General features: G+C 55.8%; 52 protein-coding genes and 1 tRNA gene (2 of these 53 cut by a window edge). 33 read left to right on the top strand and 20 right to left on the bottom strand.

Features of this window, described 5'->3' with window-relative positions:
- Window positions 1-116, bottom strand: partial view of a WD40 repeat domain-containing protein gene (locus LAO76_20940; protein ID MBZ5493391.1) — the beginning only. 1,300 nt of this gene lie to the left of the window's left edge; the window shows 116 of its 1,416 coding nt (coding positions 1-116); it begins with the start codon at window positions 114-116; its stop codon lies beyond the left edge, outside the window.
- A gap of 152 nt (window positions 117-268) precedes the next feature.
- Between LAO76_20940 and LAO76_20935 the strand changes: the two genes are divergently transcribed.
- The 3 genes from LAO76_20935 (at window position 269) to LAO76_20925 (ending at window position 3,931) form a co-directional block, all read left to right on the top strand.
- A complete protein-coding gene (locus LAO76_20935; protein MBZ5493390.1) occupies window positions 269-826 on the top strand; it encodes a DUF1697 domain-containing protein in 558 nt (185 codons plus the stop codon).
- 553 nt (window positions 827-1,379) lie between these two features.
- Window positions 1,380-1,685, top strand: coding sequence for a hypothetical protein (locus LAO76_20930; GenBank protein ID MBZ5493389.1), 306 nt, complete (start codon window positions 1,380-1,382; stop codon window positions 1,683-1,685).
- A 146-nt stretch (window positions 1,686-1,831) separates the two neighbouring features.
- Window positions 1,832-3,931 carry a B12-binding domain-containing radical SAM protein gene (locus tag LAO76_20925; protein MBZ5493388.1) on the top strand — a complete coding sequence of 700 codons (2,100 nt, stop codon included), beginning with the start codon at window positions 1,832-1,834 and terminating at the stop codon, window positions 3,929-3,931.
- A gap of 29 nt (window positions 3,932-3,960) precedes the next feature.
- Here LAO76_20925 and LAO76_20920 read toward each other — a convergent pair whose 3' ends face one another.
- Window positions 3,961-5,334 (bottom strand): hypothetical protein, encoded by a 1,374-nt coding sequence (locus LAO76_20920; protein MBZ5493387.1) that lies wholly within the window; start codon window positions 5,332-5,334, stop codon window positions 3,961-3,963.
- A 255-nt stretch (window positions 5,335-5,589) separates the two neighbouring features.
- On the opposite strand from LAO76_20920, the gene LAO76_20915 reads away from it, so the two are divergent.
- The 13 genes from LAO76_20915 to LAO76_20855 all read left to right on the top strand — a co-directional run bounded on the left by LAO76_20915 (window position 5,590) and on the right by LAO76_20855 (window position 21,880).
- Window positions 5,590-6,768, top strand: a complete 1,179-nt coding sequence (locus LAO76_20915; protein ID MBZ5493386.1) for a hypothetical protein — start codon at window positions 5,590-5,592, stop codon at window positions 6,766-6,768.
- A gap of 145 nt (window positions 6,769-6,913) precedes the next feature.
- The gene (locus LAO76_20910) at window positions 6,914-8,401 is read left to right on the top strand and encodes a hypothetical protein (GenBank protein MBZ5493385.1); all 1,488 of its coding nucleotides are present in this window, start codon (window positions 6,914-6,916) and stop codon (window positions 8,399-8,401) included.
- A gap of 377 nt (window positions 8,402-8,778) precedes the next feature.
- A complete protein-coding gene (locus LAO76_20905) occupies window positions 8,779-11,730 on the top strand; it encodes a hypothetical protein (GenBank protein MBZ5493384.1) in 2,952 nt (983 codons plus the stop codon).
- 316 nt (window positions 11,731-12,046) lie between these two features.
- Window positions 12,047-13,033, top strand: coding sequence for a transglutaminase-like domain-containing protein (locus LAO76_20900; protein MBZ5493383.1), 987 nt, complete (start codon window positions 12,047-12,049; stop codon window positions 13,031-13,033).
- Window positions 13,034-13,337: 304 nt separating this feature from the next.
- Window positions 13,338-14,942, top strand: coding sequence for a hypothetical protein (locus LAO76_20895; GenBank protein ID MBZ5493382.1), 1,605 nt, complete (start codon window positions 13,338-13,340; stop codon window positions 14,940-14,942).
- Between the two features lie 111 nt (window positions 14,943-15,053).
- Window positions 15,054-15,884: a hypothetical protein gene (locus LAO76_20890; GenBank protein MBZ5493381.1), complete on the top strand. Its 831-nt coding sequence runs from the start codon at window positions 15,054-15,056 to the stop codon at window positions 15,882-15,884.
- 30 nt (window positions 15,885-15,914) lie between these two features.
- Entirely contained in the window at window positions 15,915-16,526 is a 612-nt protein-coding gene (locus LAO76_20885) for a redoxin domain-containing protein (GenBank protein ID MBZ5493380.1), read from the top strand.
- A 15-nt stretch (window positions 16,527-16,541) separates the two neighbouring features.
- Window positions 16,542-17,516: a small ribosomal subunit Rsm22 family protein gene (locus LAO76_20880; GenBank protein ID MBZ5493379.1), complete on the top strand. Its 975-nt coding sequence runs from the start codon at window positions 16,542-16,544 to the stop codon at window positions 17,514-17,516.
- A gap of 73 nt (window positions 17,517-17,589) precedes the next feature.
- The gene (locus LAO76_20875; GenBank protein ID MBZ5493378.1) at window positions 17,590-18,255 is read left to right on the top strand and encodes a TVP38/TMEM64 family protein; all 666 of its coding nucleotides are present in this window, start codon (window positions 17,590-17,592) and stop codon (window positions 18,253-18,255) included.
- A gap of 57 nt (window positions 18,256-18,312) precedes the next feature.
- A complete protein-coding gene (locus LAO76_20870; protein MBZ5493377.1) occupies window positions 18,313-18,963 on the top strand; it encodes a TIGR04282 family arsenosugar biosynthesis glycosyltransferase in 651 nt (216 codons plus the stop codon).
- Window positions 18,964-19,106: 143 nt separating this feature from the next.
- Window positions 19,107-19,877, top strand: a complete 771-nt coding sequence (locus LAO76_20865) for a glycosyltransferase family 2 protein (protein MBZ5493376.1) — start codon at window positions 19,107-19,109, stop codon at window positions 19,875-19,877.
- 291 nt (window positions 19,878-20,168) lie between these two features.
- Window positions 20,169-20,663 (top strand): hypothetical protein, encoded by a 495-nt coding sequence (locus LAO76_20860; protein MBZ5493375.1) that lies wholly within the window; start codon window positions 20,169-20,171, stop codon window positions 20,661-20,663.
- A 302-nt stretch (window positions 20,664-20,965) separates the two neighbouring features.
- Window positions 20,966-21,880 (top strand): alpha/beta hydrolase, encoded by a 915-nt coding sequence (locus LAO76_20855; protein ID MBZ5493374.1) that lies wholly within the window; start codon window positions 20,966-20,968, stop codon window positions 21,878-21,880.
- Between the two features lie 104 nt (window positions 21,881-21,984).
- On the opposite strand, the gene LAO76_20850 is transcribed toward LAO76_20855, so the two are convergent.
- The 8 genes from LAO76_20850 to LAO76_20815 form a co-directional block, all read right to left on the bottom strand.
- Window positions 21,985-22,060 (bottom strand) — tRNA-Ile (locus LAO76_20850).
- Window positions 22,061-22,180: 120 nt separating this feature from the next.
- Window positions 22,181-23,551 (bottom strand): sigma-54 dependent transcriptional regulator, encoded by a 1,371-nt coding sequence (locus LAO76_20845; GenBank protein MBZ5493373.1) that lies wholly within the window; start codon window positions 23,549-23,551, stop codon window positions 22,181-22,183.
- Window positions 23,541-23,945, bottom strand: a complete 405-nt coding sequence (locus tag LAO76_20840) for a GIY-YIG nuclease family protein (GenBank protein ID MBZ5493372.1) — start codon at window positions 23,943-23,945, stop codon at window positions 23,541-23,543. Before LAO76_20840 ends, LAO76_20845 begins: the two co-directional genes overlap by 11 nt.
- Window positions 23,946-24,021: 76 nt before the next feature.
- Window positions 24,022-25,824: a HAMP domain-containing protein gene (locus LAO76_20835; GenBank protein MBZ5493371.1), complete on the bottom strand. Its 1,803-nt coding sequence runs from the start codon at window positions 25,822-25,824 to the stop codon at window positions 24,022-24,024.
- A 3-nt stretch (window positions 25,825-25,827) separates the two neighbouring features.
- Window positions 25,828-27,279 (bottom strand): hypothetical protein, encoded by a 1,452-nt coding sequence (locus LAO76_20830; GenBank protein ID MBZ5493370.1) that lies wholly within the window; start codon window positions 27,277-27,279, stop codon window positions 25,828-25,830.
- Window positions 27,242-28,441 carry a hypothetical protein gene (locus LAO76_20825; protein ID MBZ5493369.1) on the bottom strand — a complete coding sequence of 400 codons (1,200 nt, stop codon included), beginning with the start codon at window positions 28,439-28,441 and terminating at the stop codon, window positions 27,242-27,244. The genes LAO76_20830 and LAO76_20825 overlap by 38 nt, the downstream gene beginning before the upstream one ends.
- A 321-nt stretch (window positions 28,442-28,762) precedes the next feature.
- A complete protein-coding gene (locus LAO76_20820; GenBank protein ID MBZ5493368.1) occupies window positions 28,763-30,256 on the bottom strand; it encodes a hypothetical protein in 1,494 nt (497 codons plus the stop codon).
- A 226-nt stretch (window positions 30,257-30,482) separates the two neighbouring features.
- Entirely contained in the window at window positions 30,483-31,310 is an 828-nt protein-coding gene (locus LAO76_20815) for a L,D-transpeptidase (protein ID MBZ5493367.1), read from the bottom strand.
- A 915-nt stretch (window positions 31,311-32,225) separates the two neighbouring features.
- Here LAO76_20815 and LAO76_20810 point away from each other — a divergent pair.
- Entirely contained in the window at window positions 32,226-32,654 is a 429-nt protein-coding gene (locus LAO76_20810) for a ribonuclease HI family protein (protein MBZ5493366.1), read from the top strand.
- 165 nt (window positions 32,655-32,819) lie between these two features.
- Here the strand turns inward: LAO76_20810 and LAO76_20805 are convergent, their stop codons facing one another.
- Together LAO76_20805 and LAO76_20800 are read right to left on the bottom strand one after the other, a co-directional pair.
- Window positions 32,820-33,176 carry a PilZ domain-containing protein gene (locus tag LAO76_20805; GenBank protein ID MBZ5493365.1) on the bottom strand — a complete coding sequence of 119 codons (357 nt, stop codon included), beginning with the start codon at window positions 33,174-33,176 and terminating at the stop codon, window positions 32,820-32,822.
- A complete protein-coding gene (locus tag LAO76_20800) occupies window positions 33,173-34,849 on the bottom strand; it encodes a Zn-dependent hydrolase (protein ID MBZ5493364.1) in 1,677 nt (558 codons plus the stop codon). Before LAO76_20800 ends, LAO76_20805 begins: the two co-directional genes overlap by 4 nt.
- A 309-nt stretch (window positions 34,850-35,158) precedes the next feature.
- On the opposite strand from LAO76_20800, the gene LAO76_20795 reads away from it, so the two are divergent.
- From LAO76_20795 to LAO76_20785, 3 genes are all read left to right on the top strand, one after another.
- On the top strand, window positions 35,159-35,854 hold the full coding sequence (locus tag LAO76_20795; GenBank protein MBZ5493363.1) for an HAD hydrolase-like protein: 696 nt from the start codon (window positions 35,159-35,161) through the stop codon (window positions 35,852-35,854).
- A gap of 696 nt (window positions 35,855-36,550) precedes the next feature.
- A complete protein-coding gene (locus tag LAO76_20790) occupies window positions 36,551-37,450 on the top strand; it encodes a hypothetical protein (GenBank protein MBZ5493362.1) in 900 nt (299 codons plus the stop codon).
- Between the two features lie 93 nt (window positions 37,451-37,543).
- Window positions 37,544-37,711: a hypothetical protein gene (locus tag LAO76_20785; GenBank protein ID MBZ5493361.1), complete on the top strand. Its 168-nt coding sequence runs from the start codon at window positions 37,544-37,546 to the stop codon at window positions 37,709-37,711.
- Here LAO76_20785 and LAO76_20780 read toward each other — a convergent pair.
- From LAO76_20780 to LAO76_20765, 4 genes are all read right to left on the bottom strand, one after another.
- Window positions 37,706-38,356: an AhpC/TSA family protein gene (locus LAO76_20780; GenBank protein MBZ5493360.1), complete on the bottom strand. Its 651-nt coding sequence runs from the start codon at window positions 38,354-38,356 to the stop codon at window positions 37,706-37,708. The genes LAO76_20785 and LAO76_20780 overlap by 6 nt on opposite strands.
- Before the next feature lie 172 nt (window positions 38,357-38,528).
- Window positions 38,529-39,890, bottom strand: coding sequence for a signal recognition particle protein (gene ffh / locus LAO76_20775; protein ID MBZ5493359.1), 1,362 nt, complete (start codon window positions 39,888-39,890; stop codon window positions 38,529-38,531).
- A gap of 128 nt (window positions 39,891-40,018) precedes the next feature.
- A complete protein-coding gene (locus tag LAO76_20770) occupies window positions 40,019-40,189 on the bottom strand; it encodes a hypothetical protein (GenBank protein ID MBZ5493358.1) in 171 nt (56 codons plus the stop codon).
- 84 nt (window positions 40,190-40,273) lie between these two features.
- Window positions 40,274-40,933 carry a TetR/AcrR family transcriptional regulator gene (locus tag LAO76_20765; GenBank protein MBZ5493357.1) on the bottom strand — a complete coding sequence of 220 codons (660 nt, stop codon included), beginning with the start codon at window positions 40,931-40,933 and terminating at the stop codon, window positions 40,274-40,276.
- An 89-nt stretch (window positions 40,934-41,022) separates the two neighbouring features.
- Between LAO76_20765 and LAO76_20760 the strand changes: the two genes are divergently transcribed.
- The 6 genes from LAO76_20760 (at window position 41,023) to LAO76_20735 (ending at window position 46,260) form a co-directional block, all read left to right on the top strand.
- On the top strand, window positions 41,023-41,508 hold the full coding sequence (locus LAO76_20760; protein ID MBZ5493356.1) for a CopG family transcriptional regulator: 486 nt from the start codon (window positions 41,023-41,025) through the stop codon (window positions 41,506-41,508).
- Between the two features lie 22 nt (window positions 41,509-41,530).
- On the top strand, window positions 41,531-41,761 hold the full coding sequence (locus LAO76_20755; GenBank protein MBZ5493355.1) for a hypothetical protein: 231 nt from the start codon (window positions 41,531-41,533) through the stop codon (window positions 41,759-41,761).
- 14 nt (window positions 41,762-41,775) lie between these two features.
- Window positions 41,776-43,008, top strand: a complete 1,233-nt coding sequence (locus tag LAO76_20750) for an MFS transporter (GenBank protein MBZ5493354.1) — start codon at window positions 41,776-41,778, stop codon at window positions 43,006-43,008.
- A 65-nt stretch (window positions 43,009-43,073) separates the two neighbouring features.
- Window positions 43,074-44,033 (top strand): DUF5996 family protein, encoded by a 960-nt coding sequence (locus tag LAO76_20745; GenBank protein ID MBZ5493353.1) that lies wholly within the window; start codon window positions 43,074-43,076, stop codon window positions 44,031-44,033.
- An 11-nt stretch (window positions 44,034-44,044) separates the two neighbouring features.
- A complete protein-coding gene (locus LAO76_20740; protein MBZ5493352.1) occupies window positions 44,045-44,317 on the top strand; it encodes a UBP-type zinc finger domain-containing protein in 273 nt (90 codons plus the stop codon).
- Between the two features lie 299 nt (window positions 44,318-44,616).
- Window positions 44,617-46,260 (top strand): EXORDIUM family protein, encoded by a 1,644-nt coding sequence (locus tag LAO76_20735; GenBank protein MBZ5493351.1) that lies wholly within the window; start codon window positions 44,617-44,619, stop codon window positions 46,258-46,260.
- A 51-nt stretch (window positions 46,261-46,311) separates the two neighbouring features.
- On the opposite strand, the gene LAO76_20730 is transcribed toward LAO76_20735, so the two are convergent.
- Window positions 46,312-48,195, bottom strand: coding sequence for a M48 family metalloprotease (locus tag LAO76_20730; protein ID MBZ5493350.1), 1,884 nt, complete (start codon window positions 48,193-48,195; stop codon window positions 46,312-46,314).
- Window positions 48,196-48,319: 124 nt separating this feature from the next.
- On the opposite strand from LAO76_20730, the gene LAO76_20725 reads away from it, so the two are divergent.
- Both LAO76_20725 and LAO76_20720 read left to right on the top strand, forming a co-directional pair.
- Complete coding sequence (locus tag LAO76_20725) at window positions 48,320-49,471, top strand: hypothetical protein (GenBank protein ID MBZ5493349.1); 1,152 nt, start codon at window positions 48,320-48,322, stop codon at window positions 49,469-49,471.
- 460 nt (window positions 49,472-49,931) lie between these two features.
- Window positions 49,932-50,423: a DinB family protein gene (locus LAO76_20720; GenBank protein MBZ5493348.1), complete on the top strand. Its 492-nt coding sequence runs from the start codon at window positions 49,932-49,934 to the stop codon at window positions 50,421-50,423.
- Between the two features lie 95 nt (window positions 50,424-50,518).
- Here LAO76_20720 and LAO76_20715 read toward each other — a convergent pair whose 3' ends face one another.
- Window positions 50,519-51,121 carry a hypothetical protein gene (locus LAO76_20715; GenBank protein ID MBZ5493347.1) on the bottom strand — a complete coding sequence of 201 codons (603 nt, stop codon included), beginning with the start codon at window positions 51,119-51,121 and terminating at the stop codon, window positions 50,519-50,521.
- 152 nt (window positions 51,122-51,273) lie between these two features.
- On the opposite strand from LAO76_20715, the gene LAO76_20710 reads away from it, so the two are divergent.
- Complete coding sequence (locus LAO76_20710) at window positions 51,274-51,918, top strand: hypothetical protein (protein ID MBZ5493346.1); 645 nt, start codon at window positions 51,274-51,276, stop codon at window positions 51,916-51,918.
- A gap of 65 nt (window positions 51,919-51,983) precedes the next feature.
- On the opposite strand, the gene LAO76_20705 is transcribed toward LAO76_20710, so the two are convergent.
- Window positions 51,984-53,009, bottom strand: coding sequence for a TlpA family protein disulfide reductase (locus LAO76_20705; GenBank protein ID MBZ5493345.1), 1,026 nt, complete (start codon window positions 53,007-53,009; stop codon window positions 51,984-51,986).
- 328 nt (window positions 53,010-53,337) lie between these two features.
- On the opposite strand from LAO76_20705, the gene LAO76_20700 reads away from it, so the two are divergent.
- From LAO76_20700 to LAO76_20685, 4 genes are all read left to right on the top strand, one after another.
- A complete protein-coding gene (locus LAO76_20700; GenBank protein MBZ5493344.1) occupies window positions 53,338-55,497 on the top strand; it encodes a marine proteobacterial sortase target protein in 2,160 nt (719 codons plus the stop codon).
- On the top strand, window positions 55,494-56,114 hold the full coding sequence (locus tag LAO76_20695; protein MBZ5493343.1) for a class GN sortase: 621 nt from the start codon (window positions 55,494-55,496) through the stop codon (window positions 56,112-56,114). The genes LAO76_20700 and LAO76_20695 overlap by 4 nt, the downstream gene beginning before the upstream one ends.
- 88 nt (window positions 56,115-56,202) lie before the next feature.
- Window positions 56,203-56,685, top strand: a complete 483-nt coding sequence (locus LAO76_20690; GenBank protein ID MBZ5493342.1) for a PaaI family thioesterase — start codon at window positions 56,203-56,205, stop codon at window positions 56,683-56,685.
- A gap of 306 nt (window positions 56,686-56,991) precedes the next feature.
- Entirely contained in the window at window positions 56,992-57,216 is a 225-nt protein-coding gene (locus tag LAO76_20685) for a hypothetical protein (GenBank protein ID MBZ5493341.1), read from the top strand.
- A 17-nt stretch (window positions 57,217-57,233) separates the two neighbouring features.
- Here the strand turns inward: LAO76_20685 and LAO76_20680 are convergent, their stop codons facing one another.
- A protein-coding gene (locus tag LAO76_20680; GenBank protein ID MBZ5493340.1) for a TolC family protein crosses the window boundary here: on the bottom strand, window positions 57,234-57,671 show its 3' end. The gene runs 888 nt beyond the window's last position; 438 of the gene's 1,326 nt are visible here — the last part of the coding sequence; its start codon lies off the right edge, out of view; the stop codon is at window positions 57,234-57,236.

The raw sequence follows: 57,671 nt of genomic DNA, 5'->3' as shown, positions 1-57,671 counted from the left end.
CCCTGCTGGTGGGGGCTCCCTTTTTTGCCTGGCTGAAGGCAAGGGTCGCCATCAGCATGCACAGGCATACACACATCGTCTTCATCAATGTTCCTCGCTTTTGGGGATGAAGCCATTGTGCATCACATGTTCGGCGCGGGGAAGTGTATTCGTTTGGACCGACATACCGAGGTAACTGCCCCTAAGTGAGTTTTGCTTTTTCGGCGTCCACGTCTCCGTTTTTTTCTGCCGCATCGCACATGGTCCGTGTGGTCTATACTCTCTCGCTATGCCTGTCGTCATCTGCATGCTGCGCGGCGTGAACGTCGGCGGCCACAATCTGATCAAGATGGACGCGCTCAAGGCTCTCTGCTTGTCGCTCAAATTGAAAGACCCGCAGACCTACGTCCAAAGCGGCAATGTGATTTTCAACACTGAAGAGAAGGACTTGGCGAAACTTGGCACGCGGATCCAGGACGCGATTGAACGTAAGATCGGCTTCCGTCCCGGCGTAGTGCTGCGTACGTTGGCGGAATTGCAGCAGGTGGTGGCGCGGAACCCATTCGCCAAACGCAGCGGCATTGAGCCGGGCAAGCTGCTGGTCAACTTTCTTGCCGCCGATCCCGGCAAGGACGCCCGGGAAAAAGCGCTGGCCATCAAGATCGGGCCGGAAGAGATGCACCTCATCGGACGCGAAGCCTATATCTATTTCCCTAACGGCCAGGGACGGTCCAAATTTCCGTGGCCTGCCATTGAGCGCGCGCTCGGGACTTCCGGCACCGGCCGCAACTGGAACAGCGTGACCAAAATGCTGGAGATGGCGGAAAAGATGGAGCGTCCCGGTTGAGCCGCTTCACCCCTCGGCAGACAGCTGCGCGGCCAAGGCATAAAATCGGCAACTATTGACGCTAAAAATCTTCATAAAATCAGCAATTATTCACGTTAAAACCTAGAAGGGTGCATCCAGATCGGGTATATACTCCCCTCCTGTGTTTTCAGACTTTTGATGAACTGGAGGAACGACATGCAGGATGTCATCCCCGTAGAGCAAGAGTGGGCAAGGGCCCTGGCAAGATTCGTAGCCAACCAACTACCGGAAGCTGTAAGACAAGTTGGTGATATCCAATTGAACGCCGACCAGGTTGCTGTGCTACAGAAGGCATTTGAGAATACGTTGGTCACCAACATGGGTTGCGAAGTTGCTACCCCTTGAGTGGTCGCGGTAGATCAAGGGCCGGGAATAGCTGGCCTGTGGTGGATCAACATCATTCAGCCCCAGATCAGTGACACCCCATGAAAGTTTGAAGAGATAAACGTCAGTGTCCTTCATTCCGGTTTGACAGCCGGTAATTGCAAGGATCCGGTTCCGTGGCCAAAAATTTTGCTCAGGAGAGACGTAAATGTCAGAACCCAAAGATGAACAGAAAGGGTTTGATCGTCGAACTGTGATGCGTGGCGCGCTTGCACTAGGAGGAGCGTCTATCCTCGGTGGCGTCGCTGCTGTGCCCCAAAACGCCGTCATTTCGGAAAGAGAATGGGCCAGAGTTCTCGCAAGACACATGGCCAATCAGCTGCAGGAGGCTGCACGCACAGTTCCTGAACTGGGATTGACCGAGGCACAGGTTATAGAGCTCAGGAGAGCATTTGAGAATACGTTGGTCACCCACATGGGGTGCGATGTCCCTACTGACCCAACCCAGGCCTGATCGGCCCGCGCCTCACCGAGGCTGTGTCCGGTTAGCCTGTGGTGTGCCATTCGCAAGTGAATCGTTAGATATTAATGCTTGAGAGCGGGTCAGTTCGATCGAAATTGACCCGCTTATTGTTCATGCTCAATCCAAATAAGTGACCCATGAAGGTTTGTCTCATCAGTGCTCCCACAGCCAACCAGTTCGATCGCTGTGCCGTGGACGAAACAGAAGCAGCCCGCATCATGGGCGAGCTTGCGCCTGTCGGCATCCTGAGCCTTGCCGCCGTGCTGGAAGCCAAAGGCTTGCAGCCTCAAGTTGTAGACCTCAATCGCGTTTACTACGAGTGGCTCCGGGATTCGAACCGCGACAACGCCGATTTTTGCGGCTTTGCCGGAGATTATTTCTCCGCACGCGATTTCGATTTTTTCGGTTTCAGCACGGTTTGCAGCAGCTACCCGCTCACGCTGCGCATCGCCGCTGAGGTCAAGCGAACGCATCCGCAGTCAGTGGTTGTGCTCGGCGGCCCCCAGGCGTCGGTCGTCGATATCGCAACCATGCGCGCCTATCCCTTCATTGATCTGGTCGTGCGCGGTGAAGCGGAGCAATCCCTGCCCGAGTTGGTGAATGCTCTGGATGGAGATGGTTCTATTGCCGCGGTCCCTGGCATCACCTTTCGCCAGCACAAAGAAATCGTGCGCAACCCGGCTGCGCCCCTGATCGCGGACCTGGACGCCCTGCCATTTCCCGCTTTTCATCTATTTCCAGACGTTCGCCACTGCCGCCACTTTCCGTTGGAGTTGGGGCGCGGCTGTCCGTTTTCCTGCACGTTCTGTTCGACCAACGATTTTTTCCGCCGCAATTTCCGGCTGAAGAGCCCGGCGCAGATGATTGCCGACATGCGCCGCGTCAGGCAGACATACGGCGTCAACTCGTTTGAGCTGGTGCATGACATGTTCACCGTGGACCGCAAACGCGTTGTGGCATTTTGTGAGGCCCTGTTGGAGGCCAAGCGTAAGGACCCGGAAGACACATTCATATGGGGCTGCAGCGCGCGCACAGACTGCGTTGACGAAGAACTGATCGAGCTCATGTCGAAAGCCGGTTGCCGCGGCATCTTCTTCGGCATTGAGACTGGCTCGCGGCGCATGCAGAAGATTATCGACAAGGGCCTTGAGCTAAACGATTCCGCGGAACGCGTCCGCTCTTGCGACAAATTCAAGATTAATACCGCGGTCTCATTGATGGCGGGCTTCCCCGATGAGACCATGAATGACCTGCGCGATACCGCTGCGTTCTTTGTTGACTCACTGCGCTATGACCATGCCGATCCGCAACTCAGCATCCTGGCGCCGCTGGCCGCTACGCCCATCACCACGCAGCACAAAGATGCGCTGCAACTCAACGACGATGTTGCCGATATGTCCTATCGCGGCTGGCGGCAGGAGATTGAAGATCATGCGATGATCGCCGCGCATCCTGAAATTTTCTCCAGCTTTTACTCCGCGCCTCTGCCGCACCTTGACCGCGAATTTCTGAAGGAGCTGCGCGACTTTCTCCTGAATGGCATGAGGGCATTTCGCAAGCTGCTCCTGGGGCTCCATCAGGATAGCGGCGACATAGTGGACGTATTTCAGCAATGGCAGGCGTGGCGGACGAAGAACGGAACACATTTTTCCAATGGCGACCGCACCGCCTACTACGCGCAACCCCAATTCCCGGCGGACTTTCTTGGCTTTGTGCGGCTGCACTACATCCCGGTAAGCAAAGCGCCCCTTGCAATCACTGCGCTGGCGGAATACGAAGCGGCCTTGCTTGCTGGCGTTCACGAGTCGGAGCATGAAGCGAGCGGCGCGCGTCAAAATACCGGGCAACAAGCCGATGACAAACTCTCCTATGACAACGAGAACCTGCTTTCCCCGGAGAGCCGCCTGCGTTTGCTTCCGGGAGTAAAGGTCATCAAGCTACCGGCTGACTATTATGAGATTGTTCGCCGTCTGCGGCAAAGAAGCCCGTTGCATGACGTACCCAGTAAGCCGGTGAAGCTCGCCATCCGCAGGACTTCGGGCGGGCCGGCGGAAGTTCGACAACTCACCCCGCTCTCCGCAGAATTGCTGGACCTCTGTGAAGATGGTTTCACGGTTCAGGAGATTACTGGAGAATTCCTGCTGCGCAACATCGAAATTCCGGGCGTCCCGGCAAACAAGGCATGTCTGGCGGGGATTGAGATCCTGCGCCAGCAGCGCCTCATCGCACTCGTGTAGGCAAAGCGCCTGTCATAAGGCTTTCAACCTTACGGTTGAAGAACGGTTTTTCCGTGCGTGCCAATTCCTATCTCCATGAGAGTGTTTTGTGGAAACACCACATTCTGGCCCCGGGCGATGAAATGCACGTAGACTGACCGGCTGGCGCCAAAGGCCCCCATTGCCATGCCAAAGGCCTGAGACTTCACGACCAGACCAAGAGCGATGCCTACCAGCTTGAACCCGGCCGCGCCGCCACCAACGCCATGCTGTGATTGCCCGGCATCGTTCGCATCTTCGTCTTGATGGAACGACGTGGCAGCCAGGGCGAGCGAAAGGCCGGTTGAGAGATACCTGGTCTTGGGAGTGGAAGCCTCCGCGCCGCCTTCCGGATCAAGTTTTACATGAGCATCCTTGCCGGCCTGGACATTTTCCACGCTGGCCACTATCTTCTGCGCGACTCCATCAGGCGGGACAATCTGGCGAAACGCAATCCGAAGCTGCCCGTTGTGATGCAGGCGGGCGGCGGGCCGCACTTGCAGCACCACGCCTTTGATCCGGCTGCCTTCGGGCAGGATTAGCCGGTCGCCGTCAAACAAAGGTTGAGACATGACCGCTTCCACCTCAGCGCCTTTCTGCGTAGTGGCCGAATCAAGCGGCGTGATGAGCAAAGCGTGGATCAAGCTGCCTTGTGGGATTTCGGTCCCGATTGAAGCGGCCATCTGCGGCGTGAACGGCTCGCTGCCAAATTCCAGCGGTTCCTGCAATTCAGCAAAATAACTGGTTCCGGCGTCTAAATACTGTGGGCGGGCCGGGAGCTGGCTGATCGCATATCGCTCCAACCGGTGCACTTTGCCCGGTTCCTTGATCTGTTGGATGGCTTGCTGCCATTGCCGCCGCGCCTCCTGTTTTGCCTGGTCGATTTTTTCTGACACTGAGTCCTTGGCTGAGTTCTTCTTGTCGTTGCTGGTGCTTACCAACTGCATTACCTGGCCCGACCCCGGAGTGACTACAGCCTTGAACGGGATCGTTCGGCCTTCCGCCATCACGAAGTGATCGAATTCAACTTCAACCTTGCGCTCGGGCGTAAAGTCGGCATTTAGGATGCCGAGCGCCCTCTTTTTTCTTGAGATGGCCCCAACCCTTGTGATGTGGCCGTCAACTTCTGTACCTGCCGGCACCACCAGCCGGTCAAAGGCATAGACTGGCTGCACCAAACGGCCGTGGACCGGCTGTCCGGCTTTCCTGATCCGCACCTCACGGTCAAGTACGATTTGCAGAGGCGTATTTCTGGCAACCGTCAAAGCAATCGCCGGCGTAGATGCGGAGCGTGTGGAAAGCGCTACTGGCGAAGACGAATCCTGGCCCGCCAGGGCTGTAGATATGGTTAAGAAGACGAAAGAGATCAAACGCGGTGACATCATTGGCTTTTCCCCCCGCCTCGGCCGCCATGGGTCATGCTGGAAAAAATCCTCGGCAAGATCCGGGGGTCCTCGGCAGCTCTGGAGCGAGCATTTGTCCGATATCTTAACCGATTAAGACTTGGCCTTGCTATCCAAATTTTGTCGTCTTCGGGTTTTGACAATGCTGCATTCACCCCCCTTTAGACTGAATGGCCATTCAGTGTATCCTGTATCCACTTCTTAACAGCGCATGATCTTCGCTGAAGGGGCGCGTCCATGAGCACCATTACTGCTACGTCGAGCATAAGCACGCCAACCATCTCGTCCCGCGTGGAGGCCGTCCCGTGGCTGGTCTGGGCCAACGTGATTGCATCCATGTGTATTTCCACAGGGCTTTACTGGGACATTTCCTGGCATGAAACCATTGGCCGTGACAGCTTCTGGACTCCGGCCCATCTGCTGATCCAGTTTGGGGCGGTGCTGGGCGCGTTCGGCTCCGCCTGGGTGATCATGCGGACGACCTTTGGTGGCGATACAGAAGAGCGTCGAAACTCCGTGAACGTCCTCGGCTTTCGCGCGCCGCTGGGAGCTTTTATCGCGGCCTGGGGCGGCGGGGCGATGCTCACCTCGGCACCATTCGACAACTGGTGGCATGAAGCTTACGGGCTGGACGTGAAGATCATCAGCCCGCCGCACATGCTGCTGGCGCTGGGCATTGCCGGAATCATGTGGGGCGGCGCGATTCTTGGCGCCTCCTACCTCAACCGCGCGGATGGCGAGCAGCGCCTCAAGCTGCAGCGAGTTGTGTTGTTGATGGGCGGCTTTATCGTGATCCAGACCATGACGCTCAAGCTGGAATACACGAACCGCGTTCTGTTGCACAGCGCCATTTCCTACATGGTGATCGGAATTGGCACACTGCTCTTGCTGGAAGGACTGGCGCGCGTCACCGCACATCGCTGGGCGCGCACCATCATGACCGGGATTTACTCGGCTTTTGTCTTGATTCTTATGTGGGTGCTACCGCTCTTTCCCGCGCATCCCAAGCTCGGGCCAGTCTATCAGGACATTACGCATATGGTGCCGCTTCCATTTCCGCTCCTGCTGATCGTTCCCGCGTTCTTTCTCGATCTGCTTTTGCCTCTGTTCAAAGACGCGCCCAAATGGCAGTACGCTATTCTTGGCGGCGTGGCTTTTCTGGCGATTCTGATTGCTGCGGAATGGCCCTTTGCGACGTTTTTGATGTCATCCATGGCGCGGAACAGGTTCTTTTCCACCACTGATTTTCCTTACTTCGCGCTGCCGACCTCGCCCACGGTCAACCACGTCTTTGTTACCTGGGAACGGACGCCCGCTGAGTTCTGGCGCAACATAGGCCTGGGATTTCTGTTCTCCGTGGTCAGCATGTGGCTCGGAATTTACTGGGGCAATTGGCTGAAAAGAGTGAGGCGGTAGGGAAGATCGGGAGATCTGAATTGCCAAAATCGCCGGGATGGCCAAAGAATCCAGAGTGAAAAGCTCGGAACCGGATGATTTTCAATTTGGATTGTTTGGCAATTTTGGCACCGCTGGCAATACCGCGGGTCGATTTCAGGAGTCTATGAAGAAATTCATTCCATTCATTTTTATTTTGCTGTTGCCGCTGGCCGGGACTGCCCACGTGAACAGCCCCGACGTTTACTTTGACGGCTACGCTGGGCCATACCATCTATTGGTGACAATCCGCCCGCCCGCCGTTGTGCCGGGTGTCGCGCAGGTGCAGATTCGCACCGTTTCCAGCGATGTAAGTGAAATAAAGATCCTGCCGTTGCGGATGATCGGCGTGGGCGCAAAGATGGCGCCACTGCCTGATCCTGCCAAGCGCTCGAAAGATGATCCCCAACTTTTTACCGGCAGCTTATGGATCATGGTGCGCGGCTCCTGGAAAGTACAGATCGAGGTCACGGGACAAAAAGGCGTCGCGCAGCTCGACGTGCCTCTGCCTGCGGTCTCTACCAGTTCACAAGGGATGCAGACAGGTTTGGGAATCCTGCTGGCGTTTCTGGGGTTGGCATTGGCGGCCGGCTTTATTGGCATCATCTTCGCGGCCACGCGCGATGCAGCATTAAAAGGCGGAGAAACGCCTGCGCCCGCGCAAACGCGCCGTGGACGCATCGGCCTGGCCGTTGCCACGGCAATTGTGCTGGCGGCATTCATCCTGGGTAATCTGTGGTGGGGAAGTGAAGCGAGCGCTAACAATCGCCTGAATTATCGGCTTCCCAACATGACGACTTCGCTTACGGCTGGCAGCTTGCTGCGCTTGCATCTTGATAACCCCAACGAAGCTGAGCCAACGCGCTTCCGCACGGAGCAGCCGGATCGCATCCTTCTGGATGATCTCATTCCTGACCACGGCCATCTCATGCATCTTTTCATTGTGCGCATGCCGGATATGAAGACCTTCTGGCACCTGCATCCTGACCAGACCCAGCCCGGCGACTTCGCCGTGAAGCTGCCCATCATGCCGGAAGGTCAATATAAGCTTTATGCCGATATCGTTCATCACACCGGCTTTCCGGAAACACAGGTTGCCACGGTGAATCTACCGGCCATCACGGGAGAGGCGCTGACTGGCGACAATGCCGGAGAACTTGATCTGGCTCCCGCTGACAAAGTTGCGCAGCTTTCCGGCGGCTATCGCATGGTGTGGGAGCGCGATGATCTTTCATCCAAAGATATTTCTTTCAAAGACCGTCCTTTTAAAGCCAACCAGCCTTACTGGTTCCGTTTTCGCGTGGAAGATAAAGATGGCAAGCCGGCCACCGATCTTGAACCCTACATGGGCATGGCGGCGCACGCGGTTTTCCTAAGCACAGATGGCAATGTTTTCGCTCATGTCCATCCCGCAGGTTCGGTTTCCATGGCCGCGGTGAACCTGGCTGAAGGCGGTAGCGCAAAAGAAGATATGACAAACATGGAGCATGCCGAGCCTTCGGCAGAAGTTTCTTTTCCTTACGGCTTTCCTAAGCCGGGTGACTATCGAATCTTTGTGCAGGTAAAGTGTGCAGGGAAGGTGGAGACGGCAGAGTTTGTGGCGAAGGCGGAATAGATTTCAATCCTCTTCTCGTTATACAGAATGGCCTGCGCGTTCTGAACTATAACTCAAACTTCACAAATAATATATCTAAACAAAAACTAAATAACGGGCAACTGTAATGCAGATCCTATTATGAAACTTCGTCAAACGATATAAATAGGTAATTCCCATTATTGACGATAGCTTTACTTAATTCTATTGTTCGGCTGCTGCTAATCTAAGTAGCTGGACAGTTCCAGCAGTCTGGGGTCTCTTTGAAACACCAACAGGTGTGGTTCCCATCAATATCCACGTTTTACCGCTTCCATAATTTCATCAAACAGTTTGCGCCAAAGTGGGCGCCCAGATTATCGAGGGCCGTTCCCAGGCCTTTGCAAGCGACAACCAAGATGCTCAAGGCTTGGGCCATTGTCTTTGTCGCATTGAGTTCTCTTACTAGCTTCGCCCAGCAGGCCGGTCCCACCATTCCACCTGCAACGGGATCGACAGGATCAATACAAGTAGCAGGATTTGATCAGTCAGCTGAAAACTGCCAGAATGACGGCTTTGTTTTCGACGAAGGTTCCGTCACAATTACGATTAATGGAAATGACACGCACACAATCCTTTATGGCCCGACTGAAGCTGGGCAAACTAGCGTGGGAACAGTGATTGCGGTCCTGGTAAGCGACATCAATGCGAGTTCTCCACTAGTAACCGCCACAAATGCTAATCCGAACATCATTCTCAATTCCCGGACTGTTGGTTCAATAACCAATTACTCCATCGCTGCAAGCTCAGTCTTCAGCAACGCCGGTTGTACGGATCCCAACACGGGACAATTCACCCCATCCTTTACTCAGCCCTCATTCACATTGACGCCAAGCGGGCCCACTATGACGGGCGGCGCAGACGGTGGCGCAACCATCAACCCCAGATATGTGGTATTGGCTCTTGGTTATGCTCAGCCAGGATCAAAAAGCTCCGTTACTTACGGCACGACTACAAATGCCGGTACAAGCACCGAGATTGACAATTCATTTAGTGACAAGTCGAGTATTGAAATAACCTTAGGCGCCGGAAGTGACGATTTTGGATTCAAGATCGGCGCATCGAGTGCTGTCACCCAGGAGAAGGATACCTCCAATACAGTAACCATCAGTAAGGGGGCGGGACTGAGTATTTCAATTCCAGGAGTGGACACCTCTGGCCTCGCACCGCCTTTCGATGGTATCGACCATGATTTTGACTGGGTCTACCTGTGGCTTAACCCTGCGATCATTGTGCAGCAGGTTGCCCCCAACGGCTTGCCCAATGCCTTACGGTGGTCAGGGTATATTTTCGATCCAAACGACCCAGTGGGACAGCCGGAGATAGTGGGGCCCATTTATATGACTTGGCTAAAGAACCCCTCAACGATGCCCCCTGGTACCGCGGACCGTTTAGCGCGGGCTTGGGCGGGGCCCAATCAGGGGCTTGATGCCACCGATTTTCAAAATATTCTGGCGCTTGATCCATTTTCTAATGGTTCCGCAAATATAGATCCCACACGTTTTGTATTGGTGCCCGGCCAAACCCTGAATTATGAACCGGCGGCCAGTGGAGGAAATCCCAGTTCAGTGACTGTTCCGCTCACGTACACGTCCGAGTCGGCTCAAAGCCAGACAGGCACAACCACTCACGAAGTTAAGTTCACGCTGACTACCAACTTCCCAAAGATTTTTCTTCAGCCCTCAGTTGTAAGCTCCGAAACCATGACGTGGGTTGACAAAAGCAAACTAACTACCAATGCCAGCACAGCCCAATCTGCCAGTATGACCCTTGTCGGGCCGTCTGCCGGATATCAGGGGCCGACAGGAATTCAACTGTATCAGGACAGCGTCTACGGGACGTTCATGTTTGCATTCATCGAGTCGCCGACATTCAACCTGTCGGCATCGCCGAATTCAAGCACAGTCAACCAAACGGCTAGTACGACCTATACCATTTCCACCACGTCAGTTGATGGATTTACCAGTGGTGTCAGCTTCGGCCCGGTGACGGGACTTCCACCAGGAGCAAGCGCGACGTTTAGCCCTGCTAGCTTGACAAATACTCCTGGCTCCACAGTTCTCACGCTCACAACCTCGAATACGCCGGCAGGAACCTATACGCTCGACATCCCGGCCAGCAGTTCGATTGACACCCGCAATCTCACTGTCACGCTTATAGTTAATCCGCCTCCAGATTTTTCGATTTCGGCATCTCCGAGTTCGCAAGCGGTTCTTCCTGGAAATTGCACCAGTTACACAATATCGACCGCAGCTCTTTTTGGGTTTACCGGCACTGTAGCATTAAGCCAAAGCCCGTTGCCCACCGGAGTCACCGCGAGCTTCAGTCCACTCTCAATCAACGGAACGGGTTCTTCTGTGTATACGGCTTGCACATCGGCCGCTACCCCTGCTGGAAGCTATACCATAACTCTTACTGGGATTAACGGAAACTTGAACCACAACATCCCGGTCAATTTGGTTGTGCAAGATTTTGCCGTCTCCGCAACTCCAGCTTCGCAAACAGTAAATGCTGGGTCTAGCACTAGTTATACGATCTCTGTCTCAGCGTTGAATGGTTTCAGCGGAAGCACGGCCCTCAGCGTAAGCGGTGGATTACCTTCTGGCGCTTCAGCAACCTTCAGCCCCGCTTCGGTAGCCGCAGGGAGCACGTCGTCCCTCACGGTTAGCACGCTCTCATCAACTCCAGGGGGAACATACACGCTTGCGATTAGCGGCAGCAGCGGAGGAGTGGTTCACACTACAACTGCGGGTCTTACTATGAATGCAACCGGAGGCGTCACCATTTCCGCGCCGGCCAACAACTCCAACCAGAGTACTTCTGTTCGAGTGACGGCTTCAGCCACTGAAACCGGCACTACGATTGCGCAGATGCAGGTCTGGGATAACACAACCGGTGTAAGGCTGGGAATCAATAACGGCTCAACCATTGACCAGACTTACACGTTGGCGCCGGGCACACACCAGATCATTGTGGAAGATTTGGCTTCCGGGACGTTTGCGGTAATCCACACATCGAGCGTGACCATAACGGTTTTCGCCGACGGAGTGCACATTACTGCACCCGCGAACAACGCAAGCATTACCGGGCCTGTGCAGGTGACCGGATTCGCCACCGAAGCGTCCACGCAGATCGCACAAATGCAGGTGTGGGACAACACAACCGGTGTGAGGCTGGGCATCAACAATGGCTCAGCGATTGACCAAACGTACACTCTGGCGGCGGGCACGCACCAGATCATCATGGAGGATCTGGCTGCGGGGACGTTTGCCGTGATACATACAGCGTCGATAACCATAACGGTCCATTGAGGTAAGTGAAGTAAGGAACCGCAGGGGCTTCCGCAATAGGCTCAAGTCGCGATCTCGAACCGCGGCTGACGCTAAAAGCATGGGCTCCTGCGGTTTGTTTTTATCGCATTGCCTGCTTCCTCCCTTGGCTCTCAAGCTGTCTTCCTCTGCGTCTTCAGCCGTAAAGGCTCCTTTGCCATCTGCCTTTTCGCGGTGTACAATCCTTTCCGCAATGCTCAGCTTCTTCCACGGCTTCACTTGACGGCGCGTCCACCAAACCTCCGGTCGGACGTTCTTTACTCGTCAATCTCTGAAATAAGCCGAAAGGAAGCATCCCATGCCGCGCAGAATTTCTGCGGTCTCGTTTTTCCTGTTGTGCGCTGTTTTTGCCTTTGCTCAAACCAAGTCGCGCCACTTTGAGCTCAACTATTCTTTCACCGTCCGCATCACCGATCCCGGCAAGCCGCTCGATGTCTGGTTCCCCGTGGCCCAATCTGACCAGTTCCAGCAGGTGAAGGTGCTTTCCAGGAGCGGCGATCTCGCGCTCAAGGAAACAACCGAGCATGAGTATGGCAACAAAATGTTTTATGCCCACACGGACAAAGCCACCCAGCCCGAGTATCACTTCACCGTTAAGTACGATGTGGTGCGGCTGGAGCATCTGGCGGCTGTCTCGCTCAAGCAACCTGCATCGGATAAAGACCTGCAACGCTTTTTGCAGGCAGACAAACTGGTTCCTATCACCGGCAAGCCTGCCGAACTCGCCGCCGCCCAGATAAAGCCGGGCATGTCTGATCTGGATAAAGGCCGCGCGTTCTACGATTACACCTTCTCCACCATGAAATATGACAAGACGGGCACCGGGTGGGGGCGAGGCGATACGCTCTGGGCCTGCGACGCCAAACATGGTAACTGCACGGATTTTCATTCGGTCTTTATCTCCATGGCGCGCTCGCAGAAGATTCCCGCTCGCTTTGAAATGGGACTTTCATTGCCGGAGAACCAGACGGCTGGGCAGATTGTCGGCTACCACTGTTGGGCGGAGTTTTATACTCGCGACCGCGGCTGGTTTCCGGTGGATATTTCTGAAGCCTGGAAGCACCAGGAGAAGAAGGACTATTTCTTCGGCGCGCACGACGTAAATCGCGTGCAGTTCAGCGTGGGACGCGACGTGCAACTAAGCCCGGCGCAGCATGGCGATCGCGTGAATTACTTGATTTTCCCTTATGTTGAACTAGGGGGAGAGCCCTATCCCAATGTGGCAAATGCAATCTCATTTAGCGACATTCCCGGTGGCCGGGAGGCGACCCGGGCCGCAAGATAGATTAACAAACAATGAATTTTGCGCGGTTCGGTCCTGTCCTCGTCCGAACCGCAGTTTTTCCCGCCTGAGCAGCGTTATCTACTAAGTTTAAGATTTGTGACTCGGTTTTCTTCCAAATTTGGAAGGGCCAATGCCCAAGGTGTTGTATTTCCTTGTACATAAGTATGTACAAGTAAGCAATTATGGTGTGAAATTGACACGCGAGTTTCAGCCACAATTTTGGTTCCTGAGTTGCGAGAGCAGGGGACCGTATTATCACCTTGATGGGCCGACAACGACGAAGAAGCAGAGGAGAATAAGCTCAATGAGATTGCTAGAGAAGATGTGTTTCGTGGTGCTGGCCTCTGGGCTGGCAATGGGCCAGGCAACCGCAGCCAATAGCGGCTCTGCCGGGACTGGGTCAGTTGCAGATGAGCTGAAAGCATTGCGCGAAGCTATCAGCCAGCAGCAACAGCAAATTTCTCAACAACAACAGCAGATACAGACGCTGCAACAACAATTGCAGGACAAAACCTCAGGCACGCCGCACGTAGCTGACGCGTCATTGCATATGGCAACGCCTGCGCCTGCAACAACTGTGGTACAGGAAACCGAGAAGCCCAAAGAATCTCCGCTTTCATTCCGTATCGGCGGCACGGAGTTCACGCCCGGCGGATTCGTGGATTTTGAAAACATTTTCCGTTCCACCAATACCACTGGTTCAAGCTCCACCACCTTCGGCGCCATTCCGTACAGCAACACGGTGCAGGGGCATCTCACGGAATTCCGCGTTACCGGCCAGTATTCGCGGTACAACTTGAAGGTCACCGGCAAATACGGCGCCAACAACGTAACCGGCTATCTTGAAGGCGATTTCAACGGCAACGATCCGGCCAACGTTTTCGTGACGTCAAATCCGCATACCAATCGCATTCGTCTGTACTGGCTGGACCTGAAGCGTGGGAGCTGGGAGTTCCTGGCTGGCCAATCCTGGGGTTTGGAGACGCCGAACCGCAAGGGATTGTCTCCTAATCCGGCTGATCTGATGCTGACTCTTGGCGAGGACGCAAACGTTCACGTGGGCGTTCCTTATTCGCGCGCCGGACTGTTCCGCGCAGTATGGCACGCGAATGACAATTTCCAATGGGGCGTTGAAATGCAGAACCCGCAGCAGTACGTCGGTGCCGGCGAAGTGATCTTCCCGTTCGCCTTCAACGCGCAGTTGGGCCCGCAATTTGATGCCAACAACAACAATGGGACGCCCAATGCATTCCCGGACATTCTGACCAAGTTTGCCTATGATACCAGCCACATCCACTTTGAAGCGGGCGGCATAGTTACCTCGAAAAAAATTACTGTATTGCCGGTGGGCGGAACAGACTTCAACAGCCACAGCAAGGTTGGCGGCGGCGTGCTGGGCGGTGTCAATTTTGGGTTCAACAAAAACTTCCACCTGGTCGCGCACGGCATGTGGGGCAGCGGAATCGGCCGTTACATGATTGGATCCGGCCCAGACGCGGTGGTGTTCCCGATCGCGACCGGCCCGGGCGCATTTAATGCCGACCTCTCGCTGGTGCACTCCGGCAGCGTGATTGTGGGCGCGGAAACCACTGCGGGTAAGAGCCAGTTCGGTTTCTACTATGGTGGATTCTACTTCGGACGCAATTCATTCGTGGACGTCACCAATCCAGTGCCGAACCGCATTGCGGGTTTTGGTGGACTGAATTCGCCCAACAGCGCCAACCGCGCTATCCAGGAGGGTTCGATCGAGTGGACCCAGACTTTCTGGAAGAACCCGCAATACGGCGCGGTGCTGATGGTCACGCAAGCCTCTTACCTGACGCGCGCACCTTGGTTTGTGCCTATCGGAGCGCCCAAAAATGCGCACCTTGGTATGGGCTACCTGAGCATCCGGTACGTACTGCCGTAGTCTGAAACCTTTAACCTTGATTCGCAGAGCGCCGGTCCAAAAGCCGGCGCTTTTTTATTATTTAGGAAAGGCGCTAGTCTCGCAGTTTGCTTTTTCTCCGTAAAATTACTCATGGCATTCGTTCTGGAAATACGCCGCGCCGCAGGGCTGGCCATTGTGCTTGCGGCCTCCACAGCGATTTTTTCTCAGTCTGCAACTCAGCACGCGCACGTGGAACTGCTGTCGCGGCAATCATCGGTGAAGCCCGGCTCTGACTTGCAACTGGGGGCACATTTCATCCTGGAAAAAGGCTGGCACATCTACTGGATCAATCCTGGTGATTCAGGCCAGCCGCCTTCTTTCAAATGGCAGTTGCCTTCCGGCTTCAGCGCGGGAGAAATGCAGTGGCCGCGTCCCGAGCATTTGCAGCCGAGCAAAGAATTGGTTGATTACGGCTATGACAACGAGGTCTTGCTCCCGGTTACAATTCACGCGCCATCTGCGATCAGCGACCGCTCAGCGGAATTCGCTGCCGAAGCCAAATGGCTCATCTGCCGCGAAGTGTGCATTCCCGAGCATGCCAACCTGCATCTGACCTTACCCGTGTCGACAACCACCGACCTGGACCTGCAACATGCACAGCTTTTTGCAAAGACTGACAAACTCATTCCGCAACCGCTCCCATCAGGGTGGAATGCAAGCGTCACGTCGGGCAAAGATGATTTCTCCCTGACGATCCGCGTCGGCAAGCGCATCACCAAACCAGAATTCTTTCCGCTTGATCCGGGGCAAATCGATAATCCTGCCCCGCAAAAACTTCAGCCCATACCTTCCGGTGTCAGGATCACGTTAAAGAAATCCGATCTGCTTGTTAAACCGATCACAGCTCTTCGCGGCGTACTGGTGATTCCCGGCGGCCCTTCTTACCAGATTGAAGCGCCTGTGCGCCAGCCGATACAATAGTTGCCTATGGCACTCATAAAGGAGAGCGCAATGAACTTTCGGCGTGGTTTTATATTGTGGGCCTGCGCTCTGCCGGCGCTCGCGGCGTCGGCTTTCGCCGTCAAAGTCGGCGATCCCGCGCCCGGCTTTACCGCCGTGGACAGCAATGGCAAGCAGCAGCGCCTCTCTGACTACAAGGGCAAATTTGTGGTGCTGGAGTGGCACAACCAGGGCTGCCCTTATACGAAGAAGCATTATGAAAGCGGCAATATGCAACACCTGCAAAAAGAATGGACGGCCAAAGGCGTCGTCTGGCTCACGGTAATTTCCTCCGCTCCCGGAACCCAGGGCTTTGTCACGCCGTCGCAGGAAAATAATTATCTCAAGACAATGAACGCCGCTCCTACCGCCGTGCTGATGGATCCCGGCGGATCTCTCGGCCATCTCTATGCCGCAAAAACAACGCCGCACATGTTCATCATCGATCCTAACGGAACACTGATTTACAACGGCGCCATTGACGATCATCCTACCTCTGACCAGGGCGATATCGCTAGCGCCAAAAACTATGTTTCTGTGGCGCTTGAACAGGCGATGGGCGGAAAGCCGGTGGCGGAAGCGGCAACGCGTCCTTACGGCTGCTCCGTAAAGTACAAGGATTGAGGCCTCACTCACCCGATGCGCCTTTCCGCCGAGTTGCAGGACGCTATTCAGCGGGAGACTGATAAAGTAGATCGCCGCAAGCTGACGCTGGCGACGGCGCAACTTACCGAACACTATAAGGCCGCCGATTTTTCCAGTCCTGCCGTTGCCTCTGAAGCGCATCGCTCCGCTTATCTTGCGGTGCGATTTCCCGCAACGTATGCCGCTATCCAGCGCGTGTTTGCTGAAATCAAATTGCGCGCTACAAACCAGGAAATTGTTAGCCTGCTTGATCTCGGCGCTGGGCCGGGCACAGCTCTGTTCGCCGCCGCAGAACAGTTTTCGCAGCTTCAGCAAGCTACGTTGATTGAATCCGACGCTGGCTGGATTACAGTTGGCAAGCGTCTGGCCGAGCAAAGCGAGTTGACAATTGTCCAGCAGGCGCAATGGCTGAAGCAGGACTTGCGCTCTGGCCTTTCTTGCGAAAAGCATGACTTGGTGGTGATCTCTTATACCTTGGGCGAACTGCCGCAAGCCGCCGCAGAAGCCGTGCTCAACAAGGCATGGAAATGTGCGAGCAAGTTTCTCGTGCTCATTGAGCCGGGAACGCGACGTGGTTTTGCCGCCATCAACGCGGCGCGATCTGCCTTGATTGCGAATGCGGTTGCTCTCCTTGCTCCGTGTCCGCATCATTTCGCATGTCCCATGGCCGCCGCAGGAGACTGGTGCCATTTTTCCCAACGCGTGGAACGCACATCGCAGCATCGGCAATTGAAAGGCGGCGCGCTGGGCTATGAAGACGAGAAATTTTCTTATCTCGTTGCGGCCAAAAGCGCCGAGCCATCCACAGGAGCGCGCATCGTGCGCCATCCCGGCAAGCACAGTGGACACGTCAAGCTTGCGCTCTGTACTGCGGAAGGCAAAATCGAAAACCGCACGATTACGCGTTCCAGCAAAGAAGCTTACAAACGCGCCCGCAAAGCGGAATGGGGCGACCTCTGGATTGAATAACGCAAACTTGCCGCACAAATTGCTCCAGTCTTTCCAATGTCCATTCCAGGCCCGCATCTGAGATGATAGCCAGATGATTTTGCTCGCCAACGCGCTGCCATTCCTGCAATGGATGGTCGACTTCATCCACTGGGCCAAGGCCATGGGCGCAGCCGGAGGCGCGATCTACGCCGTCTTCTATATCGCCGGCACTGCGCTCTTCTTCCCCGGACTGCCACTCACACTCGGCGCGGGCTTTCTCTATGGCGCAATCATCGGCACGCTAGTCGTGTCGCCGGCCAGCGTTGCCGGAGCCACGCTGGCATTTCTTATCGCGCGTTATGTTGCGCGGGGCTGGGTCACGCGCCGTCTCAAAAAATATCCGCAGGCCGCGGCCATTGATCGCGCCATTGAAAAGAACGGATTCAAGGCTGTGGTTCTGCTTCGCCTGCAACCGGTGTTACCCTTTAACATCCTGAACTATGCGCTCGGGCTCACCAGCATCCGCCTGCGGGATTACATGCTGGCCTCGTGGATCGGCATGTTTCCCGCCACCGTTCTCTATGTTTATCTCGGCTCCATCATGAACGATATCTCTGATCTGCTGCGCGGACGGCCCAACTCCGGCATCGCCGGGCGTCTCTTACTATGGGGCGGACTGGCGGCCATCGTAGTTCTGGTATGGTGGCTGGGCCGCATCGCAAAAAAAGCGTTGCGCGAAGAAATGGGCCCCGACGCCGCCAGCGGCATGAAACAATAAGTTGCTTTTGTCGGCGCGAAAGCCAGCCATAATCTTGCTCCACAGGAAACCGATCGCATGCCGGAAGCCATCGTCTGCATTTTCGCTAAACCGCCAATCCCCGGATCGGTGAAGACCCGGCTCATTCCGGAGCTTGGTCCGGAACGCGCGGCGGAACTGGCGGAAGCGTTTCTTGAAGACACGGTCGCCATGGTCCGCACGGTCTCGTGGGCGGAATGCATTATTGCCGCCACCAAAACTTTTGACCGTCCTTACTTCAAGCCGGAAGAAGTCTGGCTGCAGTCTGAAGGCGACCTGGGCGACCGTCTGGAAAAAGTGCTGCGTCTGGCCCTCAAGCGCAAGCCCATTGTGCTGGCTATTGGCGCGGACAGTCCCGGCCTTCCCCCGGCTTATCTTCAAACTGCGCGCCACGCTTTGCAAAACGCTGACGCCGTGCTTGGTCCTTCCTCTGACGGCGGTTTCTACCTCATCGGCCTCAAGGATTGTCCCGTGGGCGTGCTGGAAGGAATCCAGTGGAGCCATTCCACCACGCTGGCCGCCACCACGCACAAGCTGGAACAGTTCGGCATGAAGACCGTGCTCATCAATCCCTGGTTCGATATTGATAGCCATGATGATCTTGAACGCCTCCGCCGCCAGCTTGCCGGCGATCCTGCCGCCGCGCCGAAGACCGCTGAACTGCTGCGCCGCATGTCGCAACAAAAATAAGCCCTACCACTGATTTACACTGATAAACACTGATCAAACAATGCTCCACGCATGGATCTACTGACAAACTGGCTTTTTCTTATCAGTGTGATCAGTGTTCATCAGTGGTAAGAATTGTTTTTTTGGGGCAAGATGCCGTCGAAATGAAACTCTCCGTGGTCATCCCCGTTCTGAATGAACGCGGCTCAATTCCCGCGACCATCGCTGCCTTGCGCGCCTGCCACGGCATCTCGGAAATTATTGTGTCCGATGGTGGCAGCACCGACGGCACTGTGCCCTGGCTTCAGGACCAGCCGGATATCGTGCTGGTGCGCTCCATCCGCGGCAAAGGCCCACAGATCAACGTGGGTGCCGCTGCGGCTTTCGATGTTCCAGACGCTGCCGGAATTTCCACGACCGCCGCAACCGCGTCTGCGTTAGCCCCTCCAGATATTACGCTGCTCATTCTTCATGCTGACTGCGTCATTTCCCAGCTCGCGATTGACGCTCTTCAAGCTGCGTTGGCTGACCCGCAACTTGCCGGCGGCGCTTTCTATGTTCGCTTTGCCGAGTCGCATCCGCGATCTCTGCGCCTTGTGGCCTGGGGCATTAACGTTCGCGCGCGTTTCCGCAACTCTGCCACCGGAGACCAGGGGATCTTTGTCCGCAAGTCCGTGTTTGATTCCATCGGCGGCGCGCCTGAATGGCCACTGTTTGAGGATGTGGAACTTGTGCGGCGTATCAAGCAGGCAGGGAAGTTCCGGGTCTTAAGGACGCCGGTCACGGTCTCCGGTCGCCGTTATATCGAACACGGCGTGTTTCGCACCGCGCTCCTTATATATTCTCTGCGCCTGGCTTACTGGCTCGGAGTCCCACCGCAGCGGCTGAAAAACTGGTTCAGGGACGCCAGAGGAAAGCAGAAGAGCGGAACTTAACGTGTAGAAAGAGGTGCGGGTGTGATGGGCAAGAAGCGGCCTCAGGGCATATTTCCCGAACTCCTTTGCGGCCTCTGCGTCCTTTGCGGTAAAAATCGTGCCTTCAGCTCTCGCCGTTTTACGACGTCTGACCCATGAAATGAAATCCTTAGCGCGGCTTTTTCCACATAGTGACGCGTGTCACAGATTGGTACCGTCGCACGGCTTGAAAATAATCATAGGTGTAGGTCAGGGGCGAATTGCAAAACATGCTCCGATATTGACTGCGTCTCTGGCCGGCTTGGAGTCATTATGAAACAGTCGCTTTTCACTCTTCTTGTGTTTTGCGCATTCCTTCCTCAAGTTTTCATGGGACAGGACGTCAAGATTGTCGTTGGGAACACGGTCGAGTATGGCCAGCGTCAGCCGATTCTCGCGCCGGGAACCGGAGCGCCGGCAACGCCCCTGACAGGTTTTGCCACGCCGATGCCCACGGCCGGAATTTCCAACCAGGGAAGGGCGGGCGCCAGCAGTTACGTTGAAAGTCCAGAGGGCGTGGTGACCGCGACCTATCCTGTGACACCGGTTGACCAAAACGCCCCGGTAGCGAGCGTTCCTGGATCGGCCGCCGCGGTGCAGAACCCGCAGGAGGAAACGCAGGAAGAAATTAGGCCCGTTGATCTGGGACCATCATCTTTTGTTGGCGCGCAATCGCCGCAGAAAAGCATAAGCCTGGGTGAAGTGGCAGCCAGTTACAAAGCAATCGGTCGATCAAAGAACATCCGTATTTTTTCGAACACAGATTGAAGATCTGCTCCCGATTCAGTGCCTGAGCTCTGCTGTATGCGCTGCCGGAAATATTGGAAGCCAAACTGCCATCGCGGACAGTATGGCATGTGCAGTGGCTCAGCCACAAAGTCGCGACCTGTTCGCAACTAGCCTTCGCTTTTGGCTGATTGCTATTTGCTAATTGTTGAATTTAGTGGCGTTCACGCAGATAAGGCTACTTATTTCCGATGTATATTTGGAGAGCCATGGAGTCCGCTCCAAAAGCTTTATAAAGTAACCGGGGGCAGGTGAACAAGGTCCAGCAAACACGGAAGCCGGCGATGGAACCAGCAGAAGAGTTGGAACATCTGGTCCTGGCCGCCAAAATCTCAGGCATTGAGGTGGAGGTCGTCTTACCCCAGACGCGTGAAATTACAACACCGCAAATGCAAATCCATTATCTGGATTGGGGCACCTCCGGTTGCCTGCCCATTGTCTTTCTCCACGGCGCCGCTCTCAATGCACATACCTGGGACGTTGTGTGCCTGGCGCTGCGGCAGCAGTATCATTGCCACGCAATGGACCAGCGCGGGCATGGTGAAAGCGCGTGGGCTGAGGACGGTGATTATAGCGGTGATGCTCACCGTGGAGATATTGAAGCCTTCGTTGATCAACTGGGCCTTGATCGTTTTGTCCTGGTGGGCCACTCGATGGGTGGATTCAATGCCTTTAACTATGCCTTTCACCACAGCCACCGGCTTGCCGCGCTGGTGCTGGTGGATGCCGGACCCAGCATGCTGGCAAAAGGCGCGAGGAGAATTTTTGACTTTGTATCGCAAACCGCGGAGTTGGATTCACTGGACGAGGTGATTCAGAAAGCCATTGAGTTCAACCCTCGTCGTGATCCCCGGCTTTTGCGGCGCAGCCTGCTGCACAATTTTCGCCAGAACGCCAGCGGCAAATGGACGAGGAAAACTGATCTCCGGATGTGGCACGGCAACAGAAACCGGGAAGCGGAGCGAAAGCAGCTGGAGGAACGCTTCCGGCAAGCTGCGCGGATCAACTGTCCCACGCTCATCGTGCAGGGCAGTTTGAGCGACGTCTTCACCAGCGAGGACGCACAAAAGCTGGCCAATGAATTTCGTGATGGACATTACGCGCAAGTCGGCGAGGCCGGCCACACGGTGCAAGGGGACAATCCTCGGGCCTTTGCGCATGTGTTAGGAGAATTCTTAGGCAGAGTCCTGCCGGAATAGGGCAACGAACTTGAGCCGGTTTCACGGCGTCTGAGCCGCGAGGCGAAATCCTGAGCGCGAAGCGCGAAGGACCTCTCTAACGATAATTCGATTAATTTAGAGACTGGTGGGCCCGGTAGGATTCGAACCTACAACCAACAGATTATGAGTCTGCTGCTCTAACCGTTGAGCTACAGGCCCCGCGTTCAAGTTTCGCACACGCTCGCCCGCCTTGCCAATCTCGATTAGGAACCAGCATTTCCGGATAACCCCAACAACCTTTGTGTTCCTTCGTGTCCTTTGTGGTTAAATCCTGAGCAGTTATTCCTTGCGTATCTCTTTCAAATCAATCCCCATCTGCTGGCACTTCTTATAAAGATGGCTGCGTTCCAGGCCCAGCGCTTTCGCCGTATTCGTGATGTTCTGGTTGTGGCGCTTGATCTCTTCCAGGATCATTTGCCGTTCTACCTGCTCCACGCGTTCAGCCAGGGTGCCGGTCCCGGAGAAAGCCACTCCTCCACCGCCCACGGCCTGCGATGGCAGCGCGGCCTGCACCGTGGCGGGCGTTACGGTATCGCCTTCAGCAAACAGCAACAGACGCTCCACCACATTGCGTAACTCGCGGATGTTCCCCGGCCATGAATGCGCCTGCAGGGCCTGCAACGCCTCCGGGCTGAACGTGATTTCCTTCCAGTTATTTTGTTTCACAATTTGCGCGGCAAAATGCGCCGCCAGCGCGGGAATATCTTCCGGACGCTCCCGCAGCGGCGGCAGCACAATGGGGAAAACAAAAATGCGATGAAACAGGTCCTGCCGAAAATTTCCCTGCTTCACTTGCTCTTCCAGTTGCCGATGCGTAGCCACCACCACGCGCACATTCACCTTTGTCGGCTTGTCTCCGCCAATGCGTTCCACTTCGCCCTGCTCCAGCACGCGCAGCAGTTTGGCTTGCATGGCCAGCGGCATGTCGCCGATTTCATCAAGAAACAGCGTTCCGTCCGTGGCCTGCTCAAACTTGCCGATGTGTCGCGACGCCGCTCCGGTGAAAGATCCTTTCTCATGTCCGAACAGCTCAGACTCAATCAGTTCTGCCGGTACCGCCGCGCAGTTCAGCGTGACGTACGGTCCAGCGTGGCGCGGGCTCTTGTCGTGGATCGTTCGCGCGATCAGTTCTTTGCCTGTGCCGGTCTCGCCGAAGATGCAGACGCGCGTCTCGCTGGCGGCTACGCGCTCCACCTGCGCCATCAGCTTGCGCATCTTTTCGCCTGTAAACACAATGCCGCCGCTGCCCAGTTGCTGCCGCAGTTGCTGGTTTTCCTGTTTCAATCGTTCCAGATGCAACGCGTTCTGCACCGTAAGCAAAAGCTTGTCCGTGGAAATCGGTTTTTCCAGGAAGTCGAGCGCGCCCAGTCGCGTGGCCTTTACCGCCATTTCAATGTGCGCCTGGCCCGACATCATCACCACTGGCGTGGCTATGCCCGCGGCTTTGATCTTCTCGAGTAGCTCAAGGCCGTTCATCGCGGGCATCACAACGTCAGAAAAGATCACGTCATACTTTTCCGCTTTGATCATCTCCAGCGCTTTGATCGGATTGTCACACACCGTGGCCTCATGTCCCGCCAGCCGGAAGGCGCGTGAAAGCGATGCCAGCGTGTTGGCGTCATCATCGACGATAAAAAGGTTAGCTCTCATGGTCCTTGGGTATTTCGTGATCGCCGATGGTCTTTTTTCTGAAATCTCGAGCGTAGCGAGAGATCCCTATACTTTGAAACAGCTCCGAGGTTAAATCCTTCCAGTCGGGATTACTCCCAGAAAAAAGAGCAATCTTCTTCTCCCGTCCATACTTCTTCATCTGCTGTTCACGATCGGCAGCAATCTTTGACTCGGTATAAGTTTCAAAGTACATAAGTCGGTCGATTCCATATTTCTTGGTAAAGCCATCAAATGTCCCGGACTTATGCTGAATCATATGCTTCCTCATGTGATCGGTAAGACCAACATACAGTGTCCCAGTGAGGCTCGCCAGAATATAGACAAAGTAGCACCGCTGGAACCTTCGTATAGACTTTGGCGCTGTCGGGCTCACAGTCCTACAGAGCCTTCTGGGCAATAGGGTTCCCTCCCCTTCGGCAAGCTCAGGGTCGGGATTTCAGAAAAAACGCTCATGAAGCACTCACATTCCTGCCGCCGCCCGCACCTGCCCACACCGGCAGCTCCACATGAAACGTCGTCCCCTGTTCCTTTTTGCTGCTTACCGTGATTCGCCCGTGATGATCGCTGATGACCGATTGCGCAATCGCCAATCCCAGGCCCGTGCCATGCTGCTTGGTTGTGTAATAAGGAGTGAACAGGCGTTCGCACTCTTCTGCCGTCAATCCCGCGCCGGTATCGGCCAGTTCAAAAATCGCAAACCGATCGTCAGAGTTGGTCATCGTGCGGAAAATTAATGTGCCGCCTTGCGGCATGGCGTCAATCGCGTTCAGCACAAGATTTTCTATCACTCGACGAAGCAATACCGGATCGGCGCTTACCCGCGGCACGTCGCCCAGTTGCAATTGCGGTTGAATGCGCCCAGGATCGCGATTGAGCTGGCCCTGAAACAGTTGCGCTATGCTGCGGATTAATTCATTCAAGTCGACCGCCTGCAACTGCGGCGCGGGCATCTTGGAAAAATCGCTGAAGCGCCCGATGATGGTTTTCAGGTTGGCGATTTCCGCCAGCAGGGTCGCGGTGCTTTCCTGAAATACTTCATCAAACTCCTGCGGAGTGTTTTGCCGCGCGCGCAGCAGGTTCTCCACCGTAATCTGCAAAGGGAAGAGCGGGTTCTTCAGCTCATGGGCCAGTCGTCGTGCCAGCTCACGCCATGCCGCAACGCGTTCACTCTGCACCAGGCGCTCGCGCTGTCCCATCAGTTCTTGCGTCATTTGGTTGAACGCCACGGCAAGCTTGCCGATCTCATCCTTCCCGGAGGTTTCCACGCGCACGTCCCAATTGCCATGGCCGATTTCCGTTGCCGCCTGCGCCAGCGTCTTGATAGGCCGGCTGAATCGCGCCGTCACAATCCCGCTGACGACCACCCCGATAAAAACGCCCACTCCGGCAATGATCAGGCTGATGTTGCGAATGCGCTTTTCCAGTAGTAGCTCCTGCTCCAGCGAGTTGCCGACGAGCAGCACAGCCGGAACGCGATCGGTATAGCCGGGAAGGGGAATCGCATGCACAATCTCCTCATTCCCCTGAGCCTGCCCCAGATCGACGGTGACAGAGTCCTCAGCATGTTTGTCCAGAACTTTCTGGATGAGCGCCATTATCCTGGTTGCATTAAAAGTCTCTTTGCCCGGACCAATTATTTCTCCCGATCCCTGCTCCGGCACGCTGAAGATGGCCACGCGCAAACCTTCCGGCGGAGAGAGTGATTGCACAACCGTATCGAGCTTGCGCCCGCCGATCAGGTAATAGTTCAAGCCGTGGACCGGCACAACGCGAAAGCAGAGCATGGCCAGCACGCTGCCTTGCGGAGTTTCAACATGTTTTAGAAAAGCCTGGCGCGGCAAGGGCGAGGGAAGATCGAGAAACCAGCGCTGCTTGTATCCAAAGCGCGCGGGCCAGTGCGCTGAAGAAATAATCGCGCCGTCGGGCGCGATCAGGTCAAGAAAATCCAGCCGCTGCACCGCCGCGTTAGACGCAGCTTCATTCACGTAGTTTGCGTATTCTCCGCCGTTGGCCAGCTCTGTCAACGTGCGCTGCATCGCGTCAGAACCCGCAATTGAATCCACGCCGTGCGTTATCTCGTCGCCCGCATGCTCAAATTCGCGTCGGAACTGGTTCACCAGAGCCGACGTGCGCTCCTGCTCCACCTGGCGGAAAGCTTCGTGCGCGCGCTCTTCAATCAGCCACGCCACCGCGCCTACGCTGGCGGTAATGCTGATCGTCACCAGAAGAAGCAGCTTGGTCTTTAAGGACAATGCTTAGCGCGCTCCTTCCATCCAAAGCTGGTCAAGGCTCCACGCACCATTCAATTCTTGTTGCCAGTTGTGCGCCGCGCTGCTGAGCCAAAGCACCTGTGGGACATGCGCCACCGGCAACACGCGATTCGTCTCCAGCAATTTGCGTTCGATCTCCAGCAGGTCTTCCGGGCGCGTCGCGCCAAGTATTGCCGCAGTATTTTCCTGGGCGATTCCCAGATCGTCTATGCGCGCCGCCAGTGCAACCGATGGATCGAGCGATTGCAGCGGCACGCGTAACAAAACGGCATCCGCATTCATTGAAGCTCGCGCCGCTTTGCTGTAGAGATGGGATTCAGCATAGGGCTGAACGATGATGCCGGCTTCACGCGCGTCAACCGCAATGCGTTCCGCCGCCAACCGAGCCAGCGGATCCGCAAAATCATACGCGAGCGCAATCGGACTGATCACAACAAAGGCCGCCGCGTCCGAGCGCAACTCTTTTGCGCGATTGATATCTGCTGCGCCATTAAACATAAATTCATATCCCGTAAGCCACTGCGGCAACAGCCCGGAAGCGGGAGTTGCCTTGCGCTGAAAGATTACATTGCTGATGGCCGCGCGATTGATTGTCAATCCAAGCGCCTGGCGCACGCGCGCATCCACGGGCTTCCTACCCGGCCTTCCGCCGGAGTCCGGCTGAAGAAAAACCAACGCCAGCAGATCAGCCGGACGTGAGAGAGTTACAGTCTGGTTGTTCTGCTCCACGTTGCGGATCTGGTCCACGCTCAACTCGGTCGCCGCAAAAAGGCCAAGCTGGCGGTCCATGAGCTGGTCACGAAGACTTGCGCCCATCTGAAATTCAATGGCATCGGCAAAAGGGCGTCCGCCCCAGTAATCCTCATTCGCGGTGAACTGCGCGTGTTCGCCGGCTTGCCACTGATTGAGCTTGTAACTTCCTGTGCCTATCAGGATTGGTGGATTGCTGCCGTCGCCCTGGCGTTTCACGATTGCATAGCGCGGCAGCGCCAGCAACTCCGGCATTTGCTGGATGGCATAGGGCGTTTCTATCGACACGGTTTGCTTGTCAACCGCGGAGTATTTCCACGCCGGATTACTCTTCGCCAGGCTCGCTGCAACATCAGCCGCTGTCAGAACTGTGCCGTCATGGAAATTCGCCAGCCGTAGCCGAAATTGCCATGCTCGTTTGGACTGGTCGGCATGCCAGGACAACGCAAGCCCCGAACGCAAACGCCCCTGCGCATCGACTTGTGTCAGGTTCTCAAACGCCAGCGCAGCCATGCGATCACGCGCTGCGGGACGGTCCTCGTCGCCCAATGGATCAATAGAGAGCACGCGATCATGAAGTAGAATGCGCACAGTTCCGCCGTAGCGCGGACGCGATCCGCCATACGCGCCAGCTGCCAGCAGCAAGAAGCTACTGGTTGCAAATAACTGTAAGAGTAAACGCTTCATACTTTCCTGCCTGCGAATGTAACACTCCGTTCACTACCTGCCCGTAATTTCCCGCTGTCCACAATGCTTCCACCGTGCCAGCTAAATCCACCGGCGCGCTCACCGGCAAAGCTTCACGACCGGAAATCTCCACCGCCTGAACGCTATCCGGGCGTGTAGTGTCTGCTGGCGAACTCGTCAGCACTTGCCAGCCCGAACCGCAAACTGAATGCACCGGAGCCAGCGTGCTTCCCCAGCCATTGAAAGTTGCTGCCGGTGTGTTCAGGTCATTTTGAAAAAGCCGTGTGTGCCCGTCCGTCCCGGTGAAAAGCCAAACATGCTGATCGCCGCTCTGCCATGTTGCTCCGGAAAAAAATGCCGTCACCGATGCTCCGGCACTTGGGCCTGCCAACAGACCGTTAAAGAAATTCCTTCGCGGACTAAAAAAGGCAACCAAGCCTTCGCCGATTGGCCAGGGATCGTCGCTGGCGCGGCAATCGAGCGACGGAGGCGAAATCTTTCCGCTGCAACGCGTTTCCGGAAGAAAAACATTGATCTCTCCGCTGTGTACTTCCAGCTGTCCGCGCAAATCGCGCGGCCACGGGTTCTGGTGTGGGATTCCCAGCGTCTGCCGCGGACGCCATTGGCCTGAATCCATTGAATACACCGCAACCTGGCTCGGCTCGAGTACCAGCAGGTTTTGGCTGTCCTGATAAAAGTCCAGGATCGGCGTTTCCTGCTGCCATACTGATATTTTGCGGATGGTGAGCGTGGTGGCGTGCGCTGACTGTGCCTGCTGCGCGCGCGGTAATTTCTTAATTACCGTCTGGCTGCTCGATCCCTGCTGTACGCTTGCGATCAAAAGATAGCCTTGCCAGTCTTCAGAAAAAGTTATGTGCACTTCCGCCACTGCCTGTTCCGGTTTCACTACCCTGACTTTGGCGTTACGGAAGGAGTTGAAAATTGCATTCTGCAAGGCTTCCAATCGTTCTGGTGACAGCGAAGACAGATTCTGGAAAGTTACAGCAACGGCCGAGGGCGATCCCGCGCGCGACTGGATCAGTTGGACAAATTCTGTGGCAGCAGCGGGAAGGGAAGGCATCTCTTGCGACGCGGCTGAAGCGACCGCCGCACAGAAAAACAAAAACGCGCAGAGCCATCGTCTATTGGCGGTCTTAGGCATTGAATGAAAGCTTGTATAGCTCCTCATTTGACTGGAAAACATCGCAATTAGCAATCGGGGAAATGAACTAGTCAAGAGCAAATCCACCACGGAGGCACGGAGACACGGAGGAAAAGCAAGGCTGCCGCAGATTAGCGCAGATAAACGCTGATCTAAACACATCACAAGATCGAATTTTAAGATCAGTGTTCATCTGCGTTTATCAGCGGCAAATATTTTTTGTTTTTCTCCGTGTCTCCGTGGTGAAAATTGCCCTTCCGCCGGCCCGGGCCGGCGTGTCCCGGCGGGGACATGGCAGCCCGGATAACTACCGGCAGAAACTTATCTTCCTTTCCATGACTTGTTTCTAGTCGCTTGCTGTGCCGGCGCAGGTTGCTCGTCCTGCTCCGGGTCGGAGCCTTCATTCTCTTCCGCTGCGGCCTGTGCCGCTTTGGCGTTGGTGAATGCCTCCGGCGTCACGCCACTCTTCATTATGTCGTTGAAAAAGATCTTGGCGTCGGATGGCACCATCATGATCTGCAGCTTGTCAGACATGCGCTCGGCCACAATCTTATTGATCAACAGCGGGCTCTCTTTCAGCAGCGCAGCTTCTGACTTCATGCGTTCGCCGTCAGCCACCGCCACAATGCGTATACGGTTGGCTTCGGCTTCGGCGAGCATGCCTCGGCGTTCCATCTCAGCCTTGCTGTCGATCACCTTGGCCTGCGCCTGAGCTTCCGCATTTTTCACAGTAGTTTCTTTCTGCGCTTCAGCTTCCAGGCGCGACTGCTCAATCTGTTTCTGTTTCAGCGGCAGAGTAAACTGCATTGCGTCTGCTTCTGACTTGGCTTGCAACACCCGTACTTCTCCCGCGCCCTGCGCCTGTTTTACCTGCTGGACGCGTGCCGCTTCGGCCTCCAGCTCCGCGATCTTCACCTGCTTGGCTTTCATTTCTGTTTCCACGCCCATGCCTTCATTCTGCTGCTCTTTTAGCAGCAGACCTTCCAGGCCTTTGGCGTATTCCTCCGGCAATTGAACGTCGCGCAGCATGACCTCTTTCACAATGATGCCGTCAGCTCCCAGCTTGCGTGTAATGCGGTCCGCGGCAGATTGCCGTATCTCTTCGCGTTTGGTGGCAAAAACTTCGCGGACGGTATAGTTCGGCGCCAGCTCGCGAAAGACGCTGGAAACCACCGGCGGAACAATCTCTTTCTCTACCGGCTGCGGCAGGTTGGCATGGATGTAATCGAGCTTTGCCGGATCGAACTTATACCGCACGGTAATGGCCAGCCCAATGCTTAAGCCTTCCCGCGACTGCACGGTGAATGCATCGGCTTTCTTGTTTTTGCTTTCACGCTTTTCTGCTTCGGCTTCGCTGGTCGATTCCAGTCCGTCCTTGCCGGAAGAAGTTGTCAGCACCTGGTCGCGAATGTCATACAGCACTACTGAATCGAGCATGGGAACCACAAAATGGACACCCGGATACAACGTGCCGGGCAGCGTTCCTGCAGTCTGGCTCACTCTGATGCCACCCATCCCGCTGGGCACCACCACTATGCCGGCAGCAAGGATGAGCGGCAGCCAGGCCGCAGGAAACGCCCATTTGGCAGTGGTCCAGTTCAGTTGCGGTTTTTCCACGGTAGCGCCACGGGTTAATGGCCGCTCCGCGGGGGCGCCTTCCGGTCCCGATGAAAGCCCGGATTCGGAGCCTGGAGCTATATGTCGCAACTGGCGGTGATACTGGACAACCCTGTAAAGATTTTTGAAAACGTTGATGGCGGCGGTCGCAAGCAGGCCCCAGCCGGTAAACAACAGCAGATATCTCAAGAACAACATCGCAATGCCTCCTAAAATTCCAAAACCCGATTCACCGCAGAGGCCGCAAAGAGCGCAGAGGAGAGAATCAAAGGACCGGACCCGCTACCTGCCAGTTGTCTCTTCTGCTTGCTCCCACTGCCTTGCTTCCCGATCTGTGCTCATTCGTGCTCTTTCGCGTTGATTCGCGGCTGATCTTTTGCTCTCTGCGATCTCCGCGTTCTCTGCGGTTCAAATTCCTTCTGTCCTATTGCTCAGCGGCTTCAACCGTTGTCGGAAGTGCTGCTGCAGGTCCTACTTCGCTGTTTGTAGCGGCGGCCAGCGTCACGGCCTGCTGTGATGAGGTTGGCGCGGTGAAAACCTTGGCGATCATTGCGTCACGTTCACGCCGGACCATTACCGTGTCACCTACCTGCACCAGCGTGTAAAGCTCTTCCACATCCTGTTTGCGCATGCGAAAGCATCCATGCGATACCGCTTTGCCCACGGAACTCTGCACGTTGGTTCCGTGGATGCCGTACCCTTTCAGGCTCAGTCCCATCCAGCGCGTGCCCAGCGGATTGTCTTTGCCCGGCGCAATCTCCTTATCGCCGTGCCGGTAGACGGGGTCTTTGGCGTGGTTGATGATCACAAAATCGCCGTCGGGGCTTGGTGTGCCGCGCGCGCCCACAGCAATGGGATAAGTCTTCAACACCTGGCCGTGATCGATGACCGCCAGTTGACGGTCCGCGATGCTGATAATGATCTGGCGTTTAGGGGCGGGGTCTGCGCTGTGGGCGATGGCTGCGTGTATGACGCTGGTTTCATCTGGCTTGTTCTTGGGAGCGATAACTTTCTGATCGGTAGCTATCGGATTTGCCGGAACTTGGATTGCCGGCTTGCTTGCCGCAACTTGCGGGTCCTGGCTAACCGCCAAACGCTGCCGCATCGCAGACTGCTCAAGACGTTCCTGTTCGCGCTGCAGGCTGGCGATGTGGGCCTTGGCAGCCAGATGGATGCTGGTCAGCGAGAAGGCCAACGCCGCAAAGATCGCAATGATTTTTGATTTTCCTGAGATCACAACTAGCCGCCGCATGTTGATTTCTCCTTGTGTCGTGTGACACCAGGATTAAGAGCAGCCGGGCAGCCAAGTCTTAACTTGTTGATAATAAACAGCTTATAAAATGTTTAAGTCAGGGCATACGTGGGGGAACATAGACACTGTGTCGCCTGGGACACGCCATCGGGCAAGAAAAAAATGGGTTTCAGGCAGCTATACCTGAAACCCTAGGAGCGCAGCCAGAGTCGAGATACGCAAGCGCGAAATGGAATTGCCAAGGTCCGCGCCGGTTGCCCAAAAATCCAGCCGCTACAGAGATTAGACACGATGCAGGAACGCGCGGAACAGAAAAATTGAGAGTGGAAAGGCGAGATGTATTGAATGGATAATGGCTAGGCAGGGCAGCAAGAAGGTGGGGGTGAGGTGAATTGCTACCACAAATAGTAAAGGCTGTGACATTGGTTATGCTCTAGCCGCCAACTCCTGCGAGGGAGCTAACAACGTGGATGCATGTACCGTCACAGCCCTTGATGCGATCACTGCTTTCGCAGTTCCTGACCCCAACCTGCCCCTCGCAGAGCCTGTCGGTTTTTTCGGGTCCGGGTGTTCACTGGATCGCTCCATTGAACCTGATCACCCAGTCTACTTCGGATCAGCCACTGTTTATTTTGGCTAACCCTTTCGACCGTCGACATGTGTGATCCTAGCTGAAGACCGTGAAAAGTCAACGCCCGTGATCTGTGCAAACGAAGATTTTTTTCCACGATTTCCCGATTTGAAAAACGTAGATAAAATGCGGCTGTGATGACGTTCTTTCCTGCTCGTCCGCGATTTCCACAGTGGTTTCCACAAAATTTTTATCTCCAAGGTGCTGCTCCAAACGTGCGAACGAACCAAAGATGTTCTTGACGGCACAACCTGATCTGCCTCATTGTGTCTCTTAGAGACCAGATGTCAGATCTCATCGCCTATGTCGACGGTGGTTCCCACGGCAGTCCGGGGCCTTCCGGCATTGGCGTTCTGATTGAGAAGCCGGACGGGGAAATGATCCGCATTGCCCGCTGGATCGGCCACCATGACAACAACGTGGCCGAATATGCCGCCCTGCTGGAAGCCCTGCAGCGCGCGTTGGAACTCAATGCCACCTCACTCAGCGTCTTTAGCGATTCAGAGCTGGTCGTAAAGCAGATGACCGGCGAGTATTCCTGCCGCAGCCCGCGGCTTTACTCTCTCCACTGGATGTGCCGCAAGCTGGCCCGCACCCTGAAGTTCTGTATCTCCCACATTCCGCGCGAGCAGAACCAGGAAGCCAACCGCCTGGCGAATCATGCAGTGCGGTTTCGACGGGAACCCGTGCTGGATCAGATAGTATCGCCGTAATCGCGCGGAATCGCCGTGATCGGAAAACCAAAACCTTACCACGGATTTCACTGATCACACGGATTGTTGGGGTTTCCAGATCGCGCGTAAGATATTAACGGCCAGCCGAGCCCTTCGACAAGCAGCTTGATCCGTGGCATCCGTGTTGAGATTTTGGTTTTGCTTTTACGCCTTGGTGTGCTCGTAATATTTGCCGATGATGTGTCCTATCTCCACTGCTGCTTCAGGATCAAGGTCCACAAATTCAAATCCAGCATACTGCTGGTCGGCAAAGCGCAGACGCGCGTTCACGCGCACGCGGATGTCTTCCGTCGGCTCATGGATAGTGAAGGTATAGATTTTGCTGTCTTCGTTGTAGTGCCGGTCGGGCTCCATCATAAAGCCGCCGCGCGCCAATTGACGCAGCACACCGGCTTGCCCGCCCTTGGCATCCATCACCAGCACTTGCGACTGATGCGCGATATCCACTCGCTCAAATCTGCGGCGTTCCTCTGGATTTTGCGCTTCCTGCGTAGGCCTCATTGAATCTGTTCTCCAAATGCGCTGACTGGATCAATGTCCACGGGCACATCTTTTACACTCGTTAGCGCCGATTTTAACTCAGCCGGCATGGAATCATACTTTTTAAACCATTGCTCAGCGCGGTTCCTGTCGCCTGTGGCCTCAATTTCCAGCAGCTCTTTGGCCAGCGTGGCAATCGCATCCGGCATCTTTGTGAAATCAATTGCATACTTTGATGTCTTAGGATCGAACGTGATGGCGCCCTGTTCGGCCAGATAGTTAAATTCCATCATCTCCGCGCGACCGTGGGCTTCAGCCACGCCAAAGCGCACCGTACGGAAAATCCCGGCCACGTGCGACGCATAAAACGTGTTGGCCTGCGTTTTCTGTATCACGCCTTTGTCCATCAGCCAGTTCAGCGCGAACAAGCCCACAACGTCAGCCTTGGCTTCCTCCAGTCCGGAATATGTCGGCCCAATCGACTCGCGAATATCGGCCTTGCCGGCTGCTGTGCGTGCATAAGCCGGTCCCAGTCCGTGGCAGATTTCGTGCATCAGCACCACGGCAAGATAGCCTTCCATGCTGGCCAGCGCTGCCTGGTCTTCCCGCATCAACTGCTTGCCAATGGGCAGCACCACGTAGTTCACGCGCGCATCCATGTAATTCTTGAAGAAAATTTTCTTGGTGCCTTTTTCCTGGTGAATGCGCGGATCGTTCGGCAGATTGTCCGCCACCGCCTGATATCCATGGCGCAGGTCACCGGCGCGGAAGGGCGTGTCCATTACTTCCATCGGGGTGCTCTTGCCTTGCATTGACGGACGATCTTCCGGCGCCAAGGGCAACGCGTCCTGTATGTCCGGAACGTATTTCTTGAACGTATCCAGGCTGTCGCTTTCTTCCTGATTGCGGATCATCACCGCCGCACCGTAAGAGGTCTTCACGCCCAGCAGATCGTCGAGATAGGTTTCATACGGCGCAAAGATAATGTCGAACTTTGGGTTCTCCAGGTCGAGCCACGCTATATCGCTCTTGTAATAGTCATCTGTGAGCAGCGCTTCAGCGCGTAACTGGAGGAAGCCGGCAAAGGCTTTGTCCGGACTGAGAGCCGCGGCCTCACGCAAGGCCTTGGCCGCGCCCGTAAGCCACGGCTTGTATTCAACGTGGTAAGGAACTCCAACCAACTCGCCGCCTTGGCGCTTAACCACCGTGAACGGACTATAAATCTGGGCCTTCTTTTCCGGATGCTTGGCGACGTACGCTTCAATCTCCTGCCGTGTGATGCCCGCAGGGTAAAGCGCATGGCCGGGCAGGAACGGGTCGCTGCCGATGAATGGCTTCTGGTTTTCCAGCAGATCATAGCGGCTGCCGTTGATCATCAGAAAGCGGCGGATCTTCTGGTTCATTACCTGGTTGCAGCCCAGCAGGCGCTTGTACAGCTCCAGCCCTTTAGGATCGCTCTGCCGCCAGTGGATGCTTTCCAGAAATTGCGAAGCTTCCACCAGCTTGTAAACCATCTTGCGCTCGTTGTCGGTGAGACCGCTCACGCTAAAGGGCATGGAAACAAGCTTGAACTTGTTTACCTGCGCGGCAATATCTTCATTCACGTTCTCTTTCAAAAGACATTTATCGGCGGTCTTGGGGGGAGGCGCGGCGCGCCGGCCCGCCTGGGCCAATAGTGTCACCGGAAGGACCATTGCGAAGAAAAGTGCCAACAGACAGGTTGCTGTTTTCATAGGCAAGATTCTAGCAGCCTGGGGACCCCGAAGCATTCGTCTGGGGATGCGCAGAAAATCTACCACGGAGGCACGGAGACACGGAGAAAAGCAAGACAAGAATGGCAAGAGGTCGGGCCGAAAAGGATTTTCTGGCATAGCTTGATGCCGACTGATCGCGGACAAGATGCAGCCGCAATCGTTATGAAGGCGTTCTCGATCATAAGACCTCAGCTATTTTGATCTTTGGTTTCCTCCGTGTCTCCGTGCCTCCGTGGTAGATTTCTGTGCATGGTTTCCCAAACCCTCCTCATCGACGCCGACGACACGCTCTGGGAAAACAACGTTTACTTTGACCAGGCCATTGCCGACTTCATCGAGCGGCTGAACCATCAGCATCTTTCCCCGGACGAAGTCCGGAAATTCCTGTATGAGGTCGAACGCGAGACGGTGCTGGAGCGTGGTTACGGCTCGCACAGCTTTTCGCACTCTCTGGTCAAGTGCTTTGAGCGCCTCTCAGAAAAGCCGGTCACACCGGAGCTGCATGAGTTCATCTGGGGCTTTGCTCACAAGGTTTCAAACTATCCCATTGAGTTAATCGATGGCGTGCCGGAAACGCTGAACTATCTTTCTGGCCGTGGCCATCACATGGTGGTAATGACCAAGGGCGACTTCACGGAACAAGCCGGAAAGGTGGAACGTTCTGGAATCAAGGAATATTTTGCCGCCGTCGAGATCGTGGCGGAAAAAACCGAGTCTGCTTATAAAGAGATCATCGCCAAGTATGAGTTTGAGCCGCAGCTCACATGGATGGTCGGCAACAGCCCCCGGTCGGACATCAACCCAGCGCTGGCGGCGGGCATCAACGCCGTCTTTGTCCCGCATGACCTCACCTGGGCGCTTGAGCATGAAACCGTAAATCCTGCACCTAAAGGGCTCAAGCTGCTACAGGTCGAGAAATTTGTGGAGCTGCAAGAGCATTTCTAGAAGCTTCCGGTCCCTCCGCTCCTCCATAACTCATCCAAATTGGCGTAGGTTTCAAAGGTTTTCCTTTGCGTTCCTTCGTGTCCTTAGTGGTTAACGGTTTTGCTTTTCTGATCCCGCGCGATGACGGCGATATCGGGTGATCACGGCAATTTCTTGCAGCCCTCTGCCTACGTCCTTCAGCCAGCGACCCACCCCCCATAGGACCTTTGTTGAAAACAAAAGCTTAACCCTAATTCGACCGAGCGGTGACCGAGCGGTTGAAGCCTTTTTTCTCCGTTTTCAGGGCCTCAATCGCGGTCAATTTCGGCCCTGTTTTCTCGCTCCAACTGTTCGGTCGGCAGAGGGTCGCAAAGGGCCAGGGGTTCCATTTTTGGCTGACGGCTGAGTGCTGATTGCTAATTTTCAAAGAACCCTCACCGCATAGCGGCTCCTCGCTGGGAGGAAATAATTAACTTTACCATTTGTTCGCCCGGTGGTCAAGAAAACCAAGCGCCGGAGGTGCGACCACAAGTTAGCCCACCCTGAGGCGAGCGCACGCGAAGCCGGAAGGGTGGGTAGGCAAGTAAATAGGCTTGAGCGCCGTTAGGTGCGGCACATAAACTTTCCAAAGAATTAAGGCATGTATCAAGGCATGATTTAGGCGTGCGGCGTAGCGGGCCAACTAGAAAATGCGCCATGGCTAAACGATAATTGGGCATGTCTCTTCCAGAAGAAATAAGGCGCGCGGATGCTCTCACTCTTTTGAACCAGGTATTCACGATATTGGGTGATAGAGCGATTGACTGCACCTTATTTGATTGCTCTGATCCAACTTATGCGATTGTCCAGAGCACATCGTGGAATGAACTCTGTTCGGAAGGCTTGCTGGTAAAGAAGACCGATATGTTGTATGTGCTCACGGCAAAAGGATGGAGCGAGGCTCTCATTCGTGCTGACATAATTTCTACAGATACGTTCAATCACCGTATTGGCGAGTTAGCAAAATCACTAAAGGATCAAGTTAAGGGCCGGCACTATTCTGCAATTTTGCCGTTTGATGATGTTGTTAAAGCCTGTGGTCTTCCTTCAGGCTGGGTTTTCAATGCAATCGATTCCCACATAATATCTCGAGTGCATGGCAAGCAAGATGCGTCTTGGATGGAGGGTTCGCGTGGACGTTTGGTCGATATTCCCAGAGATTTTGGATTGATTGAAATGGATTTATTTGCCGATATCAGGGCCGAAAACCTCAAACTGACCAATGAATTAGAACGGATGGAAGAGCTATATGGAGACTACCGATGCGGAACTTGTTCGGCGCCTCTGACGGTTCGCGGGTCTTGGGACCATGAATATGGCACAGAAGACGTTATGGAGTATGCCTGTGGAATGACGGTAGGTGCTCCTTATGGAGATATCCCCTGTACTCAGAGCTCTCAATTTCCTAAATTTGAGGATTTCCTATTAACGACGAAGTACGATGGAAATCAATGGTGGTGTTTTGCCCGCTCAGTTGGTCCTGTCCATCTTGCGAATACTGCTGGCAGGACAGAAGAAGAGGCTAAGATAGCGATGCGCAATCGATATCTCGAACGCGCAAGGCCTTGGAGAAAATAGAATGAACGAACACGGCGAGGAGAATGTCAGAATTCCTCGTTGAGAAATCCCATCATCTCGAAGGGCTAATTTCCCTTTGTAAATGATAAAAAAATGACGCAATCCCAATCACGCCGCAAGAAAAAAATCCGTCCGAAGCTTGCCCAAGCCACCGCCCGCTACTTCCGCAAGCTTGACGAAATCGCTGCCAAAGAGGAAAACCTGTTAGCGGCAAGCCTTCGTTTAACCAAACCGCTCATTCAGGATATTGACCGCTCATAGCGGGTCAATGTTCAGTTTTTGCAAAATGTCTTCCGGCTCCGGTCTCTTCCGCCAGTCCGCATCAACTCTTGCCCAGGTAATCTTTCCGTTCGATTGCACGATGTAAGTCGCGGCTAGCGGCAGCTCCCAGCCCTGGTCGCCGTTATAACCCGGTAGCTTGGTCATGATGCTTTCATACATCGCCTGCATCTCCGGGGAGAGACGATAGGCAAGCCCGAATTTGCGTGCGACCTGATTTCCCTGATCGCTCAGTACAGGGAAGCGCAGCTTGTGCATGTCGCGCGTCATGTAGGAGTGCTTTTGTGTCTGCGGGGAGATAGCGACCAGCGACGCGCCGGCTCCAGCAATCTGGGGATGAATTGCCTGCAATGCTGCGAGTTGGGCGTTGCAGTAAGCGCACCAGCGTCCGCGAAAGAAGACGATTGCGAGAGGGCCATTGCGAAGCAAGTTTTGTGAACGCCAAAGCATGCCGTCGCCGTCAGGGAGTTCGAAGCCCGGCGCAAGATCGCCGGCCTTGAGCGCGCGATCAGCCAGTCCGGACTTGATCAGATTCTCGGCGAAGCGATCGACCAAGGCCAAGCGCTCGGCGGGAACCATGGCGCGCAACTTGGCGGTGAGTGAGTCGAGTTGTGCATTAAGATCCAAGAAAATCAAAACCCACCACGGAGACACGGAGGCACGGAGAAAAGCAAAAAGATTAGCCACGAATGCACGCGAATCGGCCGAATTTAATAGAAAGTTTTAATTCGTGTTCTTTCGTGTTGATTCGCGGCCAAATCCTGATCAGTGTCAATCAGTGAAAATCAGTGGTAAGGATCTACCGCATTCCCGGCAGCTTCATCCCGGCCAGCTTGCGGCTGAAACTGGATTTGCCCATGTCTTTGAACATCTTGCGCATCTGCGCGTACTGGCGCAGAAGCTGGTTCACTTCCTGCACGCTGGTGCCGGAGCCGCGGGCAATGCGCTTGCGGCGGCTGCCGTTGATGATTTCGTGATGGTTGCGCTCTTTCGGCGTCATGGAATTGATGATGGCTTCCACGCGCGTGATCTGGCTTTCGTCCACGGAATCGGCGGCTTTCTGCATGCCGGCAAACGGCCCAATGCTGGGCAGCATCTTGATGACGCTCTGCAACGAGCCCAGTTTCTTTACCTGGCGAAGTTGGTCGCGGAAATCCTCCAGTGAGAAGCCTTCACCGCCCAGCGCTTTCTTGGCAAACTCTTCTGCTTTTTTCTGATCGACGTTCTCCTGGGCTTTTTCTACCAGCGTAAGGATGTCGCCCATGCCCAGAATGCGCCCTACAATGCGGTCAGGATGGAAAGGCTCAAGCGCGTCATACTTTTCACCCACGCCAATGAACTTGATGGGCTGGCCGGTGACCTGGCGTATGGAGAGCGCCGCGCCGCCGCGTGCATCGCCATCCATTTTGGTGAGCACCACGCCGGTGATGGAAAGTTTTTTGTGGAACTCGTCGGCGGAGCGCACGGCATCCTGGCCGGTCATGGCGTCGGCCACGAACAAGATTTCCTGCGGATTAAGAATCTTCTTGAGCGACTGCATTTCTGCCATCAGTTCGTCATCAATGTGCAGTCGTCCGGCGGTATCAACGATCAGGAAGTTGCAGCCGCTGTTGATGGCTTCCTTGCGCGCTTCTTTTACCAGTCGCTCAACGGTTGGCGTATCGGAGGTTTCAACCTTGCCTTCGTAGAGGTTGGCCTTGATTGCCTCTGCTACAACCTTCAACTGCTGGCGCGCCGCAGGACGATACACGTCCACTGAGACCAGCATGGGCCGGTGTCCGCCTTTTTTCAGCCACGCGGCAAGCTTGCCGGAAGTAGTGGTCTTGCCGGAACCTTGCAAGCCTGCCATCAGGATCACTGAAGGCGGCTGCGATGCGAACTTGAGCTTGGCCGTGTCCTTGCCCAGGACTTCAACCAGCTCGTCATGCACGATCTTGACGATCTGCTGCGCCGGAGAAAGCGCCGTCATCACTTCCTGGCCAACCGCTTTCGCCTGGACGCGGTCAATAAATTCCTTGACCACTTTGAAGTTGACGTCGGCTTCCAGCAAGGCCATGCGGATTTCTTTCAGCGCTTCCTGGATATTTTCTTCGGTGAGCGTGCCCTGTCCGCGCAGGTTCTTGAACGCCCGTTGCAGTTTTTCCTGAAGATTTTCAAACATAGATAAAGACAGTGTCCCTACAGTGGGATTAGATGCTCAAGGTGCAGGTCTAACCCTTATTGTAACAGCCTAGCTAATCGCCTAGGGGCACCGCGACGGTCACCAGAAGACGCGTGAGAATGTTGGTATTAACCGCGACCATGCTTGCTTTGCACGGCACGGACGATCCCAGCCTTCATGTCTTCAACTGTCGCACGCGCAGGAATTTTTGAATTGCCCTCAGCTTTTGCGGCGGCGGCAACGGCTGCCTGGATGTCTTGCAGCGTGTTCGTACGTCTGCCGGAAACAAGGATTTTCATGACGCCCTTCGATTTGGATTTCCTCGCCATTGTAATGAATTATCACTCTACCGTATTCAAGGAGCGAAGCCGAGACATTCCGCCTTACCCGCTCTTTTTCTGCTCCGCGCCCAGATAGTTCAGGAAGGCGCGAACGAGTTCGCGTTTGAGCGCCTGATCGTCCTTGGGCAGAAAGTTTTTCAGTGGTCCCAGGTCGGTGGGCATCACCACAATTTCGTACAGCGTGCTTACCACCATCATAAAAGCCATGGATATAGCCATGCGGGGATCAGGATGCTTGATTTCCTTGCGGTGAGTCAGAAACAGGTCGACGACGTGTTCAATGGCGCGGACCTCAAATTTGCAGGCCGTCTTCCAAAACGCGGTATTTGCTTTGCCGCGAACAAAGGTGCGCATCGCCCGCAGCAGTGCCGCGTTGACGCGATAGCTGAGCACCATGCCGCCGATCACCTGATCGGCAAAGACCGGCAGCGGGATCTGCGCCGCGGCGGTGGGCGTAAGGCCGAGTTTCATTCTTTCGTCCTGGCGCTCCAGCATGCCCAGGATGGTGGCTTCCAGAAGCTCATCTTTGTCATGAAATCGGCGGTAGATGGCGCCCGGGGTCAGCCCGGCGTGCTGTGCGATGCGGGGAATCGTAGCGCCTTCAACCCCATGCTGCCCCAGGACTTCTGCCGTTGCTTTCTGTAATTTGCGCAGCGATTCGCGGCTGCGCTCCTGCTGGGGGGCGAGTGTCTTTTTTGCCATGGGAAATATTTATACCAACCTGCCCAAAATTGTACTTGACAGTTATGTAAATGTGAATTTACATTTACATATTGTGGAGGACATACGAAGTGGCAAACCATGAACAGCAGAGCAAAAGGGAAGAACGAAAGCAAAACTTCCTGGCGATGGCGGGCCTGATAGGAACGTTTGGGGCCGGAGCTTTCGCTGGATCGAAGCGAGAAAAACTTACCCTGAGCATGGGCGCGGATGAACTCAGGCAGGTAGACCTGCTGGTGGAACGCGGGCTTTACCCAAGCCGCGAAGCCTTTCTGCAAGCCGCAGCGCGCAATCTGCTGCATGAGCACGGCATGGACCTGCCGCAGTCGGCGACGAGCCGGCTGACGGCCGCAGGCATCGTCATGCACAACCGCAAGAGCCTGGAAAAACTTCTTGCCGCTGGGAGACAAGTTGAACTCAACGTAACCGGCATTCTTCGGCTCGCCGACGACGTTACTCCGGAGCTTGCCTGCGCCGTTATCAAGCAACTCAAAGTCTGCGGAGCGTTCCAGGCGAGCGCGGAAGTAAAGGCAGCGCTCAAAGACCGCATCCATTAGCCGCGGTGAAGGAGAGAGATAGATGGACACCAACACGCAAGAAGCCGGCAACGAGATTTACGCAGGGCTCTACCTGCGCGCCAAAAGGCAGCTACGCTCTTTAAACTGGAGTCGAAGCAGAAGCAAGAAAGAATCGACCAACTCTGCGGAAACCGAAACCGAGCGTCCCTGGGCTGGTCTGGCGGAGTGGTTGCGCGTGGCGCATTCACTTCTCGATGACAAGACGGTGGAGTTGACTCGCAACGCCGATTGATAAGGAGAACTTTCATGGCTGCCGCCAGCCTACCTGTACCTTCCGCTCCGCCGGCCGCGCTGCATCCGTTGCGTGAGCGCAACTTCCGCATGCTCTGGGCAGGCTCAGCTATTTCCGCCATAGGCGACCAGTTTTATCTGGTGGCGCTGCCGTGGGTGGTTTTGCAGCTGACCGGATCAGCCGTAGCCGTTGGCACCATTCTTATGGCGGTGGCCATCCCGCGGGCCGCACTGATGCTGTTTGGCGGCGCGCTGACGGACCGCATCTCTGCCAGAAGGATCCTCATGAGCACCGCATCGGCCCGCACGCTCCTGGTTACGGTCATCGGATTTCTTCTGTGGTGGCATTTGCTGCAGCTTTGGCAGCTATATGTTCTTGGTTTCTTCTTCGGCGTGGCTGATGCGTTTGCATGGCCCGCTGCCACCACGCTGCTGCCGTCAGTGGTCAAGCGTGAACAACTGGTGGCCGCCAACTCAGTTTTTCAGACTACCGGACAGCTCACCACCATCGCGGCGCCTGCTCCGGCGGGACTCGTGATCAAGGCCCTGGGCACTGCGTGGGCATTTTTCATTGACGCCGTTAGTTTTCTGTTCATCATCGCCGCGCTATGGCAGTTGCCGGATCCGCCGAAAGCCGGGCCTGCCGCCAAGCCTCCCGTGTGGCGTTCAATCCTCGATGGAATCGCTTACGTTCGCGGCGACGTGCCTTTGCGTTCACTCATGCTGGTGGCGGCGATGCTCAACTTCTGCATCAGCGGCCCCATGGGGGTTGGACTGCCGTATCTGGTGAAAACAAAATTCGGTTCAGCCGCGGCCTATGGGCTGGTAATTTCGGCCATGGCAGCAGGAGGCCTAATTGGTGCGCTGCTGGCTGGAATATTAAAGATCAATCGGCGCGGTCTTCTGCTGCTTGGCGCGTGCGTGGCGATCAGCGCCGGCATCGCGTCAATCGGCCTTCTCGGCCACCTGTGGTTAATCGCTGCTGTGTTGCTGTTGCTGGGCTGCAGTGCAGGCGTTGCCAATGTGCACATTGCCGCGTGGATCCAGCAACGGATTGACGCCACGGTGCGTGGCCGCGTCTTCAGCGTTCTGATGCTGGCCAACTTCGGGCTGGTCCCGGTCTCGCTTGCCGTTGCGGGCCTGCTGATCGCCTGGAGCCTCAACCTGATGTTCCTGATCGCCGGTGTATCGATGCTGCTGGTCACGGCTTTTGGGGCATCGCAGAAGCAGGTGCGCGCGATTGAATAGGAAATCGTGAGCTGAACTCGCTGGGTCTGCGCGGCTGCGACTATACTGTCTGTCTGGAGCGGCTTATGACAGACCTCCGCAGCACTGCTGTTTCTGACTCTCCCGTTTGCTGGCCTGCTTTACCTCTTTCCGAATGGCAGGATACTCGCGACACATTGCACATGTGGACGCAGATCGTGGGCAAGGTCCGGCTGGCGCTTACGCCCAGGATCAATCACTGGTGGAACGTGGCTCTTTACGTGACCGCGCGTGGCCTGACCACTTCGGCCATTCCGTATGGCGATCGCGTCTTTGAAATTGAATTTGATTTTCTCGAGCATCAACTGATCATCAAGACCTGCGACCCCGCGACAAAAATCATTCCTCTGGGGCCGCGTAGCGTAGCCGATTTCTACCAGGAGTTTATGGCGGCGTTGCGAGCGTTGAAGATCGCCGTGGCGATCTGGCACATGCCGGTAGAGATCGCCAATCCTATCCCGTTCGACCAGGACAAAACTCACGCTTCCTACGACAAGGAATATGCTCGCCGCTTCTGGCGCACGCTGGTTTCGATCGATGACGTGTTCAAGGTCTTCCGCTCGCGCTTTATCGGCAAATCCAGCCCGGTACATTTCTTCTGGGGCAGCTTTGATCTGGCGGTCACACGTTTCTCAGGGCGTCCAGCGCCGGAGCGCAATGATCCCGACCCGATTCTGCGCAAGATCATGCAGGAAGCTTATTCGCATGAGGTGATCAGCGCGGGCTGGTGGCCGGGCGGCGGCGACGTGAAAGACGCCGCGTTCTACTGCTATGCCGCGCCTACGCCACAGGGTTTTGCCGAGCAGAAAGTGCGTCCGGCGGCCTCGTTTTATCATCAACAACTCGGAGAATTTCTGCTGATGCATGAAGACGCGCGCCACGCCAGTTCGCCGACCGCTGCTGTTCTGGAATTTCTGCAAAGCACGTATGAAGCCGGTGCGTTAGTGGCAAAGTGGGACCGCGCATCGCTTGAACGGACAGAAGAACCAGCCGCTGGTGCGGCCTAAAGGAGAAAGCCATGGCCCAGAGTTGCAGCCACATGAAGCAGATCAAATTCAAATCCACAGAGACCGATGTCTGCGAAGACTGCATCAAGACCGGCGATACCTGGGTCCATCTGCGGCTGTGCCTGGAATGCGGCCATGTGAGCTGCTGCGATTCATCCAAGAACAAGCACGCGACGAAACATTTTCATCGCACCAAGCATCCGCTCATCCGCTCCATTGAGCCGGGCGAAGCGTGGATCTGGTGCTATGTGGATGAACTCTCTCCGGGCGAGATAGCGGCGTAAGGCGCTTCGGAGCCCAAAACAATTTCAAAAATACTTCGGTCATCTGCGCCGATTTCCCTCGCACCGTCCCAATTCGGAACCGCCCTCCGTTACTCATACGTTTTTTTCTTGGTTAACTGCCACTCATCGATATAAAAATTGAGCCAACAAGGCAGATCTGAGCCTCCGCTGCTAGTTCAATCGCGTCTTCCATTGAAGCAATCGCACCAAACCACCGCATGAACGTGCAAGAAGGACAGGTCTGAAAACACAGCGCATTTGTTCAAGCGAGGAAACCAATGAACCGATCGAAGTTACAAATGGTGTTCGCAAATCATGGAAGGTCCGCTTTGCGTGCTCAGGTATTGATAACGGCTATTCTTCTTGTAGCAGCCCTGAGCAGCGGTGCTCAGGACACAGCAAACGGGATCGGCTACCACGGCGGGCCGGTAATGACCAATCCTCATACGATTTACATCATCTGGTATGGCAACTGGAATGGCGATTCGGCGCTTACGTTATTGCCCAACTTGATTTCCAACCTGAACGGAACTCCGTACTTTGCAATTAATACCACATATGAGAACAGCAGCCATACCAATGCCGGTGGGACGGTGAACCTGGGCGCGCAGACGTTTGATAATTACTCACAATCGAGCCTGCTCTCAGAGACAAGCTTGCGTACCGTGATTTCGAGCGCGATGTCGCGCGGCGCCGTGCCGGTTGATCCAAACGGGGTTTACTTTGTTCTTTCCTCGGGTGACGTGAATGAGAAGGATTCGACCCATGGCGAGTTTTGCGTTGACTTCTGTGGCTTCCACGGTCATTCGAGCATGTTCAACAATGACATAAAATATGCCTATGTGGGGAACCCCGCTCCAAAGTGTCTTAACAGCCCAAACATACCCAAACCCTGCGCTCCATTAAATTCCCAGATAGGGCCAAACGGAAACGTAGGGGCGGACCTTATGGCCAGCACGGTTTCCCACGAGCTGAGTGAAACAGTTACCGATCCTGACTTAAACGCGTGGTTCAATCCCTCGAATCCCAGCGAGAATGCTGATCAATGCAATCTGACGTTTGGCGCCACTTTCACCACACCAAACGGGGCACAAGCAAACATTTCTCTGGGTGGCCGCAACTATCTTATTCAGCAAAACTGGCTCAATGATGGCGGTGGGGGATGCACGATGGAATCTACTGGAAACCCATTTAAATACCGCAGCCCGCGCGATCAGTTTCTTGCTTGTTATGGCATCGCCGGGAGAATTTCCTCCAACTGCAATGACATCAGCGACGTGAACGATAAGCAAACATGCTTCGCCGTTTCCGACAGCACGCAGAGCCCATGCACCTCGATGACAGACCGAAACATGCAACTCGCTTGTTATGGTATTGCGTTTGCGCCTAACTTCCCATCGAACTGCAATGACATCAGTAATCCGCAAATGCAGGCATTTTGTTATGGTGCCTCCAGCGGCAACACCAATCCTCCGCCGAACTGCAATAACCTGCCAAATGCTGACACACGAGCGCTGTGCCTGGGAATGTCACTGCACGATCCAACGCAGTGCTCCTCTATCGCTAATCGCAACGATCGCCAGTTTTGTCTGGGCGTTTCCAGCCACGACAATTCCAATTGCGCCAGCATAAGTTCTTGCCCCAATCCTGACGCACAAGCATCCTGCATTAACAGCGGCGGAATTTGGGACTGGTCAACATGCACCTGCTCATCCGGGTCAAGTTGCGATCCTACCCAGCAACAGTCCTGCATTAATAATGGCGGTTCCTGGGACCCGAGCACCTGCACTTGCTCAGGTGGATGCGGAACACAGATCATTTGCGCGCAAAAGCCGCTCGTAGGACAGGCGCAAGCTGCAGCTCCGCTGCCGCCGATGCAGCTAAAGTCGCGAAACCCGCTTTCAATAGCGCGTCCGTTACCGCGCAGTGCAGAACAACACTGAAATCGCAGGGAGAGTAAACATTTAAGGGCGGCGATGTTCGAACGCCGCCCTTCACCTGCCATTCAACCAGACAAAGAACCAATGTATGGCGGTTAACCACACTCCGAGCAGCATCAGGTTCAAGCCAATCAACATGGCGATGACAATCAGCATGAGCCCGCCGGCCACGGTAAGCAGCGGCACAATGATCGCGTAAAGCAAAGTCATGAAGACCGTAAGCACCCATCCGCCGGCTCTTACCGGCGCGATCATGTGCGAGCCCATTTTCTGCAAGCGCTTGGCGCGCTTCACCAGCGGTGGATGAAACGAAACAAAGCTCTGCATCTGCAATCCACTTTGGCTGCGCTTTGGCTGGGCTTGCCGTCTGCCTTTTTGCGCCTGCATCAAGCGCGCGATCGCAGCTTTGTCTCCGTGGCTGGCGGCCTGAACGTCCGCAAGATTGGGCAGCTCGCCAAGGCCAACGGGTAGCCGTTCACCCATCATTTCAGCGATGGCCTGCATGCGCGCCATGGCCCGCTGATCTCCCATGGCTGCGGCTTTTACGGTGGTGATTATTTCCTGGCGCACGCCGGGCCAATCATTTGGAGTAACTCGAGCAGCGCCACCGGTGGCAACCGGCACGTCATAAAGGTTTGCCGCATCTTGCGCTGACATCATGTGTGCCGTCGACGCCCATGCTTGAATGGCTTTGGCCATTTGCTGCTGGCTGGGCTGCTGGCCGCGCAGACCGCTGTCGCCCTTGGGATTCACCACAAAAAGATGTGTGGCCCAGTCGCCGCTGTCAAAGGCCGTGTTGTCTTCACTCATGCATTGCAGTGCACGGGCCAGCGCGTCTGGATTGCGCGTGAGTTCTACCGAGCTTGCATCCGCCAGGTAGCGGCGCGTGCGCCACAGCATGGCCATACACGGTCCCAGCAGCACGTTAAGAAAAAACCAGAGCGTGAGCTCAACGGCCATGTTGGTGAACATGAGCGGGAACATTACCAAGCGGTAAGCTTTCTTGATCAGGCCAGGATTGCCCCGCTTGAAATAGTTGTCCATTTCAGGAGAGTTGCCATCGACCGAACCGGCGAGCGACTCGGCGATTTCCGCTGCGTCCGCCGCACGTTTTTCCGGTGTGCCGCTGCCAAGCATGTAACGCGCCACACGCCACAAGCGGCCGAGCGATTCCTTGCTGAACGGAGCGTTGATCAACGTCACCAGCAGGCCGCAGGTTTCAAAGACGCTGGTTACCGTGAACGCGATGCCCAGGTCCCCGTTGCCAATGGATCCCACCAGGTGCGCAAGGATGGCTTGCATCTGGTCACGATCAAGATCGTCAAGCAGGCGGCGTGAAATCACGATGCGCGCGTCGTGCGGTGACGTGCCGACGGCCGCGGCGTTGGCGCCGCTGGAATCCACCAGCATGATTTTTGGCGCGGGCAATCCAGCGGCGATTGCCATTTCCTGCGCCACATCCGCAAGCTGAAGCTCTTTCAAGTCAGCCTGGTTGGGTTCGCGGGCGTTCATGCTGGCCAGCGTGCCGCCCACGCCGCCATGGCGAAACATCGCCAGCATGGCAAACCACAATCCATAGGCGAAGACCATCCCCGGCAGCAGCACTAAAAGAAGGCCGCTGGTGAGTTCACCGGGATCGAGTGTGCCTCTCTGGTTGATTACGTAGTCGGCGACGCGCAGCCCGAGTTTGGCCAGATGATCGAAGTAGAGCAGCAGCTCCGGCTGCGGCGAGAAATGGTTGAGAGTTTCCAGCGCCACCATGGTGATGGCATACAGCAGCGGCGTAAGCACCAGGGTGAGCGGAATGCCCATGATGAACGCGGCAAACGTGCACAGCGCGGACATGCGCCACGTGGCGCGGCGGTTGCGCTTTTGCGCGGCAAAGAAAGTTTCTGGGTTCAGCGGGCCAAAGTTCCGTGCGGGCCTTGTTGCTTCCATGGGGTCCATGAGGGCTTGAGATTAGCACCGAGCCGAGGCCGGAGCAACTATCACGTTTCCCCGGCATAAATGCGGCCTTCGCGATACAGTGTTATGAGCACGTTTTGATAGATGGATTGAATTCATGCGGACTTTATTGTCATTCATCGTAATGCTGTTTGTGATTGCGATTGCCGCCGCAGCGCAGTCGCCGTCGCCCACGCCACCGCCATCTTCTACGCCGACGCCTGAAGACCGGCCAACACTGAATCGGCCGGGATCGTCGAACACGGGCCTTGGATCGGCGACTCCGACGCCCACGCCGTATTCCGTGCCCGCCACCCAGCCCGCGCAGGCAGAAGGGAGCGGTGAGCCGCCCAAGCCTTCTTATCCTGACCTGCTGCCGCGCTTTGACTATGACAGCCACGCCGGACTGGAGATGCGCGAGACTGACGTGCACAAGCGCGACAAGGTCCGGCTGATCGAACTCAACTATGCCGGCGCCAGCGGTGACCGCGTACCGGCTTACCTGCTGATTCCTCCGGGCGGCGGCCCATTTCCCGCCATCATCTGGGGACATTGGCTGAAGAAAGGCTCGCCGCTGGCCAATAAAGACGAGTTTCTTGAAGAGGCTGTCATCCTGGCGCGCTCCGGCGTTGTCTCTTTGCTGATTGACGCGCCCCAGGTGCGCCATGACTGGGTGGAAGCCAAAAGCGACGCCGGTCCGCTGGAAGAGGCGAAAGCGCAGAGTGAAGCTTCCACGCACCAAGTCACCGACCTGCGCCGCGGCATCGACCTGCTCTACGGGCGGGCGGACGTTGATCGCAAGCGCATTGCTTACGTCGGCCATAGCTGGGACGCCCATGTGGGCGCGATCCTGGCCGGCGTGGAAATACGCATCACCGCGTATGTGCTTATGGCCAGCGGCTATGCCGACGAGGAAGAGGCATTCGCCAGCAATGACCCGCAGACCATCGCACATATAAAAGAAGTGGGCGCGGACAACGTCCATGAATATTTCCGTGAGTACGCCTGGGACGATCCGGTTTATTTCCTTGGCCATACGGACCGTGAAAGCATCTTCCTGCAATTTGCCTCGGGCGATCCCATCACCAAAGAGATGGCACAAAAATATCTGGACCGCTTCAGCGCCAAAGATAAAAAGATGGAGTTCTATGACGCGGGGCACGCGCTCAACGCCGCTGCGCGTCTTGACCGCGACCGCTGGCTACAAAAACATCTGGGCATTAAGAGGATCGATGAGACGGCGCTGGGGCAGATTGAGCAGCTGAAATGACTGCAAAACCCTCTACCACATAAGGACACAGAGGAACACAAAGGACAGATTGCCAAAATCGCCGAAATTGCCAAAAAGTGAAATTGAAAAGCAAAAGCTTTAACCGCAAAGGACGCAAAGTCCGCAAAGGGAAGATTGGTTTTTGTTTTTCCGGTTCCGGGCGATGTCCCAATCCTTTCCGATCCGCGCTCATCCGCGCCAATCCGCAGTAAAGTGGTTTTGCTTTTCCGACACGGCGATCACCCGATCACGGCGAATTAGGTCGATCTTCAGTGGTGATTTTTCTTTCCTATCTTTGCGTCCTCTGCGCCCTTTGCGGTAAAACATTTTTGCTTTTCCGATCACGGGCGATGACGCGCGATCTCGGCGATTACGGCGATCTCCCCTCTGTCTGCTTTGTGTTTCGTGACCTTTGTGGTTAAGGATTTTCGTTTGTTATATTTCCCTCTGAGGTGCTTCCATGCGTGGATTGAGCTTTGGCGAGCTGCTGGATTACAGCGCGGAAGAAAGCAATCACTGGCGCGACTTCTTCAAGCAACATCCGGACGCGCTCGATGTGCCGTGCGACATCGCCGGGACAAAAACGGTCCGCGAGTTGGTGCTTCACATTGTGGCCGTGCAGATGCGCTACGCCGAGCGGCTGCTCAACATGCCCATCACCGACTATGCCACGCTCGAGGGTAAAAGCGGCGAAGAGCTATTCGCGCTGTCGCGCAAGAGCCTGGAAGACCTGCGCAGCTTCGCCATCGCTGCCAATGATGCTGACTGGGACGGCACGCTCACGTTTCCCACGCGCTCGGCCGGGGAACTCACCGCCAGTCGGCGCAAAATTTTTATTCATGCGCTCCTGCATGGCGTCCGCCACTGGGCCCAGCTATCGACGCATCTGCGCCAGAAGGGCTACCAGCAGGACTGGATGCACGATTTCATTGCGTCCGCGGTGATAAGGTAGGAGCAGTTGTTCCCATCACGGCGATGCAGCTTTCGCCAAAAGAAAAACCCGGCGCTCTTGCGTGCCGGGTCTTTTTGATCGACTTTGCCGATCTTCTACTTTTGTGGGTTCGATGTGCCCTGTGAATTATTTCTCAGAGGACGCAGTTCAGCATTGGTGGCCAGCTTATAGGTGAGCTGGGTTTCCGCCGGTAGGTCCTGTTTCTTGCCCGTCAGGACCTGGGTTCCCGCGCCCGCGCCGCCGCCGAGCACTGCGCCGATAGCTGCGCCTTTACCGCCGCCCATCAGTGCGCCCAGCAATGCGCCGACTGCCGCGCCGCCGCCCACGTACATTCCGGTGCGCTTGTTCGCGCCCAGGCCGCCGGGAGCGCCGCTGCTGCCAGACCCGGTTGCGTCAATCAGGTATGGCGTGCCGTTCACGGTCACGGAGCGCAGATCAAGGTTTGTGTCTTTGCCATCGTTGGACGGGACGGCGACCAGGCGAGCGCGCGATCCGCGAGGGATCAGCACGTTGCCAGACGCGTCTTTTACGTCCTCACTCACGCTCGCGGCATAGCGTGAGTCAGCCGCTGGTTTCGCGGGGATGGCTGTGTCTGTTCTTACTTTGATTTCGGTGCCCGAAGGCAGATTCTGTTGTGCATTGGCGCTGAATGCGGTCAGGCCTGCAAATAGCGTGGCGAGTAATATCCGTTTCATCATGGTGAGCCTTCCTGTAGCTTCTTAGAAATGGATGCTCTCTCTGAACTGCGAGTTGCGCCTCTCTCGCGCGGCAGAGCTGGAATTGCAGAGCTGCACGCCAGAGCTGCGGCTTTAGCTCGCGCCTGCTACTCTGGAATAGAAGGAGCACCTGTTTGGGACGGACACTTTTTACCTGCGTCGGGGGACATCTGGCGCTGCCCGATAAAGGAGCAGCTCTGGTGGGCCGTGAAGATGGCGGCAATCTGCTGGTAACCCCGCCGCGTGACGTCTGGGAGCGATCAGAACTCACGCCCGCCGAACTTACGCACTGGTCGTTTCTGGTTGCGGCCGCCGGACAGGCCATGCTGCGCACGTTGCCGCAGCTTCATCTCGGCTGCATCAATTACTGGGAAGCCGGCAACTGGGCTTTGAATTTCGCCGCCGAGCCGCACGGCCCTGGTTCTCACGGTATGAAGAATGCTCCTGAACATCGCCGCGTCCACATGCATCTGCTGGGCCGCAGCCGTACCGCCGCCGATCCTTCATGGCGATGGGGAGAAGCGCCAAAGTTTCCCGACTATGCCGATCGCAAAGTCTGGGCGTTGAACCACAAACTCCTGAGCGCGGCGGAATGCCAGCAGATCGTCGCGGAAACCGAAAGAGTTCTGCGCGAGCGATACGGTTTTACCGCGCAGCAGATTTCGCCTTGGGAAATGTGCAGCGCGTGCGAATATCCCATGGTGATAACGCCGCAGCAGCCCGCCGGCCGCTGCACTGAATGTGGCGACCAGTCTTTTGGCGTCTGCTATTTGCTGTAACATTCAGCGTGCGCAAATCATTCTCGCTCTAGGCATCAGTCAGCAAAAAAAAGGGCTTAACTGCATTACTGCCCTGGCTTTTCCGTGGCTTGCAGCTCTTTTGCGCGGCTAATCAGCTTTTTCAATTTGCCTTCAACGGACGAGTCTCCAATCTGCTCATCCTGGAGCACGCCATCCGCGTCAATGGTAAAAGTATGCGGGATCGCGTTGACGGCGAACATCCTCGACAGTGGTCCGGTAAAGCCGCCATCAAGATATTGTGGCCACGTCATCCCGTTTTTTGCGATGAAGTCTTTCCACTTCTGCTCATTCTCGTCGAGGCTTACGCTCAGCACTACCAGCGGCTCACCCTCAAATTTTTTCGCGATCTTCTGCATGTGCGGCAGCGCCTCGCGGCAAGGCCCGCACCACGTTGCCCAGAAATCCAGCAATACCACTTTCCCTTTCAGTGCGTCCATGGAAACGCGCTGGCCATTGAGCGTGGTGACCATGAATGGCGGCGCCATTCTGGCCCTCGCCAGCTCCGGCTGGCTGATATAACGCAAAGCGCGTTGGCGGTCGGGATCGTCCTCCGGCCTCATCTTTACGAACTGCTCAAACCGTGCTTTCGCTTCGTCGTCCTTCTTCATGTGTGCCAGGGCGCGTCCGTCGGCATAGACTGCGCTCGGAAAATTCGCATGTGCTGCCAGGGCCTTGGTCATCTCATCATGTGCCCGGCTGAATAAGTCTTCCTTGTGCCGGTTTAATCCTTCACTTAGCAGCACCACGCCAAGTTGATAGTGGGCCAGCGCCAGGTCCTCGCCCTGCGCCTGCGCCACCATCTCCTCGCCGGCAAGTTCAGCGGTTTTCCAATCGCCCAGTTCGCTGCCGTACTTCAGCATTTTCTTTTGGCACGTCAGGCAATGTCCGCCATCCTGCTTGTCGGCCTTCTTGAATTTATCCAGCGCATCCATTTCCTGGTGCCGCTTCAGGGCGTCAAGGCCTTCGTTATAAGTTTTCTGTGCCTTGGCGTCTTGTGGCCCTTCCGGCTTGTCCTGGCTCAATGCCGGCATGACCGTGCAAGCCAGCAACAGCACAACGGCGTATCGCATGCAAAAATCTCCTTCTCCAGCGACTAGACGTTATCACGGCTCCAAAGCTTCTGGCGACCTTAAGTCAGCTCTAAATTATCCCTAGTTGGGCTCCGCCCTACCGTGGTGCTTAAGCCGATCTTCACGGGCGACCTTTCCTATGTGTGTTTACCCTGCCACAGCGTGGGACACGACCCACAGGTCTTCAGGTTACCTTCCCACCTGATTCACGCTAACTCACTGAATCGGCAAACCGGACGCTTCCACGTCTGCATGGCCTCGCTCTTGCATTCCCAGAGCTCGTCGTAAGAAAAGACAAATTGCACTCTGGAGTGCCCGGGAGGGAACCATGGAACGCATCGCCTGCAATTGGTTCACAAAACAAATCTGGAAGCGCATCGCGCTTCTTGTCATACTCACCATTCTCACCGGCCCATGCTTCGCTCAACAATCTGAAGCCCGACAGCCTCAGGCGTCTGAGCTCAGCAGCCCATCGCAAGTCGGAGAAGGTTCGCTTCTCTACCGCTCCGGCGCTACCGGACAATACGAATCCATCCCGCTACTTCATACTGACGCCACTATCGACGTGCGCGGTCTCGTGGCTTCCGCCACCGTCACGCAGCAATACGCCAACGCCAGCGCCACGCCCATTGAGGCCATTTACGTCTTCCCGCTGCCACATGACGCAGCTGTTTATGACATGGAGATCCGCATCGGCAAGCGAGTGATCAAGAGCGTGGTGCGTGAGCGTGAAGAAGCCAAACGTGTCTACACGCAGGCCAAGTCTGAAGGCAAGCGTGCCGCCCTGCTGGAGCAGGAGCGTCCTAATATCTTTACCGCTTCAGTGGCCAACATTATGCCCGGCGACCACATTGATGTGCGCATGCGTTATGTGCAGCCCTTGCGCTGGGAAGCCGGAAAGATGCGCCTGGTTTTCCCCATGGTCGTGGGCCCGCGTTACATTCCCGGAACTCAGGCTGTCGGCCATCTCGGCACGGGCTGGTCTTTAGACACCAACGCTGTGCCCGATGCATCGCGCATCACGCCGTTTGTTCGCAATCCTGACAACCGCCCCGGGCATGACATCTCTGTTTTCGTCGATCTCGATCCCGGCTTTGACTCTACGACCGTCCAGTCCGTCTCGCACCAGATCAATGTGCGTCGTTTGTCCAATGGACGGCAACGCGTGGTACTGGCTACCGGCAGCACCATTCCCAACAAGGATTTCATCCTCGAAGTGCAAAACGCAGACAGCAAGCAGCCCAAAGTCTCGCTCTTTCTCTCTCCTGCCGCCGACACGGGTGAAGCCCATTTTCTGCTTGCGGCTTTTCCGCCCTCAGCGCCGCCCAAACAGCGCATGCCAGTGGAAATGCTTTACATGATTGACGTCTCGGGTTCCATGGAAGGCACGTCCATTGAGCAGGCGCGCGGCGCGTTGCTTCAGGCGCTCGACACGCTCATGCCCACCGACCGTTTTGGCATCTTGGCCTTCAGCAGCGGTTACGGTGAATTTGCGGCGGAGCCGCTTCCCGCCACAGCCGATAACCTGGCTGCGGCACGTCATTACGTGCAGAGCCTGCAGGCTGGCGGTGGCACGGAGATGCTGCCTGCGCTGCTTCACCTGATGCGCAAGCCGCAGCTTCCCGGCTATCTGCGCCACATCATTCTTCTTACTGATGGCGACCTTGGCAACGAAGAAGAAATCTTCGCTGCGCTTCATCGTGATCTGGGGAACGCCCGTTTGTATACCATTGCCATTGGCAGCGAGCCCAATCTCTTTCTTGCCACCAAGATGGCGCAATTCGGGCGCGGAACATTCACTCACATTGCTGACAACAATGAAATCCGCAGCCAGATGGCGCATCTTTTCGAAAGCATTGAGAATCCCGTGCTCACAGATGTGAAGCTTTCGTTTGACGGCGTCGACGTAGCAGACATTTATCCTGAGCATCTACCAGATCTGTTTGCGGCGCAGCCTCTGCTCGTCTACGGGCACATAACGCGCGGTCGTACCGGTGTTGTCCATCTCACGGCGCGCGCGGGCGATGAGCCCTATGAAGCCACGATTCCTTTCGATGCCGGACAGGCCAGTTTCCATCCCGGCATCACGACGCTTTGGGCGCGCCAGCGCGTAGAAGATCTAATGGATCGTTGGCGTCAGGCCGACCCAGCCGCACAGGCCCAAATTCGCGAAGACGTGATTGCGCACGCCATACGCTATCACCTGGTCACACGTTTCACTTCGCTGGTCGCGGTTGAAGAAGTTGTGGTCAACGCCAGCGGACAGTCTGCTACGGCCCCTGTCCCTTCAGAATTGCCGGCAGGCTGGCAGATGGAAAAAGTCTTTGGTGCGCCCGCCACCGGCACCGCTGACGCTTTTCTTGAATCTCTTGGCATCGCGCTTCTTCTCTTTGGACTTTTGCTCCTCTTTACGCAAAGACGGTTTGCGCAAGCCGCATCTATGCAGAAATCCCTTGCGTACAAATCCAAAGATGGAGCGCTTCTGTGAAAGCCCTACGCGTCATCTGCGCGCTGCTCCTGATCACGGGTGCCTGCCTTTCCGGTCGTGCCTTGTACATGCACGCCAAGGCCGAACTGGCAGGCATCCTGGTCCGCCGTGCCTGGGAACACAGCGTGCAGTCAGGTAAACCGCAGGCACCGTGGCCCTGGGCGGATACGCATCCCGTCGCGCGTATTCGCATTCCCCGACTGGATTATGACGAAATCGTTCTTGAAGGAGCGTCGCCTCGGACTCTGGCCTTTGGTCCCGCACATCTGTTGAATGGGACTGAAGTCGGAGAGCCGGGAAATCTTGTTCTCGCCGGGCATCGCACAAGTTGGTTCAAGCCACTGGAAAATATCGCTCAAGGTGACACGATTCAAATTCAATGGTTCGCGGCTCATCGCGGCGGATTGCAAGAGCGGACCTATACCGTGAACATGATCAGCATAGTCGAGCCCCAGGACACTGCTTTGCTTGCGCCGACCGCAGACGATGCGCTGACGTTGATCACCTGTTATCCCTTTGGACGCGGTGCGCGCTCTCCGCAACGATACATCGTGCGCGCATCGCCGCTCGGCCCAGGCCAAACTGCGCAAAAACAGACCACGGCCACCAACCGTTGACTATTGACGCGCCACAACCATGAGCCGTGTCTTGGTCCGCGATTATCCGTATTAATCCGTCGTATGTTTTGCATTAGAATTGCCCGCTATGACTACTCGACCGGGCCTCACCGCCACGCCTGACGGAAATTTTGCCGCCGCTCTCAACCCTTCCGTAAGCGGATGGAACCGGGCCATGGGCATTCATTTCGTCCGCGCCACGGGCGATGAGGTTGTCGCTGAATTGGAGATTACCGCCGACCATCATCAGGCATATGGGATCGTCCACGGCGGCGTGTATTCCGGACTGATTGAAACAGTTGCTTCCGTCGGCGCGGCGCTCGCTGCATTGCCACGCAGTCAGTCCGTGGTTGGCCTGGAAAATAATACGTCGTTCCTGAATGCCGTACGGGAAGGGAAGCTCCGCGCCACCGCTCGACCTTTAATGCGTGGCCGCCGCACGCAGGTCTGGGAAGCCACCGTTACTGACTCCGAAGGCCGTGCCGTCGCCAGCGGACGCGTGCGTTTCCTGGCGCTGGAAGCCGGATCGTCTTTGGCCGGTGAGACTGTAACGGTGAAGCGTTCCTCATAAGCGCAGTGAAATAGTTAATCCACCGATCGACTAATTCCTCCGTGTTCTCATTTGCTGCGTATCTAAATTTCTTGGACCGATCAGTGTGATCAGTGTCAATCAGTGGTAAGGTTTCCTATTTCGAATGACGGCGATCCCGACGGCGATTCGTTCTCTCCCTCCCAATTTTCTCGGTGTCTCTGTGTCTCCGTGGTAGGTTCGTTTTCCGCTGCCGGTAATCAAGACGATTCCCGTCACATCCATTCTGTGACCGCCGTCACAGCGCGCCTGTGTGCCTTCCAGCTAGATTGGCTCTCGGAGGCATTTATGAGCACCGCAGTTGTGGAAAGAATCGCGGAACAGCGACCCAAACTCGACCTGGTTCCGGCAAAACCCACGCCCCAGGTTTATGAAGAAACCGAACAATGGGACCCACACCCGCTCATCCCTGTATTTGTGGCCGGAGCCGTCTCGCTCATTCTGGCTCTTACGTTTATTGGATCCGTTCTGGCATGGCTGGCGCTGCGCCATTCCGGAGTCATGGCCCCCTAGCGCGACGCCGTCTTCACTTACCGCTTCGGCGGACTCAGCGCCCACGTCTCCAGTTGTCCAATCTGGCGCATCAGCTGGATTTGCGCTCGGTCCAGCTCGAAGCTTGAATTCAGGTATGCGGTGTAACGTTCGTGCTCGGCCACGCGGGCGTTCTCTTCATCCTTAATGCTCGCCGCGCCGCTCTCGATCTTTGCGTGCGCGGACTCAATATCAGATTGCGCCAACTGGTGCTCCAGTTGCGCCACTTCACTCGCCGCTGCCAGTTGCTCCACTGATCGTTGCAGTTTTAGCGTTTCCGTACTCACCTGTTCTTTCACCGTCTGCGCCTCTTTGCGTGACTTCACCGCGTCCGCTTTGGCAGCATCCGCCGTGGCCCGCTGTACCGGATTGAAAAATGGAAACCGTATGGCTATGCCGGCAGTTACATTGTTCCGCTGAAATTTCTGGAAAAACTC

The organism is Terriglobia bacterium (genome assembly GCA_020072645.1).
GTDB lineage: Bacteria > Acidobacteriota > Terriglobia > Terriglobales > Acidobacteriaceae > Angelobacter.
The sequence above is the reverse complement of the archived record's forward strand: the minus strand, read 5'-3'. Positions and strand labels throughout refer to the sequence as shown.

Coding starts and splice junctions, on each gene's coding strand:
- LAO76_20770 (MBZ5493358.1), bottom strand. CDS start 40,189: ATGAAAATCCTTGTTTCCGGCAGACGTACGAACACGCTGCAAGACATC.
- LAO76_20805 (MBZ5493365.1), bottom strand. CDS start 33,176: ATGAGGCCTACGCAGGAAGCGCAAAATCCAGAGGAACGCCGCAGATTT.
- LAO76_20735 (MBZ5493351.1), top strand. CDS start 44,617: ATGGTGTTCGCAAATCATGGAAGGTCCGCTTTGCGTGCTCAGGTATTG.
- LAO76_20935 (MBZ5493390.1), top strand. CDS start 269: ATGCCTGTCGTCATCTGCATGCTGCGCGGCGTGAACGTCGGCGGCCAC.
- LAO76_20885 (MBZ5493380.1), top strand. CDS start 15,915: ATGAACTTTCGGCGTGGTTTTATATTGTGGGCCTGCGCTCTGCCGGCG.
- LAO76_20740 (MBZ5493352.1), top strand. CDS start 44,045: ATGGCCCAGAGTTGCAGCCACATGAAGCAGATCAAATTCAAATCCACA.
- LAO76_20925 (MBZ5493388.1), top strand. CDS start 1,832: ATGAAGGTTTGTCTCATCAGTGCTCCCACAGCCAACCAGTTCGATCGC.
- LAO76_20825 (MBZ5493369.1), bottom strand. CDS start 28,441: ATGCCTAAGACCGCCAATAGACGATGGCTCTGCGCGTTTTTGTTTTTC.
- LAO76_20745 (MBZ5493353.1), top strand. CDS start 43,074: ATGACAGACCTCCGCAGCACTGCTGTTTCTGACTCTCCCGTTTGCTGG.
- LAO76_20765 (MBZ5493357.1), bottom strand. CDS start 40,933: ATGGCAAAAAAGACACTCGCCCCCCAGCAGGAGCGCAGCCGCGAATCG.
- LAO76_20725 (MBZ5493349.1), top strand. CDS start 48,320: ATGCGGACTTTATTGTCATTCATCGTAATGCTGTTTGTGATTGCGATT.
- ffh (MBZ5493359.1), bottom strand. CDS start 39,890: ATGTTTGAAAATCTTCAGGAAAAACTGCAACGGGCGTTCAAGAACCTG.
- LAO76_20730 (MBZ5493350.1), bottom strand. CDS start 48,195: ATGGAAGCAACAAGGCCCGCACGGAACTTTGGCCCGCTGAACCCAGAA.
- LAO76_20705 (MBZ5493345.1), bottom strand. CDS start 53,009: ATGCGATACGCCGTTGTGCTGTTGCTGGCTTGCACGGTCATGCCGGCA.
- LAO76_20785 (MBZ5493361.1), top strand. CDS start 37,544: ATGACGCAATCCCAATCACGCCGCAAGAAAAAAATCCGTCCGAAGCTT.
- LAO76_20820 (MBZ5493368.1), bottom strand. CDS start 30,256: ATGTTGTTCTTGAGATATCTGCTGTTGTTTACCGGCTGGGGCCTGCTT.
- LAO76_20930 (MBZ5493389.1), top strand. CDS start 1,380: ATGTCAGAACCCAAAGATGAACAGAAAGGGTTTGATCGTCGAACTGTG.
- LAO76_20865 (MBZ5493376.1), top strand. CDS start 19,107: ATGAAACTCTCCGTGGTCATCCCCGTTCTGAATGAACGCGGCTCAATT.
- LAO76_20905 (MBZ5493384.1), top strand. CDS start 8,779: ATGCTCAAGGCTTGGGCCATTGTCTTTGTCGCATTGAGTTCTCTTACT.
- LAO76_20750 (MBZ5493354.1), top strand. CDS start 41,776: ATGGCTGCCGCCAGCCTACCTGTACCTTCCGCTCCGCCGGCCGCGCTG.
- LAO76_20890 (MBZ5493381.1), top strand. CDS start 15,054: ATGGCATTCGTTCTGGAAATACGCCGCGCCGCAGGGCTGGCCATTGTG.
- LAO76_20795 (MBZ5493363.1), top strand. CDS start 35,159: ATGGTTTCCCAAACCCTCCTCATCGACGCCGACGACACGCTCTGGGAA.
- LAO76_20685 (MBZ5493341.1), top strand. CDS start 56,992: ATGAGCACCGCAGTTGTGGAAAGAATCGCGGAACAGCGACCCAAACTC.
- LAO76_20800 (MBZ5493364.1), bottom strand. CDS start 34,849: ATGGTCCTTCCGGTGACACTATTGGCCCAGGCGGGCCGGCGCGCCGCG.
- LAO76_20870 (MBZ5493377.1), top strand. CDS start 18,313: ATGCCGGAAGCCATCGTCTGCATTTTCGCTAAACCGCCAATCCCCGGA.
- LAO76_20875 (MBZ5493378.1), top strand. CDS start 17,590: ATGATTTTGCTCGCCAACGCGCTGCCATTCCTGCAATGGATGGTCGAC.
- LAO76_20920 (MBZ5493387.1), bottom strand. CDS start 5,334: ATGATGTCACCGCGTTTGATCTCTTTCGTCTTCTTAACCATATCTACA.
- LAO76_20915 (MBZ5493386.1), top strand. CDS start 5,590: ATGAGCACCATTACTGCTACGTCGAGCATAAGCACGCCAACCATCTCG.
- LAO76_20810 (MBZ5493366.1), top strand. CDS start 32,226: ATGTCAGATCTCATCGCCTATGTCGACGGTGGTTCCCACGGCAGTCCG.
- LAO76_20830 (MBZ5493370.1), bottom strand. CDS start 27,279: ATGAAGCGTTTACTCTTACAGTTATTTGCAACCAGTAGCTTCTTGCTG.
- LAO76_20720 (MBZ5493348.1), top strand. CDS start 49,932: ATGCGTGGATTGAGCTTTGGCGAGCTGCTGGATTACAGCGCGGAAGAA.
- LAO76_20755 (MBZ5493355.1), top strand. CDS start 41,531: ATGGACACCAACACGCAAGAAGCCGGCAACGAGATTTACGCAGGGCTC.
- LAO76_20790 (MBZ5493362.1), top strand. CDS start 36,551: ATGTCTCTTCCAGAAGAAATAAGGCGCGCGGATGCTCTCACTCTTTTG.
- LAO76_20815 (MBZ5493367.1), bottom strand. CDS start 31,310: ATGCGGCGGCTAGTTGTGATCTCAGGAAAATCAAAAATCATTGCGATC.
- LAO76_20715 (MBZ5493347.1), bottom strand. CDS start 51,121: ATGATGAAACGGATATTACTCGCCACGCTATTTGCAGGCCTGACCGCA.
- LAO76_20895 (MBZ5493382.1), top strand. CDS start 13,338: ATGAGATTGCTAGAGAAGATGTGTTTCGTGGTGCTGGCCTCTGGGCTG.
- LAO76_20910 (MBZ5493385.1), top strand. CDS start 6,914: ATGAAGAAATTCATTCCATTCATTTTTATTTTGCTGTTGCCGCTGGCC.
- LAO76_20845 (MBZ5493373.1), bottom strand. CDS start 23,551: ATGAGAGCTAACCTTTTTATCGTCGATGATGACGCCAACACGCTGGCA.
- LAO76_20855 (MBZ5493374.1), top strand. CDS start 20,966: ATGGAACCAGCAGAAGAGTTGGAACATCTGGTCCTGGCCGCCAAAATC.
- LAO76_20690 (MBZ5493342.1), top strand. CDS start 56,203: ATGACTACTCGACCGGGCCTCACCGCCACGCCTGACGGAAATTTTGCC.
- LAO76_20900 (MBZ5493383.1), top strand. CDS start 12,047: ATGCCGCGCAGAATTTCTGCGGTCTCGTTTTTCCTGTTGTGCGCTGTT.
- LAO76_20880 (MBZ5493379.1), top strand. CDS start 16,542: ATGCGCCTTTCCGCCGAGTTGCAGGACGCTATTCAGCGGGAGACTGAT.
- LAO76_20860 (MBZ5493375.1), top strand. CDS start 20,169: ATGAAACAGTCGCTTTTCACTCTTCTTGTGTTTTGCGCATTCCTTCCT.
- LAO76_20700 (MBZ5493344.1), top strand. CDS start 53,338: ATGGAACGCATCGCCTGCAATTGGTTCACAAAACAAATCTGGAAGCGC.